The organism is Alterinioella sp., assembly GCF_058343375.1.
Window position 1 is genome coordinate 1 of record NZ_JBTUJH010000043.1, and the last position, 47,619, is coordinate 47,619.

Below are 47,619 nucleotides of genomic sequence, written 5' to 3' on the forward strand. Positions count from 1 at the left end.
AGCAGCAGCACCGGCGGCTATAACGGCCTCAATTAGAGCGCGTCGCGCCTGATCGGATTCGAGCATTCATCGGCCGGACCGAGGCAGCGTTCGCGCAATCGAATGCGTTCGGGTCGGCCGGTGAATTCGATTTGGCGCGACACGCTCTAAGACCAAGCCGGTGCAGCCAGCGACCAACTGAAGCGCGATGCACATGCACCCCGTGTTCGTGATGCAACTCCAATACCAACTCGTCCAGTGTCAGATCGCCCCGCGCCTTAAGCCGACCCTGCACCCAGTCGGAAAGAGCGCTGAGTTTACCGCGCCCAGGATTGCCCTGCGGCTTGGGGGAAAGCGAACCAGTTTCGCGATACAACCTGACCATGTCATTGACGAACTTGATCGAAACCCGGAAATTTACGGCGGCGGATCGGTGTGTGTTCCCGTCTTCAACGAACGCTACTACCCGTTCGCGCAACGCTAGTGGATGTGGTTTGCCCATAAGTGACCTCAATATCTGCCTCAATGACAGAGAATCACAGATTAAACTCGTTGGGAATCCTGAATCTGATCAGGCGCGACACGCTCTAGTATTTCCCTCTCCTCGCGAAGCAGGCGAATTTCTTTGCGAAGGCGGGTATTTTCCTTCTCAACATCCTCGTGCGGTCCAGACATCAGGTCTTCATGCTGATGCTTTTGAACCCACTTGTTCAGCGTCGAAAGCCCAACCCCCAGATCTGATGCAATCTGCGGCCTGGTCAGGCCACTGGTCGTTGCGATCCGAACCGAGTCACGGCGAAATTTCTCGGTGTATCTCGTTGCCATTCCTTGTCTCCTTCATAGCAAACATCGCTCGAAAGAGACTGGAACCAAACCGGGACAATACCAGGGCCGAGACCGCGCAGGACCGCGCTGCCCGGGCACATGTCATCCCGTCTTCGATCATCCGCACCAGCCGCGCTCGACCCAATGGCGTCAATCCGGCATTCTTGTGCATGTTCATTCGATCCCTCCGAACCCAAGGTGGTCGCTTGGCAACTCCAACCAACGCGGAAAGGATTAAATGGACAGCCTGTTGAAAGCTCACAGCTAGCCCGGCAGGATCCCTGCGAAAACCGCCATGACAAGAGTGATCAGGCCTGTGATGCTCAGGACACCCGCAAGCAGCGGCGATAGCGGCGGGTCCGGTGCATTCCTTGTGTCTTCAGCGGCGCGATACATCGCCACCACGATGCGAAGATAGACGCCAAGCGCCAGCACCGAATTCAGGATGCCGATCAGCACCAGCCAGAGGAACCCGGCCTCGAACGCGGCGGTAAAGAGATAGACCTTGCCGACAAAGCCGAAAAGCGGCGGGATGCCGGTCAGCGACAGCAGAAAGATCACCATTGCGACCCCCGCAATCGGGCGCTTTCGGCCAAATCCGGCGATGTCGTCCAGATTGCGCCCGGCACCCATCACGATGGCGAAAGCACCAAGGTTCATCGCCACATAGGCGGCGGCGAACACGATGATGCCGGGAATGGCCAGGGGGCTGACCCCAAGCGCCACGATACCCATCAGGAAATAGCCGGATTGCGCCACCGAGGAATAGGCGATGAGCCGGACCAGATTGGTCTGCACCAGCGCCGCGAGATAGCCATAGGTCATGGTCGCCGCCGAGATCAGCGCCAGCACCAGCGGCCAGCCGGTGCCGGGCGGCAGATCGCGCAGCACCTGGGCAAAGGCAAAGAACGCCGCCGCTTTGGTGATGACCGAGAGATAGGCCGCGATCGAGACCGGCGCGCCGTCATAGGCATCGGGAGCCCAGAAATGGAACGGCACCAGCGCCGCCTTATATCCCAGGCCCACGATCACCGCGACCAGCCCCACCAGGGCAATCAGCGGTTTGCCATCCAGCGCGCCAAGATCCGAGAACAGCGTCGATCCGGTGCCGCCGAACCAGAAACTCAGCCCGTAGATCATCACCGATCCGGTGACGGCCCCGAACACCAGGTATTTCATCGCCGCCTCGGTGGCGGCGTCATCGCGCGGAAAGGCCACCAGCGCGAAGGAACCGAGCCCCGTCAGCACCACGCCCAGAACCAGCAGCATCATATCGCCGCCGCCCGCCAGCATCAATGCGCCCAGGGTAACGAGGGTGATCAGGGCATAGACGCTGCCTTCACGCTCCTGCCCGGCCAGTTCCACCCGCACCATGATCAGCGCCAGCGCGGTGCCCGGCAGCAGGATCAGCTTGGCCCATCCGGCGATCTGGTCGATCCTGTAGGTGCCGCCAAAGACCGTGGTATCGGCATTCAGCACCGGCAGGGTCAGCAGGGTCGCCGCCACCAGCCCGGCCAGCCCGAGGGCCAGCACCAGCCGCGGCGCGCGCGCCATTTCAGCGATGATCATCAGCATCGCGGTGGCGGCCAGCAGCAGTTCCGGGAACAGGAAGGACAGATCGCGCGCCATCAGAAGCTCAGGCTCGACATGGTGGTGTGGATCATGTCGATCAGCCAGCCCGGGGCCACGCCGACAAGGATTATCAGGATCAAAAGCGGCACGATCACCAGCTTCTCGCGCCGGTCAAGATCGGGCATCGTCGCCCAGGTCTGGTTTGGCGGGCCAAGAAACACCGCCGCGATGGCGCGCAGATAGAGCCCCGCCGTAACCACGATGGCAAGGATCGAGACAATCGCCCAGGGCGCAGTGTTGAGCGTTGCCAGAAACACCTGAAACTCGGCCGGAAAATGCGCCAACCCCGGCAGCCCGAGCGAGGCGAAGGCAGACAGGATAAAGGCCCATCCAAGCCAGGGCACGCGGGACAGAAGCCCGCCGAAATCGGCCATGTCGCGGCTATGGGCGCGGTCTTGCAACATGCCGACCAGGAAAAACAGCGCCCCGGTGACCAGCCCGTGGCTGACCATCTGCAAGGTCGCGCCATCCAGCGCAATGACCCGGATCGCCGGATCAAGGCTGAGCGCGGCCACGGCCACCCCGATCACCACATATCCCATATGGTTGACCGAGGTATAGGCGATCATCTTTTTCAGATCACTTTGCGCCAGAGCGGCGAAAGCCCCGTAAAGCGCGCTGACCACCCCGAAGGCGAGGATCACCTGTCCGGCCTGTACAAAGGCCTCGGGCGTCATTTGCAGGGCGAACCGCACCAGACCGTAAGTGCCGAATTTCAGCATCACGCCGGCCAGGATCACGCTGCCCGCCGTCGGGGCCTGCACATGCGCCGCCGGCAGCCAAGTGTGCACCGGAAAGGCCGGGATCTTGACCGCGAAAGTGAACAGCATCGCGATCAGGGCCAGCATGGCCGCAATCCCGGTCAGCGGTGGTGCGTCGATCCAGACGCGCATGTCGAATGTGCCGCTGCTCAGGTAGAGCCCGATGATTGCCAGCAACAAAGGCAATGATCCCAAGAGGGTATAGAGAAAGAACATCAAGGCGGCGCGCTGGCGTTCCTCATGGCCCCAACCGGCAATCATGAAATACATGCCGACCAGCGAGACCTCGAAAAAGACATAGAACAACAGCCCGTCCAGCGCCATGAAAGTGCCAAGTGCTGCGGTTTCCAGCATCAGCATCAGCACCACATAGCTGGCCGCGCGTTCGCTTACCCGCGCCGAATAGATTGCGCAGAGCAAAAACAGCAGCGATGTCAGCAGCACCAGCGGCAGGCTCAGCCCATCCAGTCCCAACCGGTAGGCGGCTCCGATGGCGGGGATCCAGGCGACCTCTTCGACCTGGGCAAATCCGCCCGGTTGAATGCCGCGTGACCAGATCACCAGCGTGATCAGAAAGGTAAGCCCGGTGGCACCGATCGAAAGCCCATGCGCCACGCGTGCCGAACGGTCGGGCAGGGCCATCAGCACCAGGCCGCCAAGGATCGGCAGGAAGGTCGCAAGGGTCAAAAGCGGCATGGGCGATCTCCTCAGAGATAGATTGGGGCGGCAAGAAGAACGCCGATGACAAGGGCGATGCCGAGAAAGGTCAGCGCCATTTCACGATGGATGAGGCCGCTTTGCAGGCGGCGGGCGCGGGTCCCGGCGGCGATGGTGCGGCGCACCAGTCCGAAGATTGCGGCATCAATTGCGTTGCGGTCGGTTCGCAGGGCGGATCGCCCGAGCGAAAGATTTACGCGGCCGATGGCCAGCACGGCCCCGAAAAGCCATTTTTCCAACCGCTCACAGGCCGCAGCGATGGACAGGGCCGGGCGCAGGATCAGCCCGTCCATTCCGCCGGCAAGGGAAAAACCGTTTCGTGCCGGGGCCGCCAGCGGGCCAAGCAGGCGGGCCGGCGCGATCAACCAGCCAAGCGCCAGCCCGCCCAACCCGGCGCTCAGCCCGAGAACCGGCACCATCAGGCCTGCTTCGGCCAATTCGCCATCCAGCAGATGTTCCAGCGGGGTAAAGCCCAGGCCAAGCCCCGCCGCCAATGCCACCAGACCCCCCATGCCCGCGGCCATGAAGGGGATGCGCGGCAGCGCCGCGGCCACCGGCCCCGACCACAGCGCCCTCAGCACGCGGCCCATATAAGCCCCGGTCAGCACGGTGCCCGCCAGCGCCAGCGGGGCCAACCAGAGGGCTGCGGGGCTGACAAGGGCTGCGGCAAGGATGGCGTCTTTGGAAAAGAACCCGGCCAGCGGCGGAATGCCCGCCAGCGCCAGCGCGGCAATGGCAAAGCCCGCGAAGATGGCGGGCCGGGCGCGCCCGGCCCCCGCCAGGGCGTCCAGATCGGTGCTTTCTCGGTCATGCTGAAACACGCCAGCGCCCAGAAAGAGCGAACTTTTGATCGCCGCATGGGCGATCAGATGCAGCAGCGCCGCCACCGGTGCCCCGGCCCCGACAGCGACCAGCATCAGCCCGTATTGGCTGGAGGTGGAGGCCGCCAGCAGCCGCTTGAGATCGCGCGCGGCCAAGGCGATCAACCCGGCCACCACGGCCGTCACCCCGCCGACGATGCCAACGGCCAAAAGCACCCCACCGGGCAGCATCGGGGCGACCCGGATCAACAGAATGGCCCCTGCCGCGACCAGCGTGGCCGAGTGCAGCAGCGCCGAAACCGGCGTCGGCCCCGCCATGGCGCGCATCAGCCAGTCCTGCAACGGAACCTGCGCCGATTTGCCCATCGCCGCCAGCAGCAGCAACAGCCCGGCAATCAGCGCCGGCGTGCCGGTGGTCTCAAGGGTGGCGGAAATCTCAGAACTGCCCGCCGCGCCGATCAGCACGAAGGCCCCGATATAAAGCCCCAGATCCGCGCTGCGGGTATAAAGAAACGCCCGTGTGGCCGCGCCCGCCACGCCGACGCGGCCATGCCAGAAGCCGATCAGCAGATAACTGACAAAGCCGATCATCTCCCAGGCCGCCAATAGTGTGATCCAATCGCCCGACAGCACCAGCGCCTGCATCGCGGTCACGAAAAGCAACATGGTGGCAAAGAAGCGAGGGCGCTCGGGGTCTTTTGCCATGTAGCCTACGCCATAGGTCAGCACCATCGCGGCGACCGAGGCCACAACCAAAGACAGGGTGGCGGTCAGCGGGCTTGCCACCAGGCGGATCGGAAAATCGGGCAGGAAGGGCAGGGTGGCCGCCACAGAATCGCCGCCCGATACGGTGATCAAGAGCCCAAACGCACCTGCAAACCCCAACCCGGCACCGGCCAGTGCCAAACCCGCAGGCCAGCGCCGAAGCATCAGGATTGCCAATGCCGCCAGCAAGGGTGCCAGAAGTGTCAGCGCCAGCATCATCATCCTTTCAACTCGCGGGCTTCTTCCATCTCGACCGATCCGCGCACCCGGAACCGCGCGATGGCGATGCCAAAGCCCACGGCCATTTCCACCGCCATCACCGCCATCACGATCAGCACGAACATCTGGCCTGCGGGCTCATCAGGGTGCAGATATCGCCAGAACGCCACCAGATTGACCAAAGCCGCGGCCAGGATCAGTTCCACCCCCATGATGATCATCACCAGGTTTGTCTGGCTGAGCGCGCCATAAAGCCCGGTGCCAAACAGGGCCGCGCCGACGGTGAGGGCGATCAGGAGTTCAGGGATCATTGGCCGCGCGCCCCTCATTTGGTGCAATCGCCACCATGGTCGCCGCGACCATGGCCGTCAGGATTGTCAGCCCGGCAGATTGAAAGATGAACATCGAGCGGCCGAGCAACTGACGCCCAAGCTCAGCGGTCTGTTCGGCGGCTGACGGGATGACGGTAGCGCCCGGGCCCCAATCGGCCAACCAGATCACCGCCAGCGCCGCGACCAGCCCGATGCCGCCCGCCGCGAGCGACAGACGTTTCTGATGCGTCATCTCCATCGCTCCCATGCCGCCGGGATCCATCATGAACATCACCATGAAGATTGCCATCACGCTCATCTCGGTGGCCATCATCATGATCTGCAACACGCCCAGAAATTCGACCTGCATCAACAAGAACATCACCCCCACGGCCGTTTGCGAGAATAAAAGCGCAATTGCGGAACGCACCATTGAATGAGTGCGAAACACGACAATGCCAAACCAGACCGCCGCCGCCCCGAAAAAGGCAAGGAAAGACAATTGTGCAAGCGATCCGGTCATATCGGCACCACCAGAGCAATCACGCCCACCAGAAAGATATTGGTCAGCGCCAGCGATATGCCCAGTTTCCAGCTCACCGCCAGATAACGCGCCTCGCGCAGCCGTGGCACCAGCCGTCCGGCGCTCAGCATCAGCGCCGTGACCACCAGGATCTTGAGCGCGCTCCAGACCACCGGCGGCAAATATGGCCCAAGCCAGCCGCCCAGATAAAATGTCACAATCGCCCCGGCCATCACCAGAATGATGACCATGCGCGCCAGCCGCAGCACCGCCAGCCGCGCGCCGGTATATTCCGCCTCGATGCCGCCCGCCAGATCGCCCGGCGCGGTTGGCAGATCAAGCGGCGGCAGCCAGGCCAGCCCCATCGCCGCGACCACAAAAAGCACGAAACCGATCGGTTGATAGACGATATTCCACAGCGCCGCCTGCGAGGTGACGATATCCACCGTCGACAGCGATTCCGCGCGCATGGCAACAGCCGTGATCGGCATCACGATCAGCATGGCATAGGCGATGAACTGGCCCAGAAACCGCCAGCCGCCAATCATCGCATAGGCCCCGTTCGGCCCCCAACCGGCCATGATCAAGGCCACCAGCACGTAAGCCAGCGCCGCGTTCAGAAACAGCGCGCCGGTAGCCAGATCGGTGATGATCAGCCCCGGTGCCAGCGGAATCACCGCCGCCGCCAACAGCCCGACAACCAAAAGCAGCACCGGTGCCGCCTCGAAAAACAGCCGGTCGGGCGTGCGCGCCAGCAGCGGTTCCCGGCCCAGAAGCGCCAGCGCCGAAATTGCCGGGCGGGTCAGGCTGAACCGGCCATGGGTCAGCCAGCCTTCCAGAACCGCGATGAAATAGCTTCCGGCCAACAGCGCCCCCAGGATGATGGCAATGGTCATGGCGCAATCTCCCACGGATCGAGATCGAGCGACCCGATTGCCGTCAGCGCGTCGGCCAGCTCAGACTGGGCAACCATGGCGTTGATCAGGTCTGACTGTGCCGCAAATGGGGTGGTGATTTCGGCGGTTTCGACCCGGCCCTTGTTGAGCGTCAGGTGTAATTGCGCCGGGCCGCGCGGGGTTTCGACCTCGGCCATGCCATGGCCGGTTGCCGCCGCCAATTCGCCCGGCTCGGGCATCGCAATGGCCCCCGCGCGGGCGATCAGATCGAGGCTTTGGGCAATCTCATCGAGGCGCTGATGCAGCCTTGCCCAGGCATCGCCCGCCGATTGCGTCACGATGGCAAGCCCAAGCGCGCGATAGATCGGATCATTGGCGCGTGCGTCAACGGCCATGCCTGCGGCGCGCGCAACCGGGCCGGTGGCGATCGTTTCGCCGTCCAGCCTACCGATCCCGGCAAGTTTATCGCGCAAGAGCGGCGTTGCCCGGACCCGGTGCAGAAAGGCCCGGATCGCACCGGCGCGGGTCGCAATCTCGCCCGCGTCGGCCCGGCGCAGCGCCAGTTGCAATGCGGCAGCCCTGCGTTCCAGCCAGACCATCCCGACCTGCGCCCCGAACCCGGCAAGCCAGTTCAGATGGCTGGCGATGCGTTCCCGCTCTACTGCCGCGGCGCAGGGCGTGGCTTTGTCGAGGGCAATATCCTGCGAGGCCGCCGCCGCCAGCGCCAGACAGGCCAACTGGCGCATTGCAACCGGGGCCAGTGGCGAAAGCTCGGCCAGCCGGTCGGCCAGCCCGCCTGGGTCAGAACCATGATTGAGCGCGGCACCGGCGAGGCTTTGCGCCTGCGCTTCAACCACGCTATCGCCGTCCAGCGTCAGCGTCAGGCCAAGACCTGCGGGCAAGCCGGGGAAGAACGGGCCAAACGGCGCGCTGATCCACTCCATCTTCAGCCCATCGGGGCTGGCAGGCTGATCGCGGGTCAGATCGACCATCGACATGAAATGCGCCTCGACACCGGCGGCGGTTTCGCCTTGCGCGGTATGGCCGGCATGGCCGGTATCTGCACCGTTCCCTGCATGGGCTTTGCCATGCCCGATATGCGCGTCATTGGCGTCAGCGGCGGTGTGTTTGGCGTGCCTGTGATGGTGCCCAGCATGGTCGCCCTTTGGCTCGACGGGCACCAGATGCATGCCGCATTTCGGGCAGTTGCCGGGCTGGTCGCGGATCACCTCCGGGTGCATCGGGCAGGTGTATTGCGCGGTGGTCTCGGTGTGGTCGTGGCTGGCATGCGTGCCGTGACCGCCCGGATCATGTTCCGCCGCCGCATCGGATTTGACCAGATGCATGCCGCATTTCGGGCAGTTGCCGGGCTGGTCGCGGATCACCTCCGGGTGCATCGGGCAGGTGTATTGCCCCGGCTCTGCAATCGGGGCGGGATGGCCCTGCGATCCATGATCTTCCGGCGGTGCCTGGTCCGCCATCTTGTGGCCGGAATGGCCGGTTGCAGCGGTTTCCTTTGGCATCAGGGTCATGCCGCATTTTGGGCAATTGCCGGGCTGGTCGCGGATTACTTCGGGATGCATCGGGCAGGTGTATTCGATACGGATGCCAAGCGCCGGTGCGTCAAAATCCATCACCTCGGCGGAAAACGCACCTGCGGCAATGAGATGGCGCAAATCGGCCAGCGCCGCCACCAGACCGGCCTGCGTCAGGGGCCCGGTCGCGTCAGCGGCGGGCCGGGGGGCGATGTCCTTGGCGGCCAATGCCAAAATGGCGCGGGGCCGGGGCATCTGCGCGTAGGCGACCGTTGCCGCATCGACAAGACCGGCCGGCAGCGCCCCGATAATCAGCAGTATATTGGCATGGCGCGGCGTGGTCGACAGATGCAGCCCGGCGACCACAAAATCGAGCCCGGCGGCACGCGCCACATCCGGCCCCGGCACTACAAATGCCACCAGATCGCGTGACATCGCCGCCGCCAGCACCCGCCGCAGCCCGTTCATCGGTCCTTTGCGCGCGCCCTGCATCATTGCCTCCGCAAAGCCCCCTGGCTCCAGCCGTAAAGCAGACCCAGAAACAGGATTGCCAGAAACACCCCCATATCGAGCAAGGCGATCAGCCCCTCTTCACGGTAAACGACAGCCCAAGGATACATGAAGGCCATTTCCATATCGAAGGCCAGAAACAACAGCGCATAGCCGTAATATTTGGCGTGATAGCGCACCCAGACCGGATCACGTGACAAGGTTCCGGCACTGGCGGGCACATCCTTGCCCGGCTCTGCCCGGGACCGCCCGATCGCGCGCGCCAGAGCGTAGAGGCTGAGCACGAAACCGAGCGCCCCCAGGGTCAGCCCGAACAAAATGGCATATTGGGCGAGTGCGCTCATTCCAGGATCAGTCCTTACGCCGGGAGAAACCACTGCACATCAGGATACAGAGGGCCAGCTTAGATTGCGCCATCGGGAAACTCTAGCGTATTTTTTTGCGATGCAGGTGACCGGTGATTCAAAACGTCGCGGGTTCCCAACAGGGTGCTGAAGACAGGCCATCTGATGGTCCCGCAGGGCGTATCAAGCCCTTGCCTGGAGCAATGTAACCGCTTACAGAATGGCGAGATTGCCGTATCACAACCGTCAAAGCGCTGCGCCGGTTGCCCCGACCCCTCTGGAAAGGAGGCTCTGACCCGCATGTCCATTCACAGCAAAATCGTTGACGATATGGTCGCCAATGACATCGGATTTGTCACCACCGTTCCCTGCAAGCAGTTGGCCGGTGTCATTGAAGAGGTCGAGGCGCGCCCCGAGATCCATCATGTTCCCGCCAATAAGGAAGATGAGGGGATGGGCCTGTGTGCCGGGGCCTTCATGGGCGGCAAACGCTCTGCCATCATCATGCAGAACACCGCCATCGGCGTGACCATCAACACGCTGGCGACGCTGATACAGTTCTACCGGATGCCTTTGCCGATGCTGATCTCATATCGCGGCGAGCTGCGCGAACCGGTGGCCTGCCAGGCGGAAATGGCGGTCCATACCAAGGCGTTGCTGGCCCAGTTGCATATCCCGACCTATCATTTTCACCACGAAGCGGATGTCGAGGAACTGGATGCGATCCTGAAATACAGCTTCATGTGTTCGAAACCGGTGGCGATCCTGACGGATGCGTCCTTTTGGGGAGGGTATTGAGATGAACCGTTCCGACATCCTGCGCGATATCGCGCCGGTGCTGCGTGACCAATTGGTGATCTGCAATATCGGCCTGCCAAGCCAGGAACTGCATATGATCGACGACCAGCCAAGCAATTTCTACATGTTGGGCACCATGGGGCTGTCCTCCTCCATCGGGTTGGGGCTGGCGCTGGCGCAGGATAAAAAGGTGATCTCGATCGACGGCGATGGCTCGGTCCTGACCAATTTCGGCACGCTGCCGACGATTGCCAATAATGTGGCGGATAATTTCATCCTGCTGATCATCGACAATGGCAGCTATGGTTCGACCGGCGATCAGCCGACCTATGCCGGGGGCAGGACATCGCTGGCGGCGGTGGCGACGGCCTGCGGCTGTGACAACGTGATCGAATGCCAGGCCGCGCAGGTCAGGGGCGTTCTGGAGGCCGCGATTGCGGGCGATCAGATGACCATCATCGTGGCGAAATGCGAGAGCGGGAATATCAAGGTTCCGGTGATCACGATGGATCCGGTCACGATACGGGATCGCTTCATGAATGAGGTTAAGAAATAACGATTACAAGATATTGCGATGCAATATTGATGTGATTGATTGCCCGTTCCGGGCTGTGCAGGGGCCGGTGGGGATGGTGCCGGGCGGAACAGGCCCTGACCCTAAAGCGCCGTCGTCATCGCGTGGCCGGGCGCATAGGTGATGCGCACTTTGGTCACCACCTGCGTCTGGTCCCATGTCAGCCGATCCAGCACGAAAAGCGCACTGGGATCGGGGCAGCCAAATGCGGCGATGGCACCTGTATCGGCCAAGACGGCCGAAAACCCGATCTCGCCATGGGTGTAGGGGGCGTTGGCCAACAGCCATTCATTGCCGCTGATCTCGGTAAAAGGGGCGTCGAGGGCGCCCGGCACGACACCCAGATTGATCCAGCGATCCTCCAGCGCGTAAGGGGCATCATCGGCCAGGTGCAGCGCGGTCAGATGCAAGGCCTGATCGGTCGCGGCAATATGCATGGCGGTGGCAATTTCGGGCGGCGGGGATAGCTGCTCGCGTGCCATCAGCCGGTAGCCATAAACCTGCCCGCGCCCCTCGACCTCCAGCCGGATCACCGGAATATCCAGCGTCGCCTTGGCCACGGGTTGCAGCGCCACGCGGGTGCCGGCCTTGCGGCGTCGATCCAGCAGCCCGGCCTCGGCCAGATTGCGCAGGGCGCGGTTCACGGTGGCCCGGGCGCAGCCAAACTCAGTGGCCAGATCGGCCTCGTTCGGGATCTGCGCGCCGGGCCGCCAAACGCGCGCATGGATGCGGCGCAGGACCTCGCTCTGCACCGATTGCCAGCTTTTGATTGGCCCGGTCACAGCGCGCCCTCAAGATCAGACAACGCGCGACGATAGCCGGCCTCGATCGCGTCGCGCGCGATATGGTGCCCGTTTTGCACGCGGTGGCGCCCGGCCGACCAGACATCGCGCACCAGCCGGTCGTCGCCCGCGAATATCCAGGCATCGAGCGCGGTATCGCCGGCGCGCCCCTCCAGATGGATCGAACCGGTATCGAGCGCCAGCATATCGGCCCAGAGCCCCGGTGCCAGCGCCCCGGTTGCGCGCCCCGCCGCCTGCGCCCCGCCCGCCAGCATCGCGTCATAAAGCCTGCGCCCGGTGGAGCGGTCTGCGCTGGCCAGCGCGGCCCGGCTGTGATCGCGCAGGCGTTGCGAATATTCCAGCATCCGCAGTTCTTCAGCCAGCGCGATGCGGATATTGCTGTCGGAGCCGATTGCGATGCGGCCGCCATGATCGAACCAGCGCACGGCGTCGAAAATGCCATCGCCCAGGTTGCTTTCGGTAAGCGGGCATAGCCCTGCAACCGCGCCGGTCGCGGCCAGCGATGTGGTTTCCTGCGCTGTCATCTGGGTCAGGTGGATCAGGCACCAGCGATCATCCAGCCCCATATTCTCCAGCGCCCATTCGACAGGGCGCGCGCCCCAATCACCCGCGACCTCCTCGACCTCAGGGATCTGTTCGGCCAGATGCAGGTGAATGGGGCCGGTGGGGTAGCGCTGGCCATAGGTTTTCAGATCCTCCCGGCCCAAGGCCCGCAATGAATGCGGCGCGACCCCGTGGCCGGCATCGGCAGGCAGCGAGCCAAGGCTGGCCACCGCACCGGCATGAAGCTTGTCAAACCGATCACGCGTATTGCCAAACCGGATCTGTCCGGGGCCAAGCGCGCGCCCGTCGCAGCCGCCATATTGGTAATGAACCGGCAACAGGCACAGGCCGATACCGGTTTCAGCCGCCGCCGCCGCGATGCGGCCCGACATTTCCGACAGATCATCATAAGGCGCGCCGCCGGGCTGGTGGTGCAGGTAGTGAAATTCGGCATTGGTGGCATATCCGGCCTCCAGCATCTCCATCTGCACGAAGGCCGCGATGGCCTGGACATGATCGGGTGTCAGCCGGTCGAGGAACCGGAACATGAGCTGCCGCCAGGTCCAGAAACTGTCCCGCGGATCGGGGCCGCGGCGTTCGGTCAGCCCCGCCATGGCACGCTGAAAGGCATGCGAATGGACATTGACCGGGGCAGGCAGCAGCAGGCCCGCGCGCATCGCATTGCCGGGTATCGCGCCGGTCTGCACCGATGCGATGCGCCCATCCGGGGCAATCGTGACCCGGACATCATCTGCCCATCCCGAAGGCAGCAATGCCGTTTGCGCCCAGATTTCCTGCATCACCCGTGACCTTGACAGTTTAATATGTGCATACATAATAGCGCGACCCCCGAAAGACACAAGTGAGTCCCGCCCATGATCCTGACAAATGCGACCATCGCCAGCCTGGCCGACAATAGCGGTTTTGGCCTGATCGAGGATGGCGCGATCGTGATGAATGGCGAGACCATCGCCTGGGTCGGGGCGCTGGCCGATCTGCCGGGGGATTTTGCCGATGAGCCGCGCCGTGACCTTGGCGGGCGGCTGGTAACGCCCGGCTTGATCGATTGCCACAGCCATGTGGTTTTCGGCGGCAATCGTGCGGCCGAGTTCGAGCAGCGCCTGAACGGGGCCAGCTATGAGGAGGTGGCGCGGGCAGGCGGCGGTATCGTTTCGACCATGCGCGCCACGCGGGCCGCATCCGAGGCTGAATTGCTGGCCGGTGCGCTGACCCGTGTTGATGCGCTGATTGGCGAAGGCGTGACGCTGATCGAGGTGAAATCGGGCTATGGGCTGGATCATGACACCGAGCTTAAAATGCTGCGCGTGGCGCGGGCCATCGGCGCGGCGCGCGCCATCGAAATCCGCACCAGTTTCCTTGGCGCACATGCCACGCCCGCGGAATATGCGGGCCGCGATGATGCCTATATTGATGAGGTCGCCATCCCCGCGCTGCGCGCCGCCCATGCGGCCGGTCTGGTCGATGCAGTCGACGGGTTCTGTGAAGGAATTGCATTTGATACCAATCAGATCAGGCGTATCTTTGATGTAGCACATGAACTTGGCCTGCCGGTAAAACTGCATGCCGAGCAATTGTCGAATATCGGCGGCACGCAATTGGCTGCTGCCTGTGGCGCGCTCTCGGCCGATCACCTCGAATACGCGACCGGGGATGACGCGCGCGCATTGGCCGCCTCTGGCACCGTTGCCGTCCTGCTGCCCGGTGCGTTCTACACCATCCGCGAAACCCAGGCCCCGCCGGTGCAGGCCTTTCGCGATCATGGCGTGGCGATGGCGCTGGCCACCGATTGCAACCCCGGCTCCTCGCCGCTGTCCTCGCTTTTGCTGACCATGAATATGGGCTGCACGCTGTTTCGCATGACGCCGCTGGAGGCGCTGCTAGGCGTCACCGCCCATGCCGCTGCCGCGCTTGGGGCCGCAGACAGGGGCCGCATCATCGCCGGCCATCGCGCCGATCTGGCGGTGTGGGATGTCGAGACCCCGGCCGAGCTGGCCTATCGTATCGGCTTCAACCCGCTGCATATACGCATTTTCGGGGGCCGGATATGACCATTCGCCTGACCCCCGGTGCCGCCTCTCTGGCCGAGTTGCACGCGATCTGGACTGGCCGCGATGCGGTAGAGCTGGACCCCGGCGCGCGCCCCGGGGTTGAGGCCGCCGCCGCTTTGGTTGCGCGTGCCGCTGCGGGCGGTGCCGCCGTTTATGGCGTCAATACCGGCTTTGGCAAACTGGCCTCTGTCAAGATCGCCGCCAGCGATACCGCGACGCTGCAACGCAATCTGATCCTGAGCCATTGCTGTGGTGTGGGCGAGGTGCTGGATGCGGCCACCACGCGGCTGATGATGGCGCTGAAATTGCTGTCGCTTGGGCGTGGGGCATCGGGCTGCACCTGGGATGTAATTGAAATCCTTCAGGGAATGCTGGCAAAAGGTGTTTCTCCGGTAATCCCGGCGCAAGGCTCTGTGGGGGCGTCGGGCGATCTTGCGCCGCTGGCCCATATGGCCGCCACCATGATCGGCGAGGGCGAGGCGGTGTTTGCAGGCGCGCGCATGTCCAGTGCCGATGCCCTGAAAAAGGCGGGCCTAAAACCCATCACGCTTGGCCCCAAGGAAGGGCTGGCGCTGATCAACGGCACCCAGTTTTCCACCGCCTGCGCGCTGGTGGGGCTGTGGGGCGCGTGGCAGAACGCGGCCACATCGGTGCTGACCTGCGCGCTGTCGACCGATGCCATCATGGGATCGACCGCGCCGTTGCAGGATGCCATTCACACCCTGCGCGGACATGCCGGTCAGATTGCCGTGGCGCGGGCGCAGCGCGCCTTGATGGAGGGCTCAGAGATCCGCGAAAGCCACCGTGACGGCGACACCCGCGTGCAAGACCCCTATTGCATCCGCTGCCAGCCGCAGGTGACGGGGGCGGCGATGGATCTGCTGCATTTCGCGGCCCGCACGCTGCAGGTGGAGGCCAATGCCGTCACGGATAACCCGCTGGTGCTGGTCGATCAGGGGCTGATCGTCTCGGGCGGGAATTTTCATGCCGAGCCCGTGGGCTTTGCCGCCGATCAGATCGCCGTGGCCGTCAGCGAGATTGGCGCGATTGCGCAGCGCCGGGTGGCTTTGATGGTTGATCCGACTTTGAGCTTCGATCTGCCGCCCTTTCTGACGCCCGATCCGGGTCTGAATTCCGGCCTGATGATCGCTGAGGTGACGACAGCCGCTTTGATGAGCGAAAACAAGCATTTGGCAAATCCCTGCACGACCGATTCAACGCCGACCTCTGCCAATCAGGAGGATCACGTCAGCATGGCTGCCCATGCCGCGCGGCGCCTGTTGCGGATGAATGCAAACCTCAATGTCATTTTGGGGGTGGAGGCCATTTGCGGTGCGCAGGGCATTGCGTTTCGTGCCCCTTTGCAAACATCCGAACCGTTGCAATCGGCCATCACTGCCCTGCGCCGCGCGGTGCCTGAACTGGGCGCTGATCGCTACATGGCCCCGCTGATCGAGGCCGCCGCTGCGATGGTTGCCGATGGCACATTGACCGGCGCGGTCACCTTGCCCGAATTTGTGAAGGGTGTGCTGCCATGAACCCGGTTGAAATCGTCCAGGGCGACAGCCCCATCGTGTTGGGCCTGCCCCATACCGGCACGCATCTGCCGGGGGATGTGGCCGAAAAACTCAATGAAAACGGGCTTTTGCTGGCCGATACCGATTGGCATGTCGACCGGCTCTATGACGGGGTGATGCCGGGGGTCACCACCGTGCGCGCCACCTTCCACCGCTATGTGATCGACGCCAATCGCGACCCGGAAGGCGGCAGCCTCTATCCTGGCCAGAACACCACCGGGCTGGTGCCGGTCACGGATTTCGACGGGCGGGGCATCTGGCGCGCGGCCCCTGACGCGGATGAAATTGCCCGGCGGCTGGCGGAATATCACGCCCCCTATCATGCAGCGTTGCGCGCGGAACTGGACCGGGTCCGCGGCCTGCATGGCGTGGCCATCCTCTATGATTGCCACTCGATCCGGTCGCATATCCCGTTCCTGTTCGAGGGCCGCTTGCCCGATTTCAATATCGGCAGCAATCAGGGCGCGACCTGTGCCCCGTCCGTCGAACGATCCGTTCTTGATACATCTTCCAAAACAGATGGTTACAAGACGATCTTGAATGGTCGCTTTAAAGGCGGCTGGACCACGCGCCACTATGGCAGACCCGCTGAGAACATCCACGCCATCCAGATGGAACTGGCGCAATCGACCTATCTGACGACAGAGGCCGCGCCCTGGACCTATGACAAAGCCAAATCCGCGCGCCTGCGCCCGGCGCTGACCCAAATCCTGACTGCTCTGGCCCAACTGGCCCCAAATCTGAAAGGTGCCGCATGACCAACCCCCGCCACAATATCCGCGATGTCTATCCTGCCACCGGCACTGAGATCACCGCCAAATCCTGGCTGACCGAGGCCCCGATGCGGATGCTGATGAATAATCTGCACCCCGATGTGGCCGAAAACCCGCATGAATTGGTGGTGTATGGCGGCATTGGGCGCGCCGCGCGGACCTGGGATGATTTCGATGCCATCGTCGCCAGCCTCAAGACGCTGGAGGAGGATCAGACCCTGCTGGTGCAATCGGGCAAGCCGGTGGGCATTTTTCGCACCCACGCGGACGCGCCGCGGGTGTTGATCGCCAATTCCAACCTGGTGCCGCATTGGGCCACCTGGGACCATTTCAACGAATTGGATAAATTGGGCCTGGCGATGTATGGCCAGATGACCGCCGGATCCTGGATCTATATCGGGTCGCAGGGCATCGTGCAGGGCACCTATGAAACCTTTGTCGAGGCCGGTCGTCAGCATTATGACGGTGACCTGACGGGCAAATGGATCCTGACCGGCGGGCTTGGCGGCATGGGCGGCGCGCAGCCGCTGGCCGCGGTCATGGCCGGGGCCTGTTGTCTGGCGGTGGAATGCGACGCGACGCGGGCCGAGTTTCGCAAACGCACGGGATATGTCGATGAGATCACGGATTCGGTGGATGACGCGCTGACCATGATCGAGCGCTGGACCAGATCCGGGGAAGCAAAATCGGTGGGTCTGATCGGCAATGCGGCGGATGTTTTCCCGGAGCTTGTCCGGCGCGGCGTGCGCCCCGATATCGTGACCGACCAGACCAGCGCCCATGACCCCATTCACGGCTATCTGCCGCAGGGCTGGAGCGTGGCCGAATGGCGCGACAAGCAGCAAAGCGACCCGAAAGCGGTGGAAAAGGCGGCCCGCGCCTCGATGAAGGTTCAGGTCACCGCCATGGTCGAGTTCTGGAATATGGGCCTGCCGGTGCTGGATTACGGCAACAATATCCGCCAGATGGCGCTGGAGGAGGGGCTGGAGGATGCCTTTGCCTTTCCCGGCTTCGTGCCGGCCTATATCCGGCCGCTGTTTTGCCGTGGCATCGGGCCGTTTCGCTGGTGTGCGTTGTCCGGTGACCCCGAGGATATCTACCGCACCGATGCCAAGGTGAAGGAGTTGATCGACGACCCGCATCTGCATAAATGGCTCGATATGGCGCGCCAGCGGATCGCGTTTCAGGGCCTGCCGGCGCGGATTTGTTGGGTCGGGTTGGGCCTGCGCCACAAACTCGGCCTCGCCTTCAATGAAATGGTGCGGACCGGCGAATTGAAAGCCCCGGTCGTGATTGGCCGCGATCATCTCGATAGCGGCTCGGTCGCCTCCCCCAACCGCGAGACCGAGGCGATGAAGGATGGCAGTGATGCGGTGTCCGACTGGCCGCTGCTCAATGCGATGCTGAACGTGGCCAGCGGGGCAACTTGGGTGTCCTTGCATCATGGCGGCGGTGTCGGCATGGGGTTCAGCCAGCATTCCGGCATGGTGATCTGCTGCGACGGCAGCGTCGATGCCGACCGGCGCATTGCCAATGTGCTGTGGAATGATCCGGCCACGGGCGTGATGCGCCATGCCGATGCGGGCTATCAGATTGCGCTGGATTGCGCCCGCGAAAACGGCCTGAATCTGCCGGGCATTCTGAAGGGGTAACCGGGGAGTTTCTGATCAATGCTGTCTGGCCGGGCCCAGTGTCTGGCGGATCCGAATATCCGTCTGCAGCTCGATATTGCCCGGCACGCCCTGTTTTTTGATCGCCTGCACCAGCATTTGCGCCGCGCGGCGGCCCATTTCACGGTGCGGCACATGTACGGTTGTCAGGGCCGGTTCGGCAAGACCCGCAAGCTCGATATCGTCGAAGCCGGTGATCGACACATCCTGCGGAACGCGCAGGCCCATTTGCCTGGCGGCGCGCAGGGCCCCGATGGCCAGAACGTCATTGCCGCACATTACGACGCTTGGCGCATCGTCCGACCTCATGATCTGGCGGAACGCGGTGCCTCCGTTTTCAATTCCGTAAGGGGTTTCGAGCAGCAGCAATTGATCCTCAGACAGGCCGGCCTCGTGCATCGCCAGCCGGACGCCCGCGACACGGTCGCGGGCACGGTCATTTGCCACACCCGGAGCGGAAATCAACCCAATGCGGCTGTGACCCCTGGCGATGACCAGCCGGGCCAGCCCGGCCATGGCGGCCGTATTGTCAAAGCCGATCGACATTTGCGCAGCCCCCTTGCGATAGGCCCAGGCAATCAATGCGGGCAGGTTTCGCCGGGCCAGAAACGCATGGATTTCGGGGCTGCGGTGGTAGCCGATCAGCAGCAGCGCATCGGCGCCGCGCGCGGCCAATGTCCTGATCTGTTCTTCCTCCAGATCCTCGCGGTAGGAGGAACTGGCGATCAGAAGGGTCTGGCCGTGATTGCCCAGTTCCTCCTGAAAGGCCTGAATGCCACGCGCGAAAATGGCGTTATCCATGGTCGGGATGATGGCCCCGATAGTGTTGGTGCGTTTGGCGGCAAGCGCGCGGGCGCTGAAATTCGGCGCATATCCAAGCTCGCGCACGGCCTGCATCACCCGTTCGCGGGTTTCGCCCACCACCTGATCGGGAGAGTTCAGGCAGCGTGACACCGTTGCCGTCGACACATTGGCCAGGCGGGCCACATCGGCCAGCGTCGGCACTGGTGGGGGCGTTTGCGATTGGTATCGTCTCAAAGTTCGGCCCGCTCTGCTATCAGGCACCATTGCGTTGCGCCGCTTATCCGGACTGACCTTAGCGTAGAAGTTTGCAGGGGCGCAATGTAAGCGCTTGCATAGTTTAAAATAAACACTCACATTGGCCTCAAATCGCATTGATCGACGGCGAGGACGCAGTGCGGGGCTGGATTTCGAGGGCGCTCAAGGGATGGTTCCTACCCTGCGCTTCTTGCAGAAAACCATAGAACAGGATGCCCAGAGAATGACCCGAAACTACCTGAAAAAAGCATCTCTAACGGCATCGAGCGGCGCGTCGGATGTGCATGAGATCGTGCAGGGCATTCTGAGCGATATCGAGTCTGGCGGCGATGCCAAGGCGTTGGAATATGCGGCCAGGTTCGACCGCTATGACGGCAATGTGCTGCTGAGTCCGGCCGAGATCGAGGCCGCCATCGCGCAAGTGCCGGAAAAGGTCCGGCACGATATCCGGTTTGCCCATGACAATGTGCGCCGCTTTGCCGAGGCGCAAAAGGCGACGCTGAAAGATGTCGAGGTCGAGATCGTGCCGGGCATGATTGCCGGGCAAAAGACCATTCCCGTCGATGCGGCCGGCTGCTATGTGCCGGGCGGGCGCTATTCCCATATCGCCAGCGCGATCATGACGGTGACCACCGCCAAGGTTGCCGGCTGCAAGCATATCGTGGCCTGTTCGCCGCCGCGCCCGGGCCAGGGCGTGCCGCCCGCCATCATCTATGCCGCCCATATCAGTGGCGCTGACCAGATCATGGCCATGGGCGGCGTGCAGGGCGTGGCCGCGATGACCTTTGGTCTTTTCGGTCTGCCCAAGGCCAATATCCTGGTCGGGCCCGGCAATCAGTTCGTGGCCGAGGCCAAGCGCATTCTGTTTGGCCGCGTCGGTATCGACATGATCGCGGGGCCGACCGACAGCCTGATCCTGGCCGATGCGACCGCCGACCCGATGATTGTGGCGACCGATCTGGTGGGGCAGGCCGAGCATGGCTATAATTCACCGGTCTGGCTGGTCACTGATACAGGTGCGATTGCCGAAGACGTCCTGCGCCTGGTGCCGCGCCTGATCGAGGATCTGCCCGAATTGAACCGCGAAAACGCCACCGCCGCCTGGCGCGATTACGCCGAGGTGATGCTCTGCGCTGATCGCGAGGAAATGGCCGCAACATCGGATGAATATGCGCCCGAACATCTGACGGTGCAGGCCGAGGATCTGGACTGGTGGCTTGATCGGCTGTCCTGTTATGGCTCGCTCTTTCTGGGCGAAGAAACCACCGTGGCCTTTGGCGACAAGGCGTCCGGCACCAATCATGTGCTGCCAACCAGCCGGGCCGCGACCTATACCGGCGGGCTTTCGGTGCATAAATACATGAAGATCGTGACCTGGCAGCGGTCCACCCGCGAAGGTGCAAAATCGATTGCCGTGGCCACCGCCCGCATCGCGCGGCTGGAAGGGATGGAGGGCCATGCCCGCAGCGCCGATATCCGGCTGGCCAAGTTCTTTCCGGGCGAAGTGTTCGATCTTTCGGCGGAAGACTGAGCCATGGTTACTGACATGTTCGACCTTTCCGGCCATGTGGCCCTGGTGACCGGGGCCAGTTCCGGCCTTGGCCGACGCGCGGCGCTGGTTCTGGCGCAGGCGGGCGCGCAGGTCGTTGGCGTGGCGCGCCGGGCTGACGCGCTGTCGCGGCTGCAGGCCGAGGCGGCGGGTGATATCGCGGCGCTGCCTTGGGATCTGGCCGATCGCGCCGGGCTGGCCGATCTGGCGCGCCGCGCCGCCCTGCCATTCGGCCCCCCCGATATTCTGGTCCATGCGGCCGGTATCAACACCCGTGAAATGGCCGATGAGGTGACGGCGGAGGGGTGGGATGCAACGCTGAACCTCAACCTGGCGGTGCCGTTCTTTTTGTCGCAACATATGGTGCCTGCGATGCGGGCAAAGGGATGGGGGCGGATCGTCAATTTCGCCTCGCTGCAATCGGTGCGCGCCTTTCCCGGCGGGCTGTCTTATGGCGCGTCCAAAGGCGGCATCGCACAACTGACCCGCGCCATGGCCGAGGCCTGGTCACCGGATGGCATCCTGGTCAACGCCATCGGGCCGGGTTTTTTCCGCACCGAGCTGACGGCGGCGGTGTTTGATGATCCTGACCGGGCCGCGCGCAACGCCAGCCAGACCTGCATCGGGCGCAATGGCGAGCTGGCGGATATTGACGGGCCGCGGTTGTTTTTGTGCTCAAATGCCTGCCGCTATGTCACCGGTCAGGTGCTGATGGTCGATGGCGGCTTCACCGCCAAATGAAGGCGCTGGTCTATACCGGGCCCGAGGCGCTGGAGTTCCGCGATGTGCCGGACCCTGTGGTGGCACCGGGTCATCACCTGATCCGCATCGATTGCGTCGGCATCTGTGGCTCTGACATGCATGCCTATCTGGGCCATGATCCGCGCCGCCCGGCCCCGCTGATCCTGGGCCATGAAGCGGCGGGGGTCATCACCGGGGGCCCGCGTGATGGCGACCGGGTGACGATAAACCCGCTGATCACCTGCGGCTCATGCCCGGCCTGCAAGGCGGGGCGCGACAATCTGTGTTCGACCCGGCAGATCATCTCGATGGCCCCGCGTGCGGGCGCGTTCGCGCAATTGCTTGCCATGCCTGCGCGCAATCTCGTGACCGTGCCGCAGGATATCAGCCTTGAAAAGGCGGCGCTGGCGGAACCGATGGCGGTTGGCTGGCATGCTGTCCGGCTTGGCATTGCGGCGCTGCCCGGTGATAGGCCCGAGACCGCGCTGGTGATCGGTGGCGGGGCCATCGGGGTCGGTGCCGCGCTGAACCTGATCGCGCAGGGCATCGCCACTGTCACCCTGATCGAGTCGAACCCGCTGCGCCGCACCTATCTGAGCCTCAATGGCAATTTCGCGGTTCTGGCACCTGATGGCATCGCCGGGCAGTTCTTTGACATCACCATTGACGGGGTCGGCATTGACGCCACCCGCGCCACCGCCTGCGCCGCCACGCGCCCCGGTGGGGTGATCGTGAATATCGGGCTTGGTGGCGGGGCGGGCGGGCTCGATATCCGCCGGATGACGCTGCAGGAGATCAGTTTCATCGGCACCTATACCTATACCGCGCAGGATTTCCGCGACACCTGCGCCGCGATGTTTCTAGGCAGGCTCGGGGCGCTGGATTGGACCGAGCCCCGCGCCCTGAGCGATGGCGCGACCGCGTTTTCCGATATCCGCATCGGCCGCACGCCCGTGCCCAAGATCATTCTGAAACCCTGATACTCCGCAAATGCCCTCAGATGGCGGCCAGCCCGGCCTCCAGCGCGGTCAGGATGGTGGCGATATCCGCTTCGGTGACCACCAGCGGCGGCGACAGGATGATATTTGGCCCCGAAACCCGGATCATGGCCCCGTTTTGATAGGTAACCTCTTGAATCGTGGCGGCAATGGATTTCGGCGGCGCGGATCTGGTGGCGCGGTCGGCCACCAGCTCTGCGGCCACCATCAACCCATGCCCGCCGCGCACATCGCCGATGATATCATGGCCCGCCATCAGGCTCTGCACGCCTTGATACAATTGCGCGCCCCGGGCGGCGGCATTGGCGGGAAGGTTCAGACGCCTGGTCTCGGCCAGGCAGGCGATCCCGGCCGCCGCCCCGACCGGATGGCCCGAATAGGTATAGCCGCTGCCGATATTGGCGATGCCGGAGCTATCGGATTCGAACACATCCGCCACCCTGTCCGACAGCATCGCCGCGCCGAACGGAAAGAACCCGTTGGTGATGGCCTTGGCGGTGCACATCATATCGGGCTGCACGCCCCAGAGCCGCGACCCGGTCCAGGCCCCGGTGCGCCCATAGGCGGTGATCACCTCATCGGCGATCAGCAAGATGCCGTTGCGGTCACAGATTTCGCGCACCATCGGCATGAAGCTGTGATGCGGCACGATGACGCCACCGGCCCCCAGGATCGGCTCCATGATGAAGGCAGCGATCGTGCCCGCGCCCTGAAAGGCGATCTCATCCTCCAGCGCCGCCGCGCAAAGCTGTGCCAGGTTTTCGGGGTCACTCTCATTGAACGGGTTGCGGTAGGTATAGGGGGCCGGGATGTGAAAGCAGCCGGGCAAAAGCGGCTCATACTGGGTGCGGAAATTGGCATTGCCATTTACCGAGGCGCCACCGGTATGGGTGCCGTGATAGCCTTTCTTGAGGCTCAGGTATTTCACCCGCCCGCCCTGACCCCGGATCTTGTGATACTGGCGCGCCAGGCGCAGCGCAATCTCAACCGAATCCGACCCCCCCGAGGTGAAAAAGGCGCGGCTCAGCCCGTCGGGGGCAAAAAACTGCTGCAATTCATAGGACAGCTCGATCGCGGCGTCATTGGTGGTGCCCCGGAAGGTCGAATAATAGGGCAGGGCGTCCAGTTGCGCGGCAATCGCATCCTTGATCGGTTGGCAGGAATAGCCCAGATTGACATTCCAGAGCCCGCCAACCGCGTCGACAACCTCATGCCCGTCAATATCGCGGATCTTGACACCTTCAGCCCCGGTGATGATCTTTGGCGGGTGGGCAATGCTATCGGCCGGATGCGCCATGGGATGCCAGAAATGGCGGGCGTTGTTTTCCTTGAGGAAGTTCGAATCTTTCATGCCGGTTCCTCTTTTCTGCACGGCGGGTTGGTCTTGGCAAATTCACCCCAGACCCTGTCCAGTGATGCCGGGATGGAGCCGCCCCAATTGGCGGTGATCTGTCGGCCCGCAACGATCAGACCGTGCTTGATCCGGCGTTCCAGATCGGCGGTCATGCGCGCCGCGACCGAGGCCACGGCGACCGATCCGGCAACTCGGTCCGGGGCCTCGAAAACCGGCACCGCGATGCCATGGACGCCCAGTTCGAACCCCTGATTGGAAACTCCGAATCCGGTTGCGCGGATCTGGTCCAGCTTGGTTTGCAACACCGCCGGATCGTCGATCGTGTGGGCGGTGTAGCGATGCAGCGGGCCCGAATCGGCGGCATGGCTCTCGGGCGCGGCAAAGGCCAATGTGGCAAGCCCGGATGCGGTGGCGTGAAACGGCAGGTGAAGATCCTCCAGCACGACCCGGGTGCTGTGGCGGCCGGCGTCGAACTGGGCCAGGGTTTGCAGGCGCGCCCCGTCGATCAGCGACAGATGCGCCAGTTCACCGGTGGCCAGTGCAAGATCGCGCAACGGGCCTTCTGCGGAGGCCCGCCGGGGCACTGTCGCCTCGCGGATCGCGGCCCATCGCAGCACGGCAGGCCCGATCCGATAGCGTTTCGTCGCCGGGTTCTGTTCCACCAGCCCCGCCGCCTCCAGCGCGCAGAGATGGCGATAGCAGGTGGCCTTGTCGCGGCCCGTCTTGCGCCGAATCTCTGACAGGCCCATCTCGCCCTGCTGTGGCGAAAACAGATCGAGCAGGTCGATGGCGCGCGCAACGGTCGACATTCCCGTTTCCTTTCGGTGTCAGCGAAGGCTTCACAAAAGATTTGACAGAAATTGATTAACACGGCAACCTTAATTTAATAACAGCGGTTCGTATAATGAACCATAGGGAGGAACTCATGAAACTGTCAAATATCCTGTGCGGGGCGGCGGTCGCCACAATGGCGATGGTCGGGGCGGCGGCTGCCGAAGAATACCCCGACCGCCCGGTCGAATTCGTGGTGCCCTGGCCGCCGGGCGATCTGGAGGACGTGCTGACCCGGATGATTGCCGATAATTTTCAGCAGACCTATGGTGTGCCCGCGGCCGTGGTGAACCGGCCCGGCGGCGGCGGTGGCCCGTTCCCCGGCGCGATCTCGGTGGCCAATGCGCCTGCCGATGGCTACACGGTCGGGTCTTTCATCATCGCGATCCCCACGGTCGGACCGATGCTCGGCATTCCCGAGCTTGACCCGAACCCGTTCGAGCCGCTTGGTATTTTCCTGACCTATCCCTTTGTCATCGCGGTGTCTGCTGATGCACCCTATGATGATATGGCGGGGCTTGCCGCCTATGCGCAGGACAATGACGTGGCACTTGGCCATTTCGGCGCGCCGCTGGTGCCGACCCAGGTCACGCTGGCGCTGGCCGCATCGCTTGGGTTTTCCTTTGCATCCGATGCCGCCTTTGACGCGCTCGATTGCAATACGCTGGCCTCGGGTGATGTCGATGTCATCAACACCACGCTGCAACTGATCCTTCCCTGCCTCGATCAGGTGACGGTGCTGGCCAGTATCGGGCCCGAGCGGATCGCGCTGACGCCTGATGCGCCGACGGTCACGGAACTGGCCCCTGAGCTGGACATTGCTCTGTGGAACGGTCTGTTCGTGCTGCGTGACACCCCACAGGACGCGCGCGATGCGATCATCGCCGTGGCCCGCGAAACCATCGCTTCTGAGGCCGCCCAGGAACTGGCAGCCCAGACCGGCGCGCTGATCTACTGGCAGGATGTGGCCGCGTCCGAGGCGCAGATCGAGGCCGATATCGAGACCTTGGGCAGATTGTCCGACATTCTCGGCAACTGATCCGACCGGTGACCGGCGGCCCGGGAAATATTCGGGCCGCCGAAACCGATATGCGCGACGGGGGATGCCGATGCACCGATTTGCGACGCTTCAGGCCATGTTCAAACGCTATCGCAGGCCGGGCGATATCGTTTTTGCGATTGTTTTTCTGATTTTCTCAGCCTTTCTGCTGTCGCAACTGGGCAGCCAGGTCAGTTGGACGGGCGGCAATTCCGTGTTTGCGCGCCCGGTATTCTGGCCGGCGGTATCGGTGATCTCGATGACGGGTTTTGCGGCGCTGCATCTTATCGGATCACTGGCCAGCCCGCGCATTCCGGGACGCTGGCGCGAGGTCGGATTCTGGCTGTCGGGGTTGGAATATGTGGCCTGGTTCATGGCCTATGTCTGGCTGGTTCCGCAGCTTGGATACCTGTTGGCGACCGTTCTGGCAGCGCTTGTGCTGAGCTTGCGCGCCGGCTATCGAAGCTGGCGGATGATGCTGGCTGCAACTTTAAGTGCTGTATCCATCGTATTGATTTTCAAGACATTCCTTCAGGTTCGTATTCCGGGCGGGGCCATTTATGACCTGCTGCCAAATGCCCTGCGCAGCTTCATGCTGACCTATTTCTAGGAGACGGCCCAATGTTGGAGACCCTGCAATCGGCCATCGGCATTCTGGCCCGCCTGGATGTTCTGGTGGCGCTTCTGGTCGGGTCGATCGGCGGCGTGATCATCGGCGCAATCCCGGGCGTCGGCCCGGCCGTGGCCATCGCCATCCTTCTGCCTGCAACCTTCGCGCTGGATCCGATTGTCGGGCTGACGGTGCTGTTGGGAATTTACGGATCATCGATGTATGGCGGCGCAATTCCGGCGATTTTGATCAACACGCCGGGCACGGCAACCAACGCGCTGACCACCTATGACGGCTATCCGATGACCAGAAATGGCGAGGCAAGGCGCGCCATCTCGCTGGCCTATTCGGCGTCTTTCTTTGGCGGCATATTCGGGATTGTCTGTCTGATCCTGCTCTCGCCCCTGCTGGCGATTGTCGCGCCGATGTTCGGCAGCCGCGAGATTTTTCTGGCCGCATTGCTTGGCATCATCCTGGTCGTGCTGGCGCATCGCGGTCAGGTGCTGGCCGCCGGCATGCTGGTCAGTTTCGGCATTTTCATCAACACTATCGGGTTGGATGCCGTGACCTATACCAGGCGCTACACGTTCGAGCAGAGCTGGCTGGCCTCGGGCGTCAACCTGATTGTCGTGGTTCTGGGGCTTTTTGCCATCAGCCAGGCCTTCATGTTACTGCTGGAAAAAGACAGCAGCCCCGAGGCGCAACCGGTCAGCGGCGCCATGTTGTCGGGGTTTCGCGAGCTTTGGCTCTATAAACGTGTCGCCACCGTCGCGGCCTCCTTTGGTGTGATGATGGGGACCATTCCGGGGGTGGGCGAATTTACCGCCCAGTTCCTGTCCTATACCTATGCGCAGAAAACCTCGAAATCGCCCGAGCTGTTTGGCAAGGGATCGCCCGAGGGGCTGATCGCGTCGGAGGCCGCCAATAATGCCGTGCCGGCGGCGGCGATGATCCCGCTGCTGGCCCTGGGCATCCCCGGTGAGGCGCTGACCGCGATGATGCTGTCGGTATTTTATGTGCATAATGTCATTCCCGGCCCGCAGCTTTTCCAGAACGACATGGATTTCGTGATGGCGCTGTATATCGCGATGCTGGTGCTGAATGTCTTTGTGCTGATCTTCTTGCTGTTTTCGACCAATCTGTTGACCAAGATCATCCAGATCCCCACCCGTTTTCTGGGCATCATGATCCTGATCCTTGCCTTTGTCGGGGTCTATTCACTGCGAAATTCGATCACTGATTGCGCCATTGCCGCGGGCTTTGGCCTGTTGGGGCTGATCTTGAAGCGGCTCAATCTGCCGGTGGTTCCGATCATTCTGGGCATGGTGCTTGGCGGCATCATGGAGGTCAAACTGCGCAGCGCCATGGCGCGGGTCACCACGCCGCTGGATTTCATCGACCGCCCCATTGCGGCGATCCTGTTTGCGATCATCCTGGTGGTGATCGGGCTGCATATCCGCACCTTGATCCGGGAGTTTCGCGCCGGACCCGGCGAGGTCGACAGCGACCTGCATGATACGCAGCAAAGATGAGGTCCAGATGTTAGAACAATCCGCCATCGACACCCTGCGCGCGCAGCCCGTCGCGCCGTGCATGCACCTGATTGACGGTGTTGCCACAGCGGCCAGTGATGGCGCGGTGATGGATGTGATCTCACCGATTGACGGGCGGGTTCTGACCCGGGTGGCGCGCGGCACGGGCACCGATATCGACCGGGCGGTGGGCGCCGCGCGGGCCGCGTTTGAGGATGGCCGCTGGTCGCGCATGGCACCGGCCGGTCGCAAGAAGGTGCTGCACCGATGGGCCGAGCTGATCGAGACCAACGCGCTGGAACTTGCCGTTCTGGGCGTGCGTGACAATGGCACCGAGATCGCCATGGCGCTGAAGGCCGAGCCCGGTTCCGCCGCCGCGACCATCCGCTATTACGCCGAGGCGCTGGACAAGATTTACGGAGAGATCGCGCCCACCGATCCCGGCATTCTGGGCCTGATCCACCGCCAGCCCGTGGGCGTCGTCGGGGCCATCATCCCGTGGAACTTTCCGATGATGATCGGGGCGTGGAAACTGGGCCCGGCACTGGCGGCGGGCAATAGCGTGGTCCTGAAACCCGCCGAAACGGCATCGCTGAGCCTGTTGCGCATGGTCGAACTGGCGCATGATGCAGGGCTGCCGCCGGGGGTTTTGAACCTGGTATTTGGCGAAGGCGCGGTGGCGGGCCAGGCGCTTGGCCTGTCGATGGATGTCGATGTGCTGGTCTTTACCGGCTCGGGCGGCACCGGGCGGCGCTTGCTGGAATATTCCGCCCGGTCCAATCTGAAACGGGTGTTTCTGGAGCTTGGCGGCAAATCGCCCCATATCATCTTTGACGATTGCCCCGATCTGGAGGCGGCGGCCACGGCGGCGGCTTTCGGCATTTTCCGCAATTCCGGTCAGGTCTGCGTCGCCGGATCGCGGCTGTTGGTTCAGGCCACGATCCATGATGATTTTGTCGCCCGGGTGGCCGAAATTGCCGCCGGGATGCGGGTCGGGGATCCGCTGGATCTGAGAACCATGATGGGATCGGTAAATTCGGCCCGTCAGTTGAATCAGAACCTGGAATTTGTGGCGCGGGCGCAGGATCAGGGGGCTAACCTGATCACGGGCGGGGACCGGGTCTTGACGGACACCGGCGGTTACTACATGGAACCCACGATTTTCACCGGCGTCACGCCCGACGCCGATATCGCCCAGAACGAGATCTTCGGCCCGGTCCTGGCCGTCACCGCCTTTCAGGATGAGGCCGAGGCCGTGGCACTGGCCAACAGCACCAGATTTGGCCTGGCGGCGGGGGTCTGGACCGCTGATCTGGGCCGGGCGCATCGGATGGTGCGGGAGGTGCGGGCCGGGGTGGTGCATGTCAACACCTATGGCGGGGCTGATGGAACCGTGCCATTGGGCGGGATCGGCCAATCGGGCAATGGCCATGACAAATCACTGCATGCCTTTGATAAATATGTCGATCTGAAAACCGCCTGGATCAAGCTATGAGCGCGGGCAGGGAGGGGAAAGTGAGCGCAGATAAAACCATTCTGGTGATCGGAACCTATGACACCAAAAACGACGAGTTGAGCTATATCTGTGACCGGATCAGGGGCCAGGGCGGCAGGGCGTTGGCGATGGATGTCAGTGTTCTGGGCGATCCGGAGCTGCCCACCGAGATCTCGAAACATGATGTGGCTGAGGCGGCGGGCAGCAGCATTCAGGCCGCCATCGACAGCGGCAGTGAGAACACCGCGATGCAGATCATGGCGCGCGGGGCATCGGCACTGGCGGCCCGGTTGCAGCGCGACGGGCGGATTGACGGCGCGCTGATCCTGGGCGGTTCGATGGGCACCGATCTGGCGCTGGATGTCTGCAATGCGCTGCCGCTCGGGGTGCCGAAATACATTGTCAGCACGGTGGCATTCTCGCCGCTGATCCCGCCCGAACGGATGGCCGCCGATACGCAGATGATCTTGTGGGCGGGCGGGCTATACGGGCTCAGCTCAGTCTGCAAATCGGCGCTTTCACAGGCGGCGGGCGCGGTTCTGGGGGCGGCCCGCGCGGTTGAGCCCCCGCGCACTGAGCGGCCACTTATCGGGGTGACCAGCCTGGGCACCTCGGCCTTGAAATACATCACCACGCTGAAACCGGCATTGGAGGCGCGCGGCTATGATGTCGCGGTGTTTCACGCCACCGGCATGGGCGGGCGGGCCTTTGAATCGATGGCCGGGCAGGGCGGCTTTGCCTGCGTGTTCGATTTCTGCACCCAGGAGCTTGGCAATCATGTGCATGGCTCCAACGTGTCCTCGGGCGCGGACCGGCTGACCAATGCGGGGGCGGCGGGCATTCCGCAACTGGTGGCCCCGGGGTGCTATGATCTGGTCGATATCGCCGGATGGGCCGATCTGCCGGAAAAATGGCAGGGTCACCCGCGCCACGCCCATAACCGGCTGATCACCTCGATCGTGTTGAATGAGGCGGAAGTGCGGATCGGTGCGCGGGCCCATGCCGCGCAGCTTGCCCGCGCCACCGGCCCGACCGCGCTGTTGCTGCCCGAACGCGGCTGCGGTGAATGGGACAGGCCGGGGGCCGATCTGCACAACCCCGATGGTCTGTCGGCCTTTCTGGAGGAGCTTGCGGCGCATTGCCCGGACAATGTCGCACTGCACAATCTGGATGTTCATATCAACGATCCCGGCTTTGTCACTGCGGCGTTGGAGATTTTCGATGAATGGGTGGCGCAGGGGCTGGTCAAGGCGGTCTGACGATATGCGGGCGGTCTGTCAGGCGAAGCACAGATCGACCGCACCGAAGGGGCCGAAATCGGCTTGGAAAACACTGCCGGACGGGGCCTCGACAGGGCGAATGAACGACCCTGACAAGACGATATCACCGGCAGACAGCCCGCCACCATAGCGCGCCAGGCGATGCACCAGCCACAAAATGCCGGTGACCGGATCATCCAGCACGCCCGCGCCAAGCCCGGTTTCCTCGACCACGCCATTGCGCTTCACCACGGCCCCGACCCACCGCAGATCAAGATCCTCGACGCCGTGGCGCTCCGCACCCAACACGATACCCGCATTGGCGGCGTTATCCGATACCGTATCGGTGATGATGCGCGCCGTGCCGGTTGCCTTGTCGTGGCGCAGCACTCTTGTATCGAGGATCTCAAGCGACGGGGCCACGTAATCGGTGGCGGCAATCACATCGGCGCGGGCAATATCTGCCCCCTTGAGCGGCGCGCGCAGGATAAAGGCAATCTCGGCCTCGACGCGGGGCTGAATGAAGCGCCCTTGCGGCACGCTGTCGCCGGTCTGAAACAGCATATCGTCCAGCAAGACGCCGCTATCGGGGGTGGTGATGTTGAGCGCCTGCTGCATGGCGCGGCTGGTCAGCCCGATCTTCCAGCCGATCACGGCGGCCCCGGCCGCTAGTTTGCGCGCCACCAGCGCCGCCTGCACGCCATAGGCATCATCCAGCGTCATGCCGGGATGGGCCAGGCTCAGCAGGCCGCATTGCTGGCCGGTCCGCTCGGCCTCATGCAGCATCAACGCGGCGGCCTGGATCTGATCGGGGGTCATTCGTCGACCACACCGTTGCACAATGTGCCGATGCCTTCGGCGCTGACCGTGATCTCATCGCCCGGCACCAGCCAGATCGGCGGGTCGAACCGGGCCCCGGCCCCGGTGGGCGTGCCGGTAACGATGATATCGCCGGGCACAAGCGTCGTGAAGGTCGAGATATATTCGATCTGGCGCGCCACCGGAAACAGCATCCGCCCAGTGCGGTCCGCCTGGCGCAGCGCGCCATTGACGCGGGTCTCCAGCCCGATATCGGTGATCTGTTCGGGCGCGTGAAAGGGCACCAGCCACGGCCCCATCGCGCCCGAGCCATCCCAGTTCTTGCCCTGGGTCACGTTGAATTTGGCGTGGCGCACCCAATCGCGCAGCGTGCCCTCGTTGCACAGCGTCAGGGCCGCAATATGGCCCAGGGCGTCGGCCTGCGGAATGCGCCGCCCGCCCTTGCCGATGACCACCGCAATTTCACCCTCATAATCCAGCTGCTGCGTTTCGGGCGGGCGGGTCAGCGGCGTCTGGTGGCCGACAAAGGACCGCGCAAAGCGGATAAAGAGCGACATATTGGGCGGGGCCGCCTTGCCATCTTTGTATTCGGCGTTGCGATCGGGGAAATTGACCCCGACGCAGATGATTTTCTCGGGGTTCGGCACCGGGATGTCCCACCGGAATGATCCGTCCGGGTGGGTGACCGCACGGGTTTTCGCAGCAGCCTCCAGCGCGGTAAATCCTGCATTTTCAATCACATCACGCAGCGTCGCCCATTGCGGAAACTCATCCGACAGGGCGATCATGCCACCCTCGGCCACTGCGCCATATTGCGCCCGCCCCTCGGCGGTGAAACTGGCAAAGCGCATGATATCCCGGCTCATGGCGCGATAATGGGCGATGCGTTCAAATCGCTCGCCTGCGTTGCAACGCCGTCAAATTCGGATCCTTCCTCGAACCAGCTGCGCGGGGCAGGGGCCCCCCACAAGGTCTGGCGTTGCGGATCCTTGAGATCCCATTTGATCGGCTCAAGATCGGGATCAACGGTCTGATAATCGGAACAATAGAGCTCGGTCCGGTGGCCATCGCGGTCGCGGATATAGAGGAAGAAGGCGTTGGAAATGCCATGCCGGCCGGGGCCGCGTTCGATATGGTCGATATAGCCGGTGGTCGACATCAGATCGAGCAGATCAATGATATTGAGCGGCGTCGGCACCCAGAATGCCAGATGATGCAGCCGCGGGCCGGTGCCATTGGTGAAAGCCACGTCATGCACGCCGCCCTTGCGGTGCATCCAGGCGGCCCAGATGCGCCCGCTCTGCTCATCGGTGGTATATTCGGTGACGCGAAACCCCATATCGCCATAGAACCGCACCGAGGCATCGACATCCGGGCTGAACATGTTGAAATGGTCGATCCGCAGCGGTTTGACGCCTTGATAAAGGGCGTATTTCTGATGGATCGGGGCCAGCCGGTCCATGCTGGCGTAAAATTCCAGCGGAATGCCATGTGGGTCGCGGGTGGCCAGAACCCGGCCCATGAAGGGGCGCTCCACCCAGGCCGTCGGCAGGTCGCGGGCGGCGAACCAGTCGGCGGCGCGGTCCAGATCCTCCTCGCCCCACAGTTTGAAACCCAGAACACCGACCGCGCCCGCCGCCGCCTTGCGCAGGATCACGCAATGGTGGCCGCGTTCCTCCATCGCGCGCAGATAGATATGGCTGGCATCCTCGAAACTGACCTGCAGGCCGATCGTGTCGACATAAAACCGCCTTGCCCAGGCCAGGTCGGTGACCATCAGTTCGACATGGCTGAGGCGGACAATGTTGAAGGGCGGCGTCAGGTTCGGGGCTGGAATGGGCATTGCGCCTCCTTTCGGGGGGTGCGAGGCAGGGCCGGTCACAGGTGGTCCCGGATCGAGCTTGCCTTTGGGCTCAACTCCGGGTCGATATCGCGCATTTCCATCGACAGCATCAGGGACGAGCTCGCCATGACATCGGCGCAATAGGTGCGGGCCGCGGCAAATATGGTGGCTGTCGCGGCTTTGCGGGTGGCAAGATCGCGGCCCATACGCAGGCGCACCGAGAGGTCCAGAAAGGCATGATCGGGGTTGCCATCGGCAATCACCGCATGGCTGCAGGCCGTCGCCCTGACGCGGATACCGGCGGGCGGGAACACGCCCGTTTCGACCGCTGCATCGCGCAGGGCCACGCATAACCCTGCAATATCAAGGCGGTCCTCAAGATTGGGGGAATAATCGATCTGAAAATGTGGCACCGGATCCCCCCATCGAATAGTTGTCTTGTTAATCAAAATGCTTAACTTGTCAACAAATTTCCAATGGCTGCCCTGACCGGCCCGAGCCTAGCCCGGCCTGTCCGACACGATGCGCCCGTCCTCGAGCGTGATGACCCTGTCCGCCATTTCGAGGATCCGGGGGTCATGCGTCACCATCACGGTGGTGGTGCCGCGGGTCTGCCCAAGCGCCTTGAGCATCTCGACAACGGTATGACCGGACTCCTTGTCGAGCGCCGCCGTCGGTTCATCGGCCAGCACGATCTCGGGGTTGGAAACCAGCGCCCGGGCCACCGCGACGCGCTGTTTCTGCCCGCCCGACAGGTTGCCCGGCAGATAATCGCGCCGATCCGCCAGCCCCAGAAGGTCCAGAATGTGATGCGCCGCCCGGCGACCCTTGGCAGCGTTCACGTCGCCATGCACCTGCAGCCCCATCAGGACATTTTGCGTGGCGGTCAGGCTTTCGTGCAGATTATGGGCCTGAAAGATAAAGCCAAGTCGGCGGCGCAACCCGACCAGCGTCGCCTCATCACTGCCGTTCAGTTCATGGCCCAGAACCCGAACACTGCCCGCCTGCACCTCGCGCAGGCAGCCGATCAGCGTCAGCAGCGTCGTCTTGCCCGACCCGGACGGCCCCATCAATATGGTCAGGCTGCCGCGCGCAATGGTCAGGTTGATGTCAAAGATGGCCTGTTTGCGCGCCTCGCCGGTGCCGAAAAAATGGTTCAGGCCCTGAACCGTGATCGGGGGGGCACCTCTCAAAACAGATCCGCCGGATCAGCATTGGCCAGGCGCCTTGTGGCGATGGCACCGGATAATGTACAGGCCGCCAGCGTTCCCAGAAAGACCAGGATCGCCCGGCTTGCATCCATGGCGACCGGCAGGCCCGTCACCGCCACCAGCCCGCTATAAAGCGCCATAGATACCAGAAGCCCCGGGATGAAGCCGAACACCGCCAGAATGATTGCCTCCTCGAACACGACCCCCAGAAAGAACGGTTGCCCGTATCCCATCGCCTTGAAGGTGGCGTATTCGCGCAAGTGATCGGCGACATCGGTCGACAGCACCTGGTAGACAATCACCAGCCCCACCAGAATGCCCATGAACACGCCAAAGCCGAAAATGATGCCGGTTGGCCGCTCGACCGACATATAGGCCTGATCTGCCCGGGCCGATCCCACAAGGCTTTGAATTCTCAGATTGCCCTCGGGCAGGGCCGCTTGCAGGCGGGCAATGACGGCATCGACCGAAACGCCATCATCGACCCGGATCAGGATGTGGTTGGGCGCGCCGCTGCTGCGCCCGGGAAAGGCGCGCAAGAACGTCTGGTCCGACATCATCATCATGCCATCGGCCAGAAACCCGCCGCCCACCTGCATGGTGCCGATGGCGGTCAGGGTGTTGCCGCCGGTCTCGAAGGCAAACGGGGTCCCGGTGTTCAGACCCTCGATCACATCAGGCGGAATGCCGCGGGTGTCGCGATCCAGCAGGACCGTGTTTTCACGGCTCAGCCGCTCCAGAGACGCCGCAATCTCAGCCGAGGCAAAACCGGGTTGGGAAATATCCATGCCAAAGCTCAGCAGCGAGACCTGCGACCCGTCCGCCAATGTAAAGGGCAGGTTGCCGATAAAGAGCGGTGTCGCTGCGGCCACGCCCGGCACGCCAAGCGCCTGAAACATCCGCGCGCGCGCGATATGACCGCCATCGGTCAGGGTGTTGCCATCCTCTGATGACAAGATGATATCGGCCCGCAACATCGAATAGGGGGCGATGGTCGATTCGTTCAGCGCGCCCATGATGCCAAGCTGCATGAAGACCAGAAGATTGGCAAAGCCCACCCCCGCCACGGCGGCAAAAAACCGGCCCCGGCTGTGGGTCAGTTGCAGCCAGCCGATCGGCAGGCGGCCAAACAGCAAGGTCAGCAGACGGCTCATTCCACGCGGCCCGCGTCGATCCGCACGATGGTCTCGAGATTGGTGAACCGGCTGGCCGTGGCCGAGGATGCCGCGTCCAGCGTCACGATCACATCCACCACGCGGGCATCGGTATTGGCCGCCGGATCATCCGACGTGATCGACTGGCGCCCGATCTGAAGCCCGATGGCCGAGACCACGCCGGTCAGATCGCGCGACAGGGCGTCGGCGCTGATGGTGACGGGGTCACCGATGGTGACGCGCCCGATCATGGTCTGATAGACCTCAGCCTCGACCGTCATCTGGCTGGTATCGCCCAGATCAATGATCCCGAGCGTGCCCGGCCGTTCGCCGGCGCGCACATTGATCTCCAGAACCATGCCGCTTTCGGGGGCGCGGACATAGGCGCGCTCCAGATCTTGCTGGCTGCGTTCCAGATCGGCCCGGGCGGCGTCCAGATTGGCCTCGGCCACCGCGATATCGGCCTGCACGGTTTCCGACCCCGTGGCATAGCGCGACAGCGTGGCCAGCGCGCGTTCGACATCGCGCCCGGCCTCATTGGCGCGCACCACGACCTGATCGAAATCCGCCCGCGTTATCACGCCGCGTTCAAACAGCGCGGTGGCGCGTTCAAGTTCGGATTGCGCGGCGGCTTCAGTGGCTTCGCTGCGCTCAAGCGAGGCCTGCGCTTCTGCCAGACTGGCCGAGATCGCAGCCCGGGTTTGCGCAAGATTGGCCTCGCGCACCCGCAACGCGGCCTCGGCTGAGGCGACCGCGCTTTGCAATTGCGGCAAATTGTCGAGCACCGCCAGGATATCGCCCTGCGCGACCACGTCGCCCACCGCGACCCGCAATTCGGCAATCCTTGCATCCCCGGCCCCCGATGGGGTGGCGACGCTGATCACATCGCCGCGCGGAATGATCCGTCCCAGGGCCACGACATCGCCCTCGCTCAATACCGCGACGCGTTCCTGCGCGACCACCTGCTGAATGGCCACGGCAATGGGCGTATCGGTGCCGGCACCCGGCAGCAACCCGGTGGCGCTGAAAAAGGCGCGCAGGCCGGGTGGCTGAAAATACATGCCGATGACCGCGCCGATGAACAGGCTTGCCATGATCAGCGGAATCAGGAGCAGACGCGACCGCCCGGTGGTTTTCGGCGCGCTCGCGGGGTCCGCCTTGGTCAGCCCGGTATCTTCCAGCGGCAGTCCGGGCAGGGATGTGGATGGATCAGACGGCATGTTGGGCCCCTTGGCGGCGATTGCGGCAATTGGCATTGTCAATGGTTCCGGGCATTACATCAAGGGCAGAAACCCCGCCGCCAATTGCTCTTGATCAAGGCAGCGGTCAGATAAGTCTGGCATCCGCGGCGGGGGCGGTGAATAGATACAGGTGTCGGCACTTGTGAATTTCGGAGAATTGAGCCCCGGCGGGGTTTTGCTAAGGTAGCGCAGAAATATGGACTACAAGGACTATTACAAGGCACTGGGCCTCGAACGGGGCGCGAGTGCGGAAGATATCAAGCGCGCCTATCGCAAACTGGCGCGCAAACATCATCCCGATGTGAATACCGGACCGGATGCCGAGATGTCCGAACGGAAATTCAAAGAGGTCGGCGAAGCCTATGAGGTGTTGCAGGACCCTGAAAAACGCGCCGCCTATGATCAGTTGGGTGCCAACTGGAAGGAGGGTCAGGAGTTTCGCCCGCCGCCCGACTGGGATGACGGGTTCGAGTTTTCCGGCGGCGGCTACACGCAGGCCGATCCGGATCAGTTTGGCGATTTCTTTGAGGATCTGTTCGCGCGCGGCGCTGATCGCGGGGCGCGTCCGGGTGCCCGGATGCATGCGCCAGGGCAGGACCATCATGCCAAGATCATCATTGATTTAGCAGAGGCCTACAGGGGCGGTAGCCGCGACTTCACCCTGCGCAAACCCGAACTGGATGCAGAGGGCCATATCGTGCTGCGCGAACGCGCGATCCGGGTCACGATCCCCAAAGGCGTGACCGAGGGGCAGCATATTCGCCTGACCGGGCAGGGCGCACCCGGTATCGGTCGGGGAAAGCCCGGTGATCTCTACCTTGAAGTGGCCCTGAGGGTGCCCCCGGGATACCGCGTCGAGGGGCGCGATGTCTTCATGGATCTGCCCGTCACCCCGTGGGAGGCCGCACTTGGGGCCCGGGTCAGCGTGGACACGCCGAGCGGGCGGGTTGAATTGCGGGTGCCGGACCATTCCCAACCGGGCAAGAAGCTGCGCCTGAAGGGTCGCGGAATTCCCGGCAAACCGCCGGGCGATCTTTATGGCGTGATCAAGATCGTCATTCCGCCGGTCGAGACCGCAAAGGCACGGCAACTTTATGAAGAAATGGCGCGCGAGATGACCTATGATCCGCGCAAGAAAGCAGGAGGGTAGATCATGGCCGCCAGCACACCATCGGGTCCGACGTGCGAAATTGTCAGCGCCCTGACCCTGATTGATCTGTGCCGCATCTGCGGATCGCGCGCGGATTGGGTCATCGAACTGGTCGAAGAGGGCATTCTGGAACCGGTCGGATCAGGCCGGACGGCGTGGCGATTTGATAGCTCAAGCATCACCGTCATCGCCAGGGTGCGTCGTCTGCAGAGCGATCTGCGCCTCAACATTGCCGGCGCGGCCCTGGTGCTGGCGCTTGCCGATGAAAATGCGCGGCTGCAACGGCGTCTGATGCAGTTGGAAAATGATCCTTCCGAGGCGATCTGATGACCGGTGCCAGCATGGTGCGGCGGCACCGTCGCCCCTGAAACACACAGCAGATGAAAGCCATAAATCATGGAACATGAACACGGCGGCGAGGCTGAAGACAAAGCCTCCATCAGCCTCGGCGGCGCGGTTGCGATGGGCACGGGCGTGATGATCGGGGCCGGAATTTTTGCCCTGACCGGTCAGATCGCGCAACTGGCCGGGCCGCTTTTCCCGCTGGCCTTCATTGCCGGGGCCGTCGTTACCGGGTTCAGCTCTTACAGCTACATCAAGATGTCGAACGCCTGGCCGTCCTCGGGCGGCATCGCCATGATCCTGCAAAAGGCTTATGGGCCGGGCGCGATTGCGGCCGCGGCTTCACTGTTGATGGCGCTGTCGATGGTTATTTCCGAAAGCCTGGTCGCGCGGACCTTTGCCACCTATGTTCTGCGGCCCTTTGACATTACCGGTGGCCCGCTGGTGCCGATCCTGGCCGTGGGCGTCATCCTCTTTGCCTTCGCCGTCAACATGGCCGGCAGCCGGTCGGTTGGTATGCTCTCATTGGTGATGGCCACGATAAAGATCGGTGGTATCGCGCTGTTCGGGATTGCCGCCCTGTGGACCAGCGGATTCCAGTTCTCAGCCGCCAGCGAGACCTCGACAGGGTTTGATACCGTGGGCTTCATCGCCTCGGTCGCGCTTGCCATTCTGGCCTTCAAGGGTTTCACCACCATCACCAATAGCGGCGGCGAAATCACCGATCCGCACCGCAATGTCGGCCGCACGATCATGATCTCGATCGCAATCTGTGTGGTCGTCTACCTGCTGGTCGCCTTTGCGGTCGGATCCAGCCTGACCATTGATCAGATCATTGCGGCCAGGGATTATTCGCTGGCCGAGGCCGCCGCCCCGGCATTGGGAGAGGCCGGTTTCTACCTGACGATTGTGCTGGCCGCCGTGGCCACTGCTTCGGGCGTGCTGGCCAGCGTTTTTGCGGTCTCGCGGATGTTGGCGATGCTGACAGAGATGAACATGATCCCGCATCGCCATTTCGGCATGTCCGGGCCGGTGCGCAGCCACACATTGGTCTACACGGTCGTTATCGCCTCGACGCTGGCGGTATTTTTCGATCTCGGGCGGATTGCGAGCCTTGGGGCCTTTTTCTACCTGATCATGGATATGATCGTGCATTGGGGCGTCTTGCGTTACATGCGCCGACAAATCGGCGCAAATCCGATGGTCGTGATCCTGGCGCTTGGCTTTGATGCGGTCGTGCTGGTGGCGTTTACAGCCATGAAGCTGCGCACCGATCCCGCAATTGTTCTTTACGCCGCAATTGCGATTACCTTGGTTTTTGTCTTTCAGCGCCTATATCTGTCCCGGTGGACCGCACCGGCACCGGAATGACCGGAACTTGACAGGGGAGAAAATATTAAGATGGCAGTGGGAAATACGCTCGTGAAATCCTGGTGGGTGCGCCACCTGGTCGTGATTTTGCTATCGGTGGCAGGAACGGCGTTCTTTTTGTATAGTCGGGCACAATGGTCGGAAATGCATCGCTGGAACCGGGCCATCGGCGACGTGTCGCTGGTGCTGGTGGCGATGGCGATGGCGCTTGGGCCGATGTCGCGGCTATGGCGCGTGTTCGTCAAGGTTCTGCCCTATCGGCGCGAACTGGGCATCTATGCCGTCATCCTGGCGCTGATCCATGCCACGATTATCCTGGTCGGTTGGGTGCAATGGGATCTCATGCGCCTGATCGGGTTCGAATATCACCCCGGGCTTCGGCAATATGTCATGGTCCAGCAAGGGTTTGGCCTGGCCAACCTGATCGGTATTCTGGCACTGCTTTACGGGGCCATTCTGGCCCTCACATCAAACGATTTCAGTCAGCGCTGGTTGGGAAATTCGGTGTGGAAATTCGTGCAGCAGGGCACCTATGTGCTGTGGTGGCTGACGGTGGTTCATACCGGGTATTTCCTGTTCATGCATTTCCTCGATTTCGATCGTCCGACGCCTGAACCGAACTGGTTTCAATGGCCGTTTGTCGGTATTGTCAGTTTTGTTGTGATCCTGCAGATCGCGGCATCATTGGCGACCTGGCGCAAGCGGCGCAATCGCAGCGACGTCGCGCCAGAAGCCAGCTGAACGCCCGTATCTGGCAGCTGCAGGCCGCGCCCGGTCTGTCGCCGCCGACCCTTTTTCGGGGTCGGCGGCCTTGCCCGTTCTGACAGGGCCGGTTCTGCCCGGTCGCGGCCTGCAGCTGCCGGTGTTGCGCCGGGCACCCAGCCCTGAAGCCGGTTCATCAGCACGTTCCCGACCTCGCATCGCAATTGCCGATTTCGTTTGATCTGGCGCAAGGAATTTCCTGATCCAACGCAAAGACAAAACCGCCGGTCTGGCCTAACAAATCATCAGCAAAAGGCACTCGCTGCGCCCCTGCAAGGTCTGGGCCCGAAAGGTGATCTTTGGGCGTGCCGATCTGTCGTTTGCATTGCTGAAAACAAAGGAACGTCCGATGAATACCACCCATGTTCGCCACGCAATCAGCGCCGCTCTGCTGCCCTTCGCAATATTTGGTGCAACGGCCGCCCTGGCCGATATTGGCCATGGCGTTGCCGTCGATATTGGTCAGGCAGGCGATGTATCGCATATTGACCGGGTGATCGAAGTCGATCTTGGCGAGATGTATTTCGACCCCTCCAGTTTCGATGTCGAACGCGGCGAAACGGTCCGCTTTGTGCTGAACAACAGCGGTCGCGTTGTGCATGAATTCGCCATCGGCACCGAAGAGATGCAAGACATCCATGCCGGCGAAATGCGCGCTCTGATGGCGGAAGGCATGATGACCACCCGTGTGCTGCGCCATGATCGCATGATCGAAGCCGGCCGGATGCATCTGGACGCAAATTCGCGTCTGCTTGAGCCGCGCCAATCCACCGAACTGGTCTGGACCTTCAGCGGCGATCAGGAGGAATTGATCATCGCCTGCAACGTGCCCGGCCACCGTGCCGCAGGTATGGAGGCCCTGGTGACCATCGGGGCAGATCACGCCAGCTGATCACTTTTCGATATCTCGGAAAACAAGGCAGGCGGGCATCGGGCCCGCCTGTTTCTTGTTGTGCAGATCTCTGCTCAAGCGACCCACAATGGCACCGGACAGGACAGCCCGGCGCAGCCCCCCCCCGCGACCGGCCTTCACCCGGAGGCACCAGACCCAACAGGCCGACGGTGAACGGGATAAAACCGTGTTTCAGGACAAGTTTCCCTTCGCAGGCCATGCCGAACCCTATCCGGCAATCCTTGACGCCAGGTCAGATTGCCCGGCCCGCAAGCCGGGCCGTCAGCCCCTGCAGCCGCTCATACGGAATGGGTGGCCTTGGCGGTAAATCTACATGCCCCACGCATAATCGGGCATCCGGCCAAGATGGAGCGAAACCTGATCAAGCCCCTCGATGTTGTCGATCGCCACTTTTGCGGCGTTTTCCTCGGCATCGGATCCGACAAGCCCCCAGACATCGACGCGACCACCCTCGACCAAGACATTGAGATGCGCGGGGTTCAGCCCCGGAACCCGCGCCAGGGCCGCCAGAACAATATCGCGCTTTTCGCGGTCGCTGGCCATCGTGTCCACCGTTACAATCGGCACGGTTGCCAGCGCCTGCAACAGGTTGGCGCGGCTGACAATCCCGATCATCTGGCCATCCTTGACCACCGGCACCCGCTTGATCCGCTTTTTCTCCAGCAGACGTGCGATATCGGCAACCGGCATGTCGGGGGCCACCACTTCAACCGGATGGGACATGATGTCGGTGGCGCGGCGGCTGCGCATGGCGATAAAATCCGCCGCCGTATTGTCGGATCCCGAAAACAGCGACAGCCACCATGATTTGCGGCGCTTTTCGGCCCCCTCCACACGGCGCATCAGATCGCCCTCGCTGATCAGTCCAAGTATTGCGCCGTCCGCATCAAGGATCGGCACCGCGGAGATGTGGTTGTCCATCATCAAAGCGACGACCGCTTCGATACTGGCATCTGGCGCGGCTGAGATGACGTTTCTGGTCATGATGTCCTGAGCTTGCATTTTCAATCCTCCTTGGGTTTCGGATATGGCAGACGGGCCGCCCGCCATATCCGCAGGTCTTTGACTTCAGTCGTGTTCCTCGTCCTCGGATTCGGATTCGGCATGCAACATCAGTGCCTGGATATCTTCGGGGATGTCATCCTCCGAGAACAGCGCCTGTTCTGCGGGATCATGAACAAAGGCGATGATATCGGCCAGATCCTGACCCGAGATCTGGATCACATCGCCCAGTTCCTCGCGCTGCATCTCAACCATGGTTTCGGCCCCGCGCCACATGTTGGCGGCAAAGTCGAAAGGGTTCATTGGCCGGTCCATGAATTCGGCATCCAGCATCGGTGCGTCAAACCCGCCGACACCGTTGATCGAATGGCAGACGACACAGCCCGTTGACGCGAAAAGTGCCCGGCCATTGGCCGAATCCATAATCGGAATGACCAGCCCGGCCGATACCATGCCCGGCATGTCGTCCATGTCGGATGCCGCTTGCGCCGGCGTTTCAACCGCAAATAATGCGACGGTCATGACGGCGCCGATAATTGCTGTTCCCTGTTTCAGGTTTTTCATTGTTTTTTCCCTTCACTGTAAGTTGATAATTGTCCTCATGTGGTCGTTTCTCAAGCTTCTTTCCTTATTGTTTGCGCCGTTTCGTCTAACATTCGAGCCGATCCTCCGCGTCGGTCAAGCCTATGGCATTGCCCGGCGATCCTGGCCCTGTCCGAGGGGCCGATGCCAAATTCGCGCCTGGCGCAGCATTGGCACGTCCGATCGCCGCATCATATCCTGGGGCCACAACTGGTGCTGAAAATGGCTGCGCAGCTGTGGAAATGGTTGAAAAAAGAGGGCCGGCATTGCTGTCGGCCCTCTGCACTCGTGACACAACTCCGCCGGGGCAGCAGGTTTGGGTGCTGCCCCGACGGTTCTGAATGGACCAAACTGTTTGATGATGGCTTATCGTAACTCTCCCATTCAGAATTTCAGCCGCCGCAGTCTGAGTGCGTTCAGCACAACAGACAGCGAGGAGGCGCTCATCGCGAAAGCGGCAAAGATCGGGCCGATCAGGATGCCGAAGAACGGGAACAGGATACCCGCTGCAATCGGCACGCCCGAGGCGTTGTAGATCATCGCAAAAAACAGGTTCTGCCGGATGTTGCGCATTGTCGCCTGGCTGAGCTTGCGGGCCCGCACGATGCCGTCAAGATTGCCCTTGACCAGCGTGATTCCGGCGCTTTCGATGGCGACATCGGCCCCTGTGCCCATCGCGATGCCAACATCGGCCTGGGCCAGCGCGGGGGCGTCATTGACCCCGTCTCCGGCCATGGCGACCTTTTTGCCTTCGGCCTGCAGCTCGCGGATGATGCGGGCCTTGTCCTCGGGCAGAACATCGGCGCGGATCTCGTCAATGCCCAGACGGTTTGCGACCGCCTGCGCCGTGCGCTCATTGTCGCCTGTCGCCATGATGATGCGAAAGCCGAGCGCGTGCAGCGCCTTGAGGGCATCCGGTGTGGTTTCCTTGACCGGGTCGGCCACACAGACCAGCCCGGCAATGGCCCCGTCCAGCACGATGAACATCACCGTTTCGCCCTCGTCGCGCCGCGCATTTGCGGTATCGACCAGCGCGCCGCTGTCCAGCCCCATATCCTGGATCAGCGCGCCATTGCCCAAAGCAACAGCCTTGCCATCCACCCGGCCCATCACGCCCTTGCCGGTGATGGCCTCGAAATCCTCGGCCTTGGCAAAGGTGACGCCACGGTCCTGGGCACCGCGCACGATGGCCTCGGCCAGCGGGTGTTCCGATCCGCGTTCCAATGACGCCGCCAGCCGCAGCACTTCGGCCTCGTCATGGCCTGGCTCGGGCAATACCGCGACCAGTTTGGGCTTGCCCTCGGTCAGGGTGCCGGTCTTGTCGACAATCAGCGTGTCGATCTTCTCGAACCGTTCCAGCGCTTCGGCATTCTTGATCAGCACCCCCATCTGCGCCCCGGTTCCGGTTGCCGTCATGATCGACATCGGCGTGGCAAGGCCAAGCGCACAGGGGCAGGCGATGATCAGGACGGCCACGGCGGATACCAGCCCATAGGCCATTGCGGGATCGGGCCCCCAGATCGACCAGATGATGAACGCGAAGATGGCAATGCCGATGACCGCGGGAACGAACATCCCCGCCACCTTGTCGGCGTATTTCTGAATCGGCGCGCGCGAGCGTTGTGCATTGGCGACCATCTGCACGATCTGGCTCAGCATGGTGTCGGCCCCGATGCGCGTCGCCTCGATCACCAGGCTGCCGGTGCCGTTGATCGTGGCCCCCGTCACCGGCTCACCCGCGACCTTTTCAACCGGCACCGGTTCGCCCGAGATCATGCTTTCATCGACCGATGAGCGGCCTTCGACGACAACGCCATCGACCGGCACCTTGTCACCGGGGCGCACCCGTAGGTGATCGCCAAGCTGCACCTGGTCCAGATCAATCTCTTCCTCCGTGCCGTCAGGACGGATCACGAGGGCGGTTTTGGCCGCCATGTCCAGCAGCGCGCGGATGGCCTTGCCGGTGCCTTCCCGGGCGCGCAGTTCCATCAACTGGCCCAACAAGACCAGCGTGACGATCACTGCGGCGGCTTCGAAATAGACGCCGACGGCCCCGGAGTCCGGATCCCGGAACCCGTCAGGGAAGATCTGCGGCGCTATCACCGCAACGATGCTGAAAATATAGGCCGCTCCGACGCCCATCGAGATCAGGCTGAACATGTTGAGATTCATGGTGCGGAACGAGTTGTAGCCGCGCTTGAAGAACGGCCAGCCCGACCACAGGATCACCGGCGTGCCAAGCGCAAGCTCGAACCAGAGCGAAATGCGTTCGCCCAACAGCTCCTGAAAAAAGGTGAAACCCAGATATGGCCCCATCGACAGAACCAGCAGCGGAACCGTCAGAGCCGCGCCGACCCAGAACCGGCGGGTGAAATCGACCAATTCGAGGTTCGGGCCGTCATCCTCCAGGCTGATCGTTTCCGGCTCCAGCGCCATACCGCATAGCGGGCAGGAACCGGGTCCGGGATGGCGCACCTCGGCATGCATCGGGCAGGTATAGACGGTGCCGGCATAGCCTTCGGGAACGGTGTCATACTGGCCGCCCTTCAGCGCCTTTACGGCCGCCGGGTCATCCTCATGGCCGTGGCAGCCGGGGCCATGCCCCGAATGATCATGGCCGGCTTTGTCATGCCCGGAATGGTCGTGGGGGGCATGGGTGTCACTCTCGCCCTCGGGCACCAGAAACATGCCGCATTTCGGGCAGGAGCCTTCTTCGGTGCTGCGTATTTCGGGATGCATCGGGCAGGTGTATACGGTGCCCGCATACTCCCGCGGGACGGTGTCGAAGCTTTCCGCCTCGCCTGATATATGGCCCTTGTGGCCGGTCGGGACGTTCATCATGTTTTCCTTCGTTGTCGTTTTTCCTGCCTGTATTGTGCAGGTTGGTGTTCAGTGAAAAATCATGCCATCGACGTGAAACCCGGCATCGACATGCAGAACCTCGCCGGTGATGGCGGTTGTGTGGTCGCTGGCCAGCAGAAGTGCTGCGCGCCCGACCTCGTCAGCGGTAACCGTGCGGCGCAGCGGCGATTTGGCCTCGGTCTCGGCGATCAGCTCATCGAAATGGTCCAGCCCCGAGGCCGCGCGGGTCTTGACCGCACCCGCCGAGATCGCGTTGACGCGGATGCCCTGCGGCCCCAATTCATGCGCCAGATAGCGCACGCTTGCCTCAAGGGCGGCCTTGACCGGGCCCATCAGATTGTAATGATCCACCACCCGTTCGGCACCCAGAAAGCTGAGCGTCGTCAGGCTGCCACCCTGCGCCATCAGCGGTTCGGCCAGTTTCGCCATCTGGATGAAGGAATGGCACGAGACCGCCATCGCCTGCGCGAACCCCTCGGGCGAACAATCGGTCAGCCGCCCGTGCAGATCATCCGCCGGGGCCCAGGCGATGGCATGGACCACGAAATCAAGGCGGCCCCAGCTCTTTTCGATCCGCGTGAACACCGCCTCAAGCGCGCCTTCATGCAACACGTCGCAGGGCATCAGGATCGGGGCGTTGATCGCGCTGGCCAGGCGCGCCACATATGGGCGCGCCCGGTCATTGAGATAGGTCAGCGCAACGTCGCCACCTGCCGCGTGCAGATTGCGCGCCGCCGCCCAGGCCAGGCTGTGTTCATTGGCAACGCCGACCACAAGGCCCTTTTTGCCTGCCATATCCAGAATTCCAGAGGGGCTGAGGCCCGCAGATTGAACGGTCACGTTGCTGCCTTTCTGATGGTTGCCGACGCAGCTGCGCCGATGGGGTGGACCCGCAAGAATTGTTCAGCCATTGCGATCATCCCCGGACCGGTCCGTGTTCTGCGGCCCGACATCACCAGCCCGATCATCGGGCCTGTGGTCTGATCCATGGTGCCCGCCCTTGCGCCCGTGGCCATGGCCGAACAGGTGCATCGCAAGCATTCCGCCGCCAAAAAGCACCAGCACCCAGTTTTCAATGATCCACTGCATTTTCAGTCTCCTTGCGGCCCTGGACAGGCCTATTGGCACCAGTTTCGGCACCGGGCAGATCATCGTCGCCGTAAAGCGTTCTGAACATGCGCTCAAAGCTTGCATCGCGGGCAATGCGGGCCCGTTCAATGGCTTTGCCGACCGCGTCGATCGCGGCCCTTTCGCG

At 62.8% G+C, this 47,619-nt stretch carries 46 protein-coding genes; 19 read left to right on the forward strand and 27 right to left on the reverse strand.

What is annotated here, in order from left to right; all coding sequences use genetic code 11:
• Positions 1-522: 522 nt before the first annotated feature.
• From ACW8PS_RS07140 to ACW8PS_RS07180, 9 genes are all read right to left on the reverse strand, one after another.
• Positions 523-804: a transposase gene (locus tag ACW8PS_RS07140; protein WP_491526649.1), complete on the reverse strand. Its 282-nt coding sequence runs from the start codon at positions 802-804 to the stop codon at positions 523-525.
• Between the two features lie 264 nt (positions 805-1,068).
• Positions 1,069-2,433, reverse strand: coding sequence for an NADH-quinone oxidoreductase subunit N (locus ACW8PS_RS07145; RefSeq protein ID WP_491526650.1), 1,365 nt, complete (start codon positions 2,431-2,433; stop codon positions 1,069-1,071).
• Complete coding sequence (locus ACW8PS_RS07150; protein ID WP_491526651.1) at positions 2,433-3,893, reverse strand: complex I subunit 4 family protein; 1,461 nt, start codon at positions 3,891-3,893, stop codon at positions 2,433-2,435. The genes ACW8PS_RS07145 and ACW8PS_RS07150 overlap by 1 nt, the downstream gene beginning before the upstream one ends.
• Before the next feature lie 11 nt (positions 3,894-3,904).
• Positions 3,905-5,716, reverse strand: a complete 1,812-nt coding sequence (locus tag ACW8PS_RS07155; protein ID WP_491526652.1) for an NADH-quinone oxidoreductase subunit 5 family protein — start codon at positions 5,714-5,716, stop codon at positions 3,905-3,907.
• Between the two features lie 2 nt (positions 5,717-5,718).
• Entirely contained in the window at positions 5,719-6,030 is a 312-nt protein-coding gene (gene nuoK / locus ACW8PS_RS07160) for an NADH-quinone oxidoreductase subunit NuoK (RefSeq protein ID WP_491526653.1), read from the reverse strand.
• Positions 6,020-6,553 (reverse strand): NADH-quinone oxidoreductase subunit J family protein, encoded by a 534-nt coding sequence (locus tag ACW8PS_RS07165; RefSeq protein WP_491526654.1) that lies wholly within the window; start codon positions 6,551-6,553, stop codon positions 6,020-6,022. Before ACW8PS_RS07165 ends, nuoK begins: the two co-directional genes overlap by 11 nt.
• A complete protein-coding gene (locus tag ACW8PS_RS07170; protein WP_491526655.1) occupies positions 6,550-7,449 on the reverse strand; it encodes an NADH-quinone oxidoreductase subunit H in 900 nt (299 codons plus the stop codon). The genes ACW8PS_RS07165 and ACW8PS_RS07170 overlap by 4 nt, the downstream gene beginning before the upstream one ends.
• The gene (locus ACW8PS_RS07175) at positions 7,446-9,452 is read right to left on the reverse strand and encodes a heavy metal-binding domain-containing protein (protein ID WP_491526656.1); all 2,007 of its coding nucleotides are present in this window, start codon (positions 9,450-9,452) and stop codon (positions 7,446-7,448) included. The genes ACW8PS_RS07170 and ACW8PS_RS07175 overlap by 4 nt, the downstream gene beginning before the upstream one ends.
• Positions 9,453-9,475: 23 nt before the next feature.
• Positions 9,476-9,838, reverse strand: coding sequence for an NADH-quinone oxidoreductase subunit A (locus tag ACW8PS_RS07180; RefSeq protein WP_491526657.1), 363 nt, complete (start codon positions 9,836-9,838; stop codon positions 9,476-9,478).
• A 300-nt stretch (positions 9,839-10,138) separates the two neighbouring features.
• Between ACW8PS_RS07180 and ACW8PS_RS07185 the strand changes: the two genes are divergently transcribed.
• Together ACW8PS_RS07185 and comE are read left to right on the forward strand one after the other, a co-directional pair.
• A complete protein-coding gene (locus tag ACW8PS_RS07185) occupies positions 10,139-10,636 on the forward strand; it encodes a sulfopyruvate decarboxylase subunit alpha (protein WP_491526659.1) in 498 nt (165 codons plus the stop codon).
• A gap of 1 nt (position 10,637) precedes the next feature.
• Positions 10,638-11,192 carry a sulfopyruvate decarboxylase subunit beta gene (gene comE, locus ACW8PS_RS07190; RefSeq protein WP_491526660.1) on the forward strand — a complete coding sequence of 185 codons (555 nt, stop codon included), beginning with the start codon at positions 10,638-10,640 and terminating at the stop codon, positions 11,190-11,192.
• Between the two features lie 101 nt (positions 11,193-11,293).
• On the opposite strand, the gene hutC is transcribed toward comE, so the two are convergent.
• The gene (gene hutC / locus ACW8PS_RS07195) at positions 11,294-11,992 is read right to left on the reverse strand and encodes a histidine utilization transcriptional repressor HutC (RefSeq protein ID WP_491526662.1); all 699 of its coding nucleotides are present in this window, start codon (positions 11,990-11,992) and stop codon (positions 11,294-11,296) included.
• On the reverse strand, positions 11,989-13,356 hold the full coding sequence (locus ACW8PS_RS07200) for a formimidoylglutamate deiminase (RefSeq protein WP_491526663.1): 1,368 nt from the start codon (positions 13,354-13,356) through the stop codon (positions 11,989-11,991). The genes hutC and ACW8PS_RS07200 overlap by 4 nt, the downstream gene beginning before the upstream one ends.
• Positions 13,357-13,431: 75 nt before the next feature.
• Here ACW8PS_RS07200 and hutI point away from each other — a divergent pair, with 75 nt between their 5' ends.
• Genes hutI through hutU form a run of 4 tightly spaced genes read left to right on the forward strand, consistent with a single transcriptional unit; the run spans position 13,432 to position 18,627 of the window.
• The gene (gene hutI / locus ACW8PS_RS07205) at positions 13,432-14,625 is read left to right on the forward strand and encodes an imidazolonepropionase (RefSeq protein WP_491526664.1); all 1,194 of its coding nucleotides are present in this window, start codon (positions 13,432-13,434) and stop codon (positions 14,623-14,625) included.
• The gene (gene hutH, locus ACW8PS_RS07210; RefSeq protein ID WP_491526665.1) at positions 14,622-16,163 is read left to right on the forward strand and encodes a histidine ammonia-lyase; all 1,542 of its coding nucleotides are present in this window, start codon (positions 14,622-14,624) and stop codon (positions 16,161-16,163) included. Before hutI ends, hutH begins: the two co-directional genes overlap by 4 nt.
• Complete coding sequence (gene hutG, locus ACW8PS_RS07215; RefSeq protein ID WP_491526666.1) at positions 16,160-16,960, forward strand: N-formylglutamate deformylase; 801 nt, start codon at positions 16,160-16,162, stop codon at positions 16,958-16,960. Before hutH ends, hutG begins: the two co-directional genes overlap by 4 nt.
• A complete protein-coding gene (gene hutU, locus ACW8PS_RS07220; protein ID WP_491526667.1) occupies positions 16,957-18,627 on the forward strand; it encodes a urocanate hydratase in 1,671 nt (556 codons plus the stop codon). Before hutG ends, hutU begins: the two co-directional genes overlap by 4 nt.
• Positions 18,628-18,642: 15 nt before the next feature.
• Here hutU and ACW8PS_RS07225 read toward each other — a convergent pair whose 3' ends face one another.
• Positions 18,643-19,683, reverse strand: coding sequence for a LacI family DNA-binding transcriptional regulator (locus tag ACW8PS_RS07225; protein ID WP_491526668.1), 1,041 nt, complete (start codon positions 19,681-19,683; stop codon positions 18,643-18,645).
• Positions 19,684-19,927: 244 nt separating this feature from the next.
• Here ACW8PS_RS07225 and hisD point away from each other — a divergent pair, with 244 nt between their 5' ends.
• Genes hisD through ACW8PS_RS07240 form a run of 3 tightly spaced genes read left to right on the forward strand, consistent with a single transcriptional unit; the run spans position 19,928 to position 22,974 of the window.
• Complete coding sequence (gene hisD / locus ACW8PS_RS07230) at positions 19,928-21,235, forward strand: histidinol dehydrogenase (protein ID WP_491526669.1); 1,308 nt, start codon at positions 19,928-19,930, stop codon at positions 21,233-21,235.
• A gap of 15 nt (positions 21,236-21,250) precedes the next feature.
• A complete protein-coding gene (locus ACW8PS_RS07235; protein WP_491526670.1) occupies positions 21,251-21,994 on the forward strand; it encodes an SDR family NAD(P)-dependent oxidoreductase in 744 nt (247 codons plus the stop codon).
• Positions 21,991-22,974 carry an alcohol dehydrogenase catalytic domain-containing protein gene (locus ACW8PS_RS07240; RefSeq protein ID WP_491526672.1) on the forward strand — a complete coding sequence of 328 codons (984 nt, stop codon included), beginning with the start codon at positions 21,991-21,993 and terminating at the stop codon, positions 22,972-22,974. Before ACW8PS_RS07235 ends, ACW8PS_RS07240 begins: the two co-directional genes overlap by 4 nt.
• 16 nt (positions 22,975-22,990) lie before the next feature.
• On the opposite strand, the gene ACW8PS_RS07245 is transcribed toward ACW8PS_RS07240, so the two are convergent.
• Both ACW8PS_RS07245 and ACW8PS_RS07250 read right to left on the reverse strand, forming a co-directional pair.
• Positions 22,991-24,343, reverse strand: coding sequence for an aspartate aminotransferase family protein (locus ACW8PS_RS07245; protein ID WP_491526673.1), 1,353 nt, complete (start codon positions 24,341-24,343; stop codon positions 22,991-22,993).
• Entirely contained in the window at positions 24,340-25,155 is an 816-nt protein-coding gene (locus tag ACW8PS_RS07250; RefSeq protein ID WP_491526674.1) for an IclR family transcriptional regulator, read from the reverse strand. Before ACW8PS_RS07250 ends, ACW8PS_RS07245 begins: the two co-directional genes overlap by 4 nt.
• A gap of 116 nt (positions 25,156-25,271) precedes the next feature.
• Here ACW8PS_RS07250 and ACW8PS_RS07255 point away from each other — a divergent pair, with 116 nt between their 5' ends.
• The 5 genes from ACW8PS_RS07255 (at position 25,272) to ACW8PS_RS07275 (ending at position 31,112) form a co-directional block, all read left to right on the forward strand.
• Positions 25,272-26,216, forward strand: coding sequence for a tripartite tricarboxylate transporter substrate-binding protein (locus ACW8PS_RS07255; protein WP_491526676.1), 945 nt, complete (start codon positions 25,272-25,274; stop codon positions 26,214-26,216).
• A gap of 70 nt (positions 26,217-26,286) precedes the next feature.
• The gene (locus tag ACW8PS_RS07260) at positions 26,287-26,826 is read left to right on the forward strand and encodes a tripartite tricarboxylate transporter TctB family protein (RefSeq protein WP_491526677.1); all 540 of its coding nucleotides are present in this window, start codon (positions 26,287-26,289) and stop codon (positions 26,824-26,826) included.
• 11 nt (positions 26,827-26,837) lie between these two features.
• Positions 26,838-28,358 carry a tripartite tricarboxylate transporter permease gene (locus ACW8PS_RS07265; RefSeq protein ID WP_491526678.1) on the forward strand — a complete coding sequence of 507 codons (1,521 nt, stop codon included), beginning with the start codon at positions 26,838-26,840 and terminating at the stop codon, positions 28,356-28,358.
• A 7-nt stretch (positions 28,359-28,365) separates the two neighbouring features.
• Positions 28,366-29,853 (forward strand): aldehyde dehydrogenase, encoded by a 1,488-nt coding sequence (locus ACW8PS_RS07270; RefSeq protein ID WP_491526679.1) that lies wholly within the window; start codon positions 28,366-28,368, stop codon positions 29,851-29,853.
• The gene (locus tag ACW8PS_RS07275; RefSeq protein WP_491526680.1) at positions 29,850-31,112 is read left to right on the forward strand and encodes a Tm-1-like ATP-binding domain-containing protein; all 1,263 of its coding nucleotides are present in this window, start codon (positions 29,850-29,852) and stop codon (positions 31,110-31,112) included. The genes ACW8PS_RS07270 and ACW8PS_RS07275 overlap by 4 nt, the downstream gene beginning before the upstream one ends.
• Positions 31,113-31,130: 18 nt before the next feature.
• Here the strand turns inward: ACW8PS_RS07275 and hpaH are convergent, their stop codons facing one another.
• The 7 genes from hpaH to ACW8PS_RS07310 form a co-directional block, all read right to left on the reverse strand.
• Positions 31,131-31,931: a 2-oxo-hept-4-ene-1,7-dioate hydratase gene (gene hpaH, locus ACW8PS_RS07280; protein WP_491526681.1), complete on the reverse strand. Its 801-nt coding sequence runs from the start codon at positions 31,929-31,931 to the stop codon at positions 31,131-31,133.
• On the reverse strand, positions 31,928-32,782 hold the full coding sequence (locus ACW8PS_RS07285) for a fumarylacetoacetate hydrolase family protein (protein WP_491526697.1): 855 nt from the start codon (positions 32,780-32,782) through the stop codon (positions 31,928-31,930). The genes hpaH and ACW8PS_RS07285 overlap by 4 nt, the downstream gene beginning before the upstream one ends.
• 11 nt (positions 32,783-32,793) lie before the next feature.
• On the reverse strand, positions 32,794-33,774 hold the full coding sequence (gene hpaD, locus ACW8PS_RS07290) for a 3,4-dihydroxyphenylacetate 2,3-dioxygenase (protein WP_491526682.1): 981 nt from the start codon (positions 33,772-33,774) through the stop codon (positions 32,794-32,796).
• 35 nt (positions 33,775-33,809) lie between these two features.
• Complete coding sequence (locus ACW8PS_RS07295; protein WP_491526683.1) at positions 33,810-34,187, reverse strand: 5-carboxymethyl-2-hydroxymuconate Delta-isomerase; 378 nt, start codon at positions 34,185-34,187, stop codon at positions 33,810-33,812.
• 87 nt (positions 34,188-34,274) lie between these two features.
• Complete coding sequence (locus ACW8PS_RS07300) at positions 34,275-34,967, reverse strand: ATP-binding cassette domain-containing protein (RefSeq protein ID WP_491526684.1); 693 nt, start codon at positions 34,965-34,967, stop codon at positions 34,275-34,277.
• Positions 34,964-36,139, reverse strand: coding sequence for an FtsX-like permease family protein (locus ACW8PS_RS07305; RefSeq protein WP_491526685.1), 1,176 nt, complete (start codon positions 36,137-36,139; stop codon positions 34,964-34,966). The genes ACW8PS_RS07300 and ACW8PS_RS07305 overlap by 4 nt, the downstream gene beginning before the upstream one ends.
• Positions 36,136-37,359 carry a hypothetical protein gene (locus ACW8PS_RS07310; protein ID WP_491526686.1) on the reverse strand — a complete coding sequence of 408 codons (1,224 nt, stop codon included), beginning with the start codon at positions 37,357-37,359 and terminating at the stop codon, positions 36,136-36,138. Before ACW8PS_RS07310 ends, ACW8PS_RS07305 begins: the two co-directional genes overlap by 4 nt.
• 217 nt (positions 37,360-37,576) lie before the next feature.
• Here ACW8PS_RS07310 and ACW8PS_RS07315 point away from each other — a divergent pair, with 217 nt between their 5' ends.
• The 5 genes from ACW8PS_RS07315 to ACW8PS_RS07335 all read left to right on the forward strand — a co-directional run bounded on the left by ACW8PS_RS07315 (position 37,577) and on the right by ACW8PS_RS07335 (position 41,897).
• Positions 37,577-38,530: a DnaJ C-terminal domain-containing protein gene (locus ACW8PS_RS07315; protein WP_491526687.1), complete on the forward strand. Its 954-nt coding sequence runs from the start codon at positions 37,577-37,579 to the stop codon at positions 38,528-38,530.
• A gap of 3 nt (positions 38,531-38,533) precedes the next feature.
• Positions 38,534-38,857 (forward strand): chaperone modulator CbpM, encoded by a 324-nt coding sequence (locus ACW8PS_RS07320; RefSeq protein ID WP_491526688.1) that lies wholly within the window; start codon positions 38,534-38,536, stop codon positions 38,855-38,857.
• 69 nt (positions 38,858-38,926) lie between these two features.
• Complete coding sequence (locus ACW8PS_RS07325) at positions 38,927-40,243, forward strand: APC family permease (protein WP_491526689.1); 1,317 nt, start codon at positions 38,927-38,929, stop codon at positions 40,241-40,243.
• A 30-nt stretch (positions 40,244-40,273) separates the two neighbouring features.
• A complete protein-coding gene (locus ACW8PS_RS07330; RefSeq protein ID WP_491526690.1) occupies positions 40,274-40,984 on the forward strand; it encodes a ferric reductase-like transmembrane domain-containing protein in 711 nt (236 codons plus the stop codon).
• 370 nt (positions 40,985-41,354) lie between these two features.
• A complete protein-coding gene (locus tag ACW8PS_RS07335) occupies positions 41,355-41,897 on the forward strand; it encodes a cupredoxin domain-containing protein (protein WP_491526691.1) in 543 nt (180 codons plus the stop codon).
• Between the two features lie 330 nt (positions 41,898-42,227).
• On the opposite strand, the gene ACW8PS_RS07340 is transcribed toward ACW8PS_RS07335, so the two are convergent.
• The 6 genes from ACW8PS_RS07340 to ACW8PS_RS07365 form a co-directional block, all read right to left on the reverse strand.
• Positions 42,228-42,920, reverse strand: coding sequence for a CBS domain-containing protein (locus tag ACW8PS_RS07340; RefSeq protein ID WP_491526692.1), 693 nt, complete (start codon positions 42,918-42,920; stop codon positions 42,228-42,230).
• 66 nt (positions 42,921-42,986) lie between these two features.
• On the reverse strand, positions 42,987-43,484 hold the full coding sequence (locus ACW8PS_RS07345; RefSeq protein ID WP_491526693.1) for a c-type cytochrome: 498 nt from the start codon (positions 43,482-43,484) through the stop codon (positions 42,987-42,989).
• Between the two features lie 402 nt (positions 43,485-43,886).
• Positions 43,887-46,340: a copper-transporting P-type ATPase gene (locus tag ACW8PS_RS07350; RefSeq protein WP_491526694.1), complete on the reverse strand. Its 2,454-nt coding sequence runs from the start codon at positions 46,338-46,340 to the stop codon at positions 43,887-43,889.
• Between the two features lie 51 nt (positions 46,341-46,391).
• Positions 46,392-47,159 carry an enoyl-ACP reductase FabI gene (gene fabI, locus ACW8PS_RS07355; protein WP_491526698.1) on the reverse strand — a complete coding sequence of 256 codons (768 nt, stop codon included), beginning with the start codon at positions 47,157-47,159 and terminating at the stop codon, positions 46,392-46,394.
• Positions 47,160-47,267: 108 nt separating this feature from the next.
• Positions 47,268-47,453: a hypothetical protein gene (locus tag ACW8PS_RS07360; protein ID WP_491526695.1), complete on the reverse strand. Its 186-nt coding sequence runs from the start codon at positions 47,451-47,453 to the stop codon at positions 47,268-47,270.
• The coding region (locus tag ACW8PS_RS07365) for a hypothetical protein (RefSeq protein ID WP_491526696.1) at positions 47,437-47,619 on the reverse strand (183 nt) is incomplete at its 5' end. The genes ACW8PS_RS07360 and ACW8PS_RS07365, both read right to left, overlap by 17 nt.

Bases quoted from the DNA above. Each gene is read 5' to 3' on its own strand.
- ACW8PS_RS07360 (WP_491526695.1), bottom strand. From the start codon at position 47,453: ATGCAGTGGATCATTGAAAACTGGGTGCTGGTGCTTTTTGGCGGCGGA.
- ACW8PS_RS07145 (WP_491526650.1), bottom strand. From the start codon at position 2,433: ATGGCGCGCGATCTGTCCTTCCTGTTCCCGGAACTGCTGCTGGCCGCC.
- ACW8PS_RS07325 (WP_491526689.1), top strand. From the start codon at position 38,927: ATGGAACATGAACACGGCGGCGAGGCTGAAGACAAAGCCTCCATCAGC.
- ACW8PS_RS07235 (WP_491526670.1), top strand. From the start codon at position 21,251: ATGTTCGACCTTTCCGGCCATGTGGCCCTGGTGACCGGGGCCAGTTCC.
- ACW8PS_RS07175 (WP_491526656.1), bottom strand. From the start codon at position 9,452: ATGAACGGGCTGCGGCGGGTGCTGGCGGCGGCGATGTCACGCGATCTG.
- hutG (WP_491526666.1), top strand. From the start codon at position 16,160: ATGAACCCGGTTGAAATCGTCCAGGGCGACAGCCCCATCGTGTTGGGC.
- hisD (WP_491526669.1), top strand. From the start codon at position 19,928: ATGACCCGAAACTACCTGAAAAAAGCATCTCTAACGGCATCGAGCGGC.
- ACW8PS_RS07260 (WP_491526677.1), top strand. From the start codon at position 26,287: ATGCACCGATTTGCGACGCTTCAGGCCATGTTCAAACGCTATCGCAGG.
- nuoK (WP_491526653.1), bottom strand. From the start codon at position 6,030: ATGATCCCTGAACTCCTGATCGCCCTCACCGTCGGCGCGGCCCTGTTT.
- ACW8PS_RS07250 (WP_491526674.1), bottom strand. From the start codon at position 25,155: ATGTCGACCGTTGCGCGCGCCATCGACCTGCTCGATCTGTTTTCGCCA.
- ACW8PS_RS07275 (WP_491526680.1), top strand. From the start codon at position 29,850: ATGAGCGCGGGCAGGGAGGGGAAAGTGAGCGCAGATAAAACCATTCTG.
- ACW8PS_RS07330 (WP_491526690.1), top strand. From the start codon at position 40,274: ATGGCAGTGGGAAATACGCTCGTGAAATCCTGGTGGGTGCGCCACCTG.
- ACW8PS_RS07140 (WP_491526649.1), bottom strand. From the start codon at position 804: ATGGCAACGAGATACACCGAGAAATTTCGCCGTGACTCGGTTCGGATC.
- ACW8PS_RS07240 (WP_491526672.1), top strand. From the start codon at position 21,991: ATGAAGGCGCTGGTCTATACCGGGCCCGAGGCGCTGGAGTTCCGCGAT.
- hutI (WP_491526664.1), top strand. From the start codon at position 13,432: ATGATCCTGACAAATGCGACCATCGCCAGCCTGGCCGACAATAGCGGT.
- ACW8PS_RS07310 (WP_491526686.1), bottom strand. From the start codon at position 37,359: ATGCCGTCTGATCCATCCACATCCCTGCCCGGACTGCCGCTGGAAGAT.
- ACW8PS_RS07150 (WP_491526651.1), bottom strand. From the start codon at position 3,893: ATGCCGCTTTTGACCCTTGCGACCTTCCTGCCGATCCTTGGCGGCCTG.
- fabI (WP_491526698.1), bottom strand. From the start codon at position 47,159: ATGGCAGGCAAAAAGGGCCTTGTGGTCGGCGTTGCCAATGAACACAGC.
- ACW8PS_RS07305 (WP_491526685.1), bottom strand. From the start codon at position 36,139: ATGAGCCGTCTGCTGACCTTGCTGTTTGGCCGCCTGCCGATCGGCTGG.
- ACW8PS_RS07285 (WP_491526697.1), bottom strand. From the start codon at position 32,782: ATGCGCTTTGCCAGTTTCACCGCCGAGGGGCGGGCGCAATATGGCGCA.
- ACW8PS_RS07340 (WP_491526692.1), bottom strand. From the start codon at position 42,920: ATGCAAGCTCAGGACATCATGACCAGAAACGTCATCTCAGCCGCGCCA.
- ACW8PS_RS07165 (WP_491526654.1), bottom strand. From the start codon at position 6,553: ATGACCGGATCGCTTGCACAATTGTCTTTCCTTGCCTTTTTCGGGGCG.
- ACW8PS_RS07170 (WP_491526655.1), bottom strand. From the start codon at position 7,449: ATGACCATTGCCATCATCCTGGGGGCGCTGTTGGCCGGAAGCTATTTC.
- ACW8PS_RS07315 (WP_491526687.1), top strand. From the start codon at position 37,577: ATGGACTACAAGGACTATTACAAGGCACTGGGCCTCGAACGGGGCGCG.
- hpaD (WP_491526682.1), bottom strand. From the start codon at position 33,774: ATGCCCATTCCAGCCCCGAACCTGACGCCGCCCTTCAACATTGTCCGC.
- ACW8PS_RS07185 (WP_491526659.1), top strand. From the start codon at position 10,139: ATGTCCATTCACAGCAAAATCGTTGACGATATGGTCGCCAATGACATC.
- ACW8PS_RS07265 (WP_491526678.1), top strand. From the start codon at position 26,838: ATGTTGGAGACCCTGCAATCGGCCATCGGCATTCTGGCCCGCCTGGAT.
- ACW8PS_RS07320 (WP_491526688.1), top strand. From the start codon at position 38,534: ATGGCCGCCAGCACACCATCGGGTCCGACGTGCGAAATTGTCAGCGCC.
- ACW8PS_RS07255 (WP_491526676.1), top strand. From the start codon at position 25,272: ATGAAACTGTCAAATATCCTGTGCGGGGCGGCGGTCGCCACAATGGCG.
- hutH (WP_491526665.1), top strand. From the start codon at position 14,622: ATGACCATTCGCCTGACCCCCGGTGCCGCCTCTCTGGCCGAGTTGCAC.
- ACW8PS_RS07270 (WP_491526679.1), top strand. From the start codon at position 28,366: ATGTTAGAACAATCCGCCATCGACACCCTGCGCGCGCAGCCCGTCGCG.
- ACW8PS_RS07155 (WP_491526652.1), bottom strand. From the start codon at position 5,716: ATGCTGGCGCTGACACTTCTGGCACCCTTGCTGGCGGCATTGGCAATC.
- ACW8PS_RS07200 (WP_491526663.1), bottom strand. From the start codon at position 13,356: ATGCAGGAAATCTGGGCGCAAACGGCATTGCTGCCTTCGGGATGGGCA.
- ACW8PS_RS07335 (WP_491526691.1), top strand. From the start codon at position 41,355: ATGAATACCACCCATGTTCGCCACGCAATCAGCGCCGCTCTGCTGCCC.
- hutU (WP_491526667.1), top strand. From the start codon at position 16,957: ATGACCAACCCCCGCCACAATATCCGCGATGTCTATCCTGCCACCGGC.
- ACW8PS_RS07245 (WP_491526673.1), bottom strand. From the start codon at position 24,343: ATGAAAGATTCGAACTTCCTCAAGGAAAACAACGCCCGCCATTTCTGG.
- ACW8PS_RS07180 (WP_491526657.1), bottom strand. From the start codon at position 9,838: ATGAGCGCACTCGCCCAATATGCCATTTTGTTCGGGCTGACCCTGGGG.
- comE (WP_491526660.1), top strand. From the start codon at position 10,638: ATGAACCGTTCCGACATCCTGCGCGATATCGCGCCGGTGCTGCGTGAC.
- ACW8PS_RS07345 (WP_491526693.1), bottom strand. From the start codon at position 43,484: ATGAAAAACCTGAAACAGGGAACAGCAATTATCGGCGCCGTCATGACC.
- ACW8PS_RS07350 (WP_491526694.1), bottom strand. From the start codon at position 46,340: ATGAACGTCCCGACCGGCCACAAGGGCCATATATCAGGCGAGGCGGAA.
- hpaH (WP_491526681.1), bottom strand. From the start codon at position 31,931: ATGACCCCCGATCAGATCCAGGCCGCCGCGTTGATGCTGCATGAGGCC.